At 53.4% G+C, this 57,671-nt stretch carries 52 protein-coding genes and 1 pseudogene (1 of these 53 running past the window's edge); 17 read left to right on the top strand and 36 right to left on the bottom strand.

All coding sequences use genetic code 11. The annotated features are described in order from the left end of the window. Nucleotides 1-271, bottom strand: partial view of a lipoprotein-releasing ABC transporter ATP-binding protein LolD gene (lolD, locus tag FDW98_RS16260; protein WP_096757412.1) — the 5' end (the start) only. It extends 431 nt beyond the left edge of the window; the window shows 271 of its 702 coding nt (coding positions 1-271); the start codon lies at nt 269-271; its stop codon lies beyond the left edge, outside the window. After that, nucleotides 264-1,463, bottom strand: a complete 1,200-nt coding sequence (gene lolC, locus FDW98_RS16255) for a lipoprotein-releasing ABC transporter permease subunit LolC (RefSeq protein ID WP_096759425.1) — start codon at nt 1,461-1,463, stop codon at nt 264-266. Before lolC ends, lolD begins: the two co-directional genes overlap by 8 nt. A 261-nt stretch (nt 1,464-1,724) precedes the next feature. On the opposite strand from lolC, the gene FDW98_RS16250 reads away from it, so the two are divergent. The 3 genes from FDW98_RS16250 to FDW98_RS16240 all read left to right on the top strand — a co-directional run bounded on the left by FDW98_RS16250 (nt 1,725) and on the right by FDW98_RS16240 (nt 7,471). Continuing rightward, complete coding sequence (locus FDW98_RS16250; RefSeq protein ID WP_096757413.1) at nt 1,725-2,789, top strand: acyltransferase family protein; 1,065 nt, start codon at nt 1,725-1,727, stop codon at nt 2,787-2,789. Between the two features lie 117 nt (nt 2,790-2,906). Beyond that, a complete protein-coding gene (mfd, locus tag FDW98_RS16245; RefSeq protein ID WP_137398883.1) occupies nt 2,907-6,353 on the top strand; it encodes a transcription-repair coupling factor in 3,447 nt (1,148 codons plus the stop codon). A gap of 152 nt (nt 6,354-6,505) precedes the next feature. Further along, nucleotides 6,506-7,471, top strand: coding sequence for a L,D-transpeptidase family protein (locus FDW98_RS16240; protein WP_096757415.1), 966 nt, complete (start codon nt 6,506-6,508; stop codon nt 7,469-7,471). Nucleotides 7,472-7,558: 87 nt separating this feature from the next. Here FDW98_RS16240 and bhsA read toward each other — a convergent pair whose 3' ends face one another. Beyond that, nucleotides 7,559-7,816, bottom strand: coding sequence for a multiple stress resistance protein BhsA (gene bhsA, locus FDW98_RS16235; protein WP_096759426.1), 258 nt, complete (start codon nt 7,814-7,816; stop codon nt 7,559-7,561). Between the two features lie 241 nt (nt 7,817-8,057). Here bhsA and comR point away from each other — a divergent pair, with 241 nt between their 5' ends. Then, the gene (gene comR / locus FDW98_RS16230; RefSeq protein ID WP_096757416.1) at nt 8,058-8,711 is read left to right on the top strand and encodes a TetR family copper-responsive transcriptional repressor ComR; all 654 of its coding nucleotides are present in this window, start codon (nt 8,058-8,060) and stop codon (nt 8,709-8,711) included. An 81-nt stretch (nt 8,712-8,792) separates the two neighbouring features. On the opposite strand, the gene FDW98_RS16225 is transcribed toward comR, so the two are convergent. The 8 genes from FDW98_RS16225 to hinT form a co-directional block, all read right to left on the bottom strand. Next, nucleotides 8,793-9,332, bottom strand: a complete 540-nt coding sequence (locus tag FDW98_RS16225; protein WP_096757417.1) for a glycine zipper 2TM domain-containing protein — start codon at nt 9,330-9,332, stop codon at nt 8,793-8,795. A gap of 168 nt (nt 9,333-9,500) precedes the next feature. Continuing rightward, nucleotides 9,501-10,805, bottom strand: coding sequence for an NADH-quinone dehydrogenase (gene ndh / locus FDW98_RS16220; RefSeq protein ID WP_096757418.1), 1,305 nt, complete (start codon nt 10,803-10,805; stop codon nt 9,501-9,503). 238 nt (nt 10,806-11,043) lie between these two features. Further along, nucleotides 11,044-11,586, bottom strand: a complete 543-nt coding sequence (gene ycfP / locus FDW98_RS16215; RefSeq protein WP_096757419.1) for an alpha/beta hydrolase YcfP — start codon at nt 11,584-11,586, stop codon at nt 11,044-11,046. Between the two features lie 20 nt (nt 11,587-11,606). Further along, complete coding sequence (nagZ, locus tag FDW98_RS16210; RefSeq protein ID WP_096757420.1) at nt 11,607-12,632, bottom strand: beta-N-acetylhexosaminidase; 1,026 nt, start codon at nt 12,630-12,632, stop codon at nt 11,607-11,609. Between the two features lie 10 nt (nt 12,633-12,642). Next, the gene (gene thiK / locus FDW98_RS16205; RefSeq protein ID WP_096757421.1) at nt 12,643-13,467 is read right to left on the bottom strand and encodes a thiamine kinase; all 825 of its coding nucleotides are present in this window, start codon (nt 13,465-13,467) and stop codon (nt 12,643-12,645) included. Next, nucleotides 13,448-14,089 carry a penicillin-binding protein activator LpoB gene (gene lpoB, locus FDW98_RS16200; protein ID WP_096757422.1) on the bottom strand — a complete coding sequence of 214 codons (642 nt, stop codon included), beginning with the start codon at nt 14,087-14,089 and terminating at the stop codon, nt 13,448-13,450. Before lpoB ends, thiK begins: the two co-directional genes overlap by 20 nt. A 13-nt stretch (nt 14,090-14,102) precedes the next feature. Continuing rightward, nucleotides 14,103-14,477, bottom strand: coding sequence for a YcfL family protein (locus tag FDW98_RS16195; protein ID WP_096757423.1), 375 nt, complete (start codon nt 14,475-14,477; stop codon nt 14,103-14,105). A 2-nt stretch (nt 14,478-14,479) separates the two neighbouring features. After that, nucleotides 14,480-14,839, bottom strand: a complete 360-nt coding sequence (gene hinT, locus FDW98_RS16190) for a purine nucleoside phosphoramidase (RefSeq protein ID WP_096759427.1) — start codon at nt 14,837-14,839, stop codon at nt 14,480-14,482. A 350-nt stretch (nt 14,840-15,189) separates the two neighbouring features. Between hinT and fhuE the strand changes: the two genes are divergently transcribed. Continuing rightward, nucleotides 15,190-17,358: a ferric-rhodotorulic acid/ferric-coprogen receptor FhuE gene (gene fhuE / locus FDW98_RS16185; protein ID WP_096757424.1), complete on the top strand. Its 2,169-nt coding sequence runs from the start codon at nt 15,190-15,192 to the stop codon at nt 17,356-17,358. Between the two features lie 69 nt (nt 17,359-17,427). On the opposite strand, the pseudogene FDW98_RS16180 reads toward fhuE, so the two are convergent. The 4 genes and pseudogenes from FDW98_RS16180 to zwf all read right to left on the bottom strand — a co-directional run. Beyond that, nucleotides 17,428-17,556, bottom strand: a pseudogene (locus FDW98_RS16180) (phenylacetic acid degradation protein PaaY); the annotation flags it as partial. Between the two features lie 53 nt (nt 17,557-17,609). Further along, the gene (kdgA, locus tag FDW98_RS16175; RefSeq protein ID WP_003034901.1) at nt 17,610-18,251 is read right to left on the bottom strand and encodes a bifunctional 4-hydroxy-2-oxoglutarate aldolase/2-dehydro-3-deoxy-phosphogluconate aldolase; all 642 of its coding nucleotides are present in this window, start codon (nt 18,249-18,251) and stop codon (nt 17,610-17,612) included. Nucleotides 18,252-18,287: 36 nt separating this feature from the next. Further along, complete coding sequence (gene edd, locus FDW98_RS16170; protein ID WP_096757425.1) at nt 18,288-20,099, bottom strand: phosphogluconate dehydratase; 1,812 nt, start codon at nt 20,097-20,099, stop codon at nt 18,288-18,290. A gap of 234 nt (nt 20,100-20,333) precedes the next feature. Beyond that, nucleotides 20,334-21,809 (bottom strand): glucose-6-phosphate dehydrogenase, encoded by a 1,476-nt coding sequence (zwf, locus tag FDW98_RS16165; protein ID WP_096757426.1) that lies wholly within the window; start codon nt 21,807-21,809, stop codon nt 20,334-20,336. 365 nt (nt 21,810-22,174) lie between these two features. Here zwf and FDW98_RS16160 point away from each other — a divergent pair, with 365 nt between their 5' ends. Continuing rightward, nucleotides 22,175-23,044 carry a MurR/RpiR family transcriptional regulator gene (locus FDW98_RS16160; protein WP_096759428.1) on the top strand — a complete coding sequence of 290 codons (870 nt, stop codon included), beginning with the start codon at nt 22,175-22,177 and terminating at the stop codon, nt 23,042-23,044. Between the two features lie 121 nt (nt 23,045-23,165). Further along, on the top strand, nt 23,166-24,608 hold the full coding sequence (gene pyk / locus FDW98_RS16155; protein ID WP_096757427.1) for a pyruvate kinase: 1,443 nt from the start codon (nt 23,166-23,168) through the stop codon (nt 24,606-24,608). Nucleotides 24,609-24,709: 101 nt separating this feature from the next. Here pyk and lpxM read toward each other — a convergent pair whose 3' ends face one another. The 3 genes from lpxM to znuA all read right to left on the bottom strand — a co-directional run bounded on the left by lpxM (nt 24,710) and on the right by znuA (nt 28,080). Next, nucleotides 24,710-25,681 (bottom strand): lauroyl-Kdo(2)-lipid IV(A) myristoyltransferase, encoded by a 972-nt coding sequence (lpxM, locus tag FDW98_RS16150; protein WP_096757428.1) that lies wholly within the window; start codon nt 25,679-25,681, stop codon nt 24,710-24,712. Nucleotides 25,682-25,800: 119 nt separating this feature from the next. Then, on the bottom strand, nt 25,801-27,120 hold the full coding sequence (mepM, locus tag FDW98_RS16145) for a murein DD-endopeptidase MepM (protein ID WP_096757429.1): 1,320 nt from the start codon (nt 27,118-27,120) through the stop codon (nt 25,801-25,803). Nucleotides 27,121-27,135: 15 nt separating this feature from the next. Next, on the bottom strand, nt 27,136-28,080 hold the full coding sequence (gene znuA / locus FDW98_RS16140; protein WP_135912207.1) for a zinc ABC transporter substrate-binding protein ZnuA: 945 nt from the start codon (nt 28,078-28,080) through the stop codon (nt 27,136-27,138). A 78-nt stretch (nt 28,081-28,158) separates the two neighbouring features. Between znuA and znuC the strand changes: the two genes are divergently transcribed. Both znuC and znuB read left to right on the top strand, forming a co-directional pair. Continuing rightward, nucleotides 28,159-28,914, top strand: coding sequence for a zinc ABC transporter ATP-binding protein ZnuC (gene znuC, locus FDW98_RS16135; RefSeq protein ID WP_096757431.1), 756 nt, complete (start codon nt 28,159-28,161; stop codon nt 28,912-28,914). Further along, nucleotides 28,911-29,696, top strand: a complete 786-nt coding sequence (gene znuB / locus FDW98_RS16130) for a zinc ABC transporter permease subunit ZnuB (RefSeq protein WP_096757432.1) — start codon at nt 28,911-28,913, stop codon at nt 29,694-29,696. The genes znuC and znuB overlap by 4 nt, the downstream gene beginning before the upstream one ends. Nucleotides 29,697-29,783: 87 nt before the next feature. On the opposite strand, the gene ruvB is transcribed toward znuB, so the two are convergent. The 6 genes from ruvB to aspS all read right to left on the bottom strand — a co-directional run bounded on the left by ruvB (nt 29,784) and on the right by aspS (nt 35,041). Next, on the bottom strand, nt 29,784-30,794 hold the full coding sequence (gene ruvB, locus FDW98_RS16125) for a Holliday junction branch migration DNA helicase RuvB (RefSeq protein WP_096757433.1): 1,011 nt from the start codon (nt 30,792-30,794) through the stop codon (nt 29,784-29,786). Between the two features lie 8 nt (nt 30,795-30,802). Next, nucleotides 30,803-31,414 carry a Holliday junction branch migration protein RuvA gene (gene ruvA / locus FDW98_RS16120; protein WP_096757434.1) on the bottom strand — a complete coding sequence of 204 codons (612 nt, stop codon included), beginning with the start codon at nt 31,412-31,414 and terminating at the stop codon, nt 30,803-30,805. Nucleotides 31,415-31,495: 81 nt separating this feature from the next. Further along, on the bottom strand, nt 31,496-32,017 hold the full coding sequence (gene ruvC, locus FDW98_RS16115) for a crossover junction endodeoxyribonuclease RuvC (protein ID WP_045444124.1): 522 nt from the start codon (nt 32,015-32,017) through the stop codon (nt 31,496-31,498). Between the two features lie 34 nt (nt 32,018-32,051). Continuing rightward, nucleotides 32,052-32,795: a YebC/PmpR family DNA-binding transcriptional regulator gene (locus FDW98_RS16110; protein WP_096757435.1), complete on the bottom strand. Its 744-nt coding sequence runs from the start codon at nt 32,793-32,795 to the stop codon at nt 32,052-32,054. Nucleotides 32,796-32,823: 28 nt separating this feature from the next. After that, nucleotides 32,824-33,267 carry a dihydroneopterin triphosphate diphosphatase gene (gene nudB, locus FDW98_RS16105; RefSeq protein ID WP_096757436.1) on the bottom strand — a complete coding sequence of 148 codons (444 nt, stop codon included), beginning with the start codon at nt 33,265-33,267 and terminating at the stop codon, nt 32,824-32,826. A gap of 1 nt (nt 33,268) precedes the next feature. Further along, nucleotides 33,269-35,041, bottom strand: coding sequence for an aspartate--tRNA ligase (aspS, locus tag FDW98_RS16100; RefSeq protein WP_096757437.1), 1,773 nt, complete (start codon nt 35,039-35,041; stop codon nt 33,269-33,271). 264 nt (nt 35,042-35,305) lie between these two features. On the opposite strand from aspS, the gene FDW98_RS16090 reads away from it, so the two are divergent. The 5 genes from FDW98_RS16090 to cmoB are packed head-to-tail and all read left to right on the top strand — an operon-like array spanning nt 35,306 to nt 38,884. Beyond that, entirely contained in the window at nt 35,306-35,872 is a 567-nt protein-coding gene (locus FDW98_RS16090) for a hydrolase (protein ID WP_096757438.1), read from the top strand. Beyond that, on the top strand, nt 35,869-36,687 hold the full coding sequence (locus FDW98_RS16085) for a DUF72 domain-containing protein (RefSeq protein WP_096757439.1): 819 nt from the start codon (nt 35,869-35,871) through the stop codon (nt 36,685-36,687). The genes FDW98_RS16090 and FDW98_RS16085 overlap by 4 nt, the downstream gene beginning before the upstream one ends. A 52-nt stretch (nt 36,688-36,739) precedes the next feature. Continuing rightward, the gene (locus FDW98_RS16080; protein ID WP_096757440.1) at nt 36,740-37,135 is read left to right on the top strand and encodes an MAPEG family protein; all 396 of its coding nucleotides are present in this window, start codon (nt 36,740-36,742) and stop codon (nt 37,133-37,135) included. 40 nt (nt 37,136-37,175) lie between these two features. Continuing rightward, nucleotides 37,176-37,919 carry a carboxy-S-adenosyl-L-methionine synthase CmoA gene (cmoA, locus tag FDW98_RS16075; RefSeq protein ID WP_096757441.1) on the top strand — a complete coding sequence of 248 codons (744 nt, stop codon included), beginning with the start codon at nt 37,176-37,178 and terminating at the stop codon, nt 37,917-37,919. Continuing rightward, complete coding sequence (gene cmoB / locus FDW98_RS16070) at nt 37,916-38,884, top strand: tRNA 5-methoxyuridine(34)/uridine 5-oxyacetic acid(34) synthase CmoB (protein WP_096757442.1); 969 nt, start codon at nt 37,916-37,918, stop codon at nt 38,882-38,884. The genes cmoA and cmoB overlap by 4 nt, the downstream gene beginning before the upstream one ends. Before the next feature lie 161 nt (nt 38,885-39,045). On the opposite strand, the gene cutC is transcribed toward cmoB, so the two are convergent. Then, complete coding sequence (gene cutC, locus FDW98_RS16065; protein ID WP_096757444.1) at nt 39,046-39,792, bottom strand: copper homeostasis protein CutC; 747 nt, start codon at nt 39,790-39,792, stop codon at nt 39,046-39,048. A 2-nt stretch (nt 39,793-39,794) separates the two neighbouring features. Continuing rightward, on the bottom strand, nt 39,795-40,361 hold the full coding sequence (locus tag FDW98_RS16060; protein WP_096757445.1) for a VOC family protein: 567 nt from the start codon (nt 40,359-40,361) through the stop codon (nt 39,795-39,797). Nucleotides 40,362-40,599: 238 nt separating this feature from the next. Between FDW98_RS16060 and argS the strand changes: the two genes are divergently transcribed. Beyond that, nucleotides 40,600-42,333: an arginine--tRNA ligase gene (argS, locus tag FDW98_RS16055; RefSeq protein WP_096757446.1), complete on the top strand. Its 1,734-nt coding sequence runs from the start codon at nt 40,600-40,602 to the stop codon at nt 42,331-42,333. Nucleotides 42,334-42,574: 241 nt separating this feature from the next. Beyond that, nucleotides 42,575-44,497: a penicillin-binding protein 2 gene (mrdA, locus tag FDW98_RS16050; RefSeq protein WP_096757447.1), complete on the top strand. Its 1,923-nt coding sequence runs from the start codon at nt 42,575-42,577 to the stop codon at nt 44,495-44,497. Here mrdA and FDW98_RS16045 read toward each other — a convergent pair. The 10 genes from FDW98_RS16045 to tar all read right to left on the bottom strand — a co-directional run bounded on the left by FDW98_RS16045 (nt 44,469) and on the right by tar (nt 56,042). Then, a complete protein-coding gene (locus tag FDW98_RS16045; protein WP_096757448.1) occupies nt 44,469-45,608 on the bottom strand; it encodes a glycoside hydrolase family 105 protein in 1,140 nt (379 codons plus the stop codon). The two genes, mrdA and FDW98_RS16045, sit on opposite strands and share 29 nt — an antisense overlap. Nucleotides 45,609-45,612: 4 nt before the next feature. Beyond that, nucleotides 45,613-47,196, bottom strand: coding sequence for an MFS transporter (locus FDW98_RS16040; protein ID WP_096757449.1), 1,584 nt, complete (start codon nt 47,194-47,196; stop codon nt 45,613-45,615). A 265-nt stretch (nt 47,197-47,461) separates the two neighbouring features. After that, on the bottom strand, nt 47,462-47,854 hold the full coding sequence (flhe, locus tag FDW98_RS16035; RefSeq protein WP_096757450.1) for a flagellar protein FlhE: 393 nt from the start codon (nt 47,852-47,854) through the stop codon (nt 47,462-47,464). Then, nucleotides 47,854-49,932: a flagellar biosynthesis protein FlhA gene (gene flhA / locus FDW98_RS16030; protein ID WP_096757451.1), complete on the bottom strand. Its 2,079-nt coding sequence runs from the start codon at nt 49,930-49,932 to the stop codon at nt 47,854-47,856. The genes flhe and flhA overlap by 1 nt, the downstream gene beginning before the upstream one ends. After that, nucleotides 49,925-51,076 carry a flagellar biosynthesis protein FlhB gene (gene flhB, locus FDW98_RS16025; RefSeq protein ID WP_096757452.1) on the bottom strand — a complete coding sequence of 384 codons (1,152 nt, stop codon included), beginning with the start codon at nt 51,074-51,076 and terminating at the stop codon, nt 49,925-49,927. The genes flhA and flhB overlap by 8 nt, the downstream gene beginning before the upstream one ends. 170 nt (nt 51,077-51,246) lie before the next feature. Further along, the gene (cheZ, locus tag FDW98_RS16020; protein WP_096759429.1) at nt 51,247-51,891 is read right to left on the bottom strand and encodes a protein phosphatase CheZ; all 645 of its coding nucleotides are present in this window, start codon (nt 51,889-51,891) and stop codon (nt 51,247-51,249) included. 13 nt (nt 51,892-51,904) lie between these two features. After that, a complete protein-coding gene (gene cheY / locus FDW98_RS16015) occupies nt 51,905-52,294 on the bottom strand; it encodes a chemotaxis response regulator CheY (protein ID WP_045444172.1) in 390 nt (129 codons plus the stop codon). Nucleotides 52,295-52,310: 16 nt separating this feature from the next. Continuing rightward, nucleotides 52,311-53,360, bottom strand: coding sequence for a chemotaxis response regulator protein-glutamate methylesterase (locus FDW98_RS16010; RefSeq protein WP_096757453.1), 1,050 nt, complete (start codon nt 53,358-53,360; stop codon nt 52,311-52,313). After that, nucleotides 53,357-54,229: a protein-glutamate O-methyltransferase CheR gene (gene cheR / locus FDW98_RS16005; RefSeq protein WP_096757454.1), complete on the bottom strand. Its 873-nt coding sequence runs from the start codon at nt 54,227-54,229 to the stop codon at nt 53,357-53,359. Before cheR ends, FDW98_RS16010 begins: the two co-directional genes overlap by 4 nt. A gap of 151 nt (nt 54,230-54,380) precedes the next feature. Beyond that, nucleotides 54,381-56,042, bottom strand: a complete 1,662-nt coding sequence (tar, locus tag FDW98_RS16000; protein ID WP_096757455.1) for a methyl-accepting chemotaxis protein II — start codon at nt 56,040-56,042, stop codon at nt 54,381-54,383. 260 nt (nt 56,043-56,302) lie between these two features. Here tar and FDW98_RS15995 point away from each other — a divergent pair, with 260 nt between their 5' ends. Further along, entirely contained in the window at nt 56,303-57,574 is a 1,272-nt protein-coding gene (locus tag FDW98_RS15995; RefSeq protein WP_096757456.1) for a dicarboxylate/amino acid:cation symporter, read from the top strand. Nucleotides 57,575-57,671 lie beyond the last annotated feature (97 nt).

The following is a 57,671-nucleotide window of genomic DNA, read 5'->3' as shown; positions in this document are numbered from 1 at the left end:
AGCCGAGCTTTTGATTACGCAGTTCCGCTTTTGCCGTCGAAGAGAGTTTACTCATCGGCTGTCCGCTAAAAATAACGTCGCCCGACGTTGGCGTATCCAGTCCGCCCAGCAGATGCAGCAACGTACTCTTACCGGATCCAGAGCTGCCGACAATCGCCACCGTTTCACCCTCACCAACGCTAAAATTGACATCGTGCAGCACATCAGTTTGCACGGTGCCTTCCTGATAGCGTTTGCACAGGTTGTCGCATTGCAACAGGATCTTATTCATAACGTAAAGCCTCAGCGGGTTGAGTGGCGGCGGCGCGCCAGGAAGGATAAAGCGTAGACAGCAGCGCAATGGCCATGGCCACCAGCGCAATGACGACAACCTGTAACGGCTCAATGGCAACCGGCAGCGCAGCGCCATCCAGTAATGCCCCAATGATCGGCATCAGGTTGTTCAGTTGGCTGGCAAGTAATGCCCCCAACGCGGCACCCAGTAGCGCGCCAATAATCCCGGCGCTGGCCCCCTGCACCATAAACACCATCATGATTTGCCGCGGCGTAAGTCCCTGGGTTTGTAAAATCGCCACTTCGCCTTGCTTCTCCATGACCATCAGGCCCAACGAGGTAATAATGTTAAACGCCGCGACCGCCACGATCAGGCTCAACAGCAGCCCCATCATGTTTTTTTCCATCCGCACAGCCTGGAATAATTCCCCTTTGCGCTCACGCCAATCCTGCCATTTGGTGCCTTGCGGCAGCGTTTGCTGGCTCAACGTGTCGACCTTCAGCGGTTCATTCAGCCACAAACGCCAGCCGGTAATATTGCCCGCCGGGTAGCGCATCAGGCGTGACGCATCCTGAATATTGGTCAACATCTGATAGCCATCGACTTCACTGTTGGCGGCAAAGGTGCCAATTACCGTAAACAAACGCTGGCTTGGCAGACGTCCCATCGGCGTGAACTGGCTGGCTGACGGCACCATAACGCGGATTTGATCGCCACGATTCACGCCCAACTGACCGGCAAGCTGCTCGCCAAGGATGACATTATACTTACCCGGCTCGAGATCGGTTTGCTTCACATTGACCAAATACGGCGTAAGCGGATCTTTTTGCGTCGGGTCGATGCCCAGTATCACGCCAACCGCTACGCTGCGCGCGCTTTGCAGAACCACATCACCGGTTGTCAGCGGGGCAATACGATTGACACCGCTCAGCTTCACCGCGTTTTCCGGCAGCTGTTGCGGGTTCAGGGAACCCTGCTCTGACGAGAGAATGGCCTGAGGCATCAGGCCAAGAATATTATTTTGCAGCTCACGCTCGAAACCGTTCATCACCGACAATACCGTGACCAGCGCCATTACCCCAAGAGTAATGCCAATGGTGGAAAGCCAGGAAACAAAACGACCGAAGCGATCTGCTGCACGCCCACGCATATAACGCAGGCCGATGAATAGAGCGACAGGTTGATACATGAAATCCGTCTGGTTGCTGTTAGCAAAGTCACGAGTATATAAGCGAAAGCGGAATGGGTAAATGACTGAACCGTAAGTGTTCGTCAGCATTATTCTGAAAAGCATAAACAAATCAATTCGCTAAAGTGAACCACCTGCTCATCAAGCCTAATACCTGATCTTTATCTGAAAAAACAAAAATGCAGACGGTTACGCATTACAGCGACGCCTGCCATCCGCAGGATAGCAGGTTATGTTTAACACTACGGATACGTCGACGTAATGATAAAAAAAGAGCTATGGATTAACCAAATCAAAGGGTTATGTATTTGCCTGGTGGTCATTTACCATTCCGTGATTACCTTTTACCCCCATCTCACCAGTTTTCAGCATCCGCTGTCAGAACTGCTGACCAAGTGCTGGATTTACCTCAATCTTTACCTGGCTCCGTTTCGCATGCCGGTGTTTTTCTTTATTTCGGGATATCTGATCCGTCGATACATCGATGGCGTGGGCTGGACGACCTGCGTAGATAAACGGATCTGGAATATTGCCTGGGTACTGCTGCTGTGGGGAATGGTGCAATGGCTGGCACTCACCATGCTCAATCACTGGCTGGCACCAGAACGCGATCTGAGCCAGGCCGCCAACGCCGCGTATGCCGGTTCCGTCGGCGACTTTTCCTGGGGCATGCTGACCGCCAGCACCAGCTTATGGTATCTGTATGCGCTGATCGTCTACTTCATTCTGTGCAAACTTTTCAGCCGCTGGGCGCTGCCGCTGCTGGCTCTGTTCGTATTGCTCAGTGTGGCGGTCAGTTTTTTTCCGACGCCGTGGTGGGGAATGAATAGCGTGATACGTAATCTGGCGTATTACAGTCTCGGGGCATGGTTTGGCAGCACGCTGATGGCAGGGATTAAAGAGGTTCCGCTGCGCCGCCACCCGATCCTGTTCTCGTTGACGATGATTCTGGCGGTCATCGGATGGCTGGCCAACGTTTCGCTGCTGCTTTCATTGGTTTCCATTGTGTTGATCATGAAGCTGTTTTATCAGTTCGAGCAACGCTTAGGTATGCGTGCGGCTAGCCCATTAAGCGTGATCGGCTCTAACACAATCGCCATCTACACAACCCACCGAATTTTGGTCGAACTGTTCAGCTTAACGCTGATTCCCGTCATCAATCATGCTAAATGGTCTGCGCATGCAGAACTGGCCCTGCTGCTGATTTATCCGTTTGTCTGTTTGCTGCTGTGTACCTTGTTTGGCCTGCTGGTACGCAAAATTTCACAAAAAACCGTTGCCGACCTGCTGTTTTCCCCACCCTCTTTATCGGCCGCCTCGCGCTAACCTTAACGCGCTTTTTGCCCCCGTCAGGGGGCGAATCAATTTGCTTATGAGAAACGTTTGCGGATAATAAGAACATTGCTTATCAGACGTATATCTAAACGAGATCCTGACAACCGAATGCCTGAACAACATCGTTACACGCTCCCGGCAAAAGCCGGCGATCAGCGCCAGTTAGGTGAACTTACCGGTGCTGCCTGCGCCACGCTGGTGGCAGACATTGCCGAACACCACGCCGGCCCCGTGGTACTCATCGCACCGGATATGCAAAATGCCCTGCGCCTGCATGACGAAATTCGCCAGTTTACCGACCAGATGGTGATGAACCTCGCGGACTGGGAAACGCTCCCGTACGACAGTTTTTCTCCACATCAGGAAATCATCTCCTCGCGGCTCTCCACGCTATATCAACTGCCTTCTATGCAGCGCGGCGTGCTGATCGTGCCGGTCAACACGCTGATGCAACGTGTGTGCCCACACAGCTATCTGCACGGTCACGCGCTGGTGATGAAAAAAGGTCAGCGTTTATCGCGTGACGCCCTGCGTGAGCAACTGGAAAGTGCCGGTTATCGCCACGTTGATCAGGTCATGGAACACGGTGAATATGCCACACGCGGTGCGCTGCTGGACCTGTTCCCGATGGGCAGCGAACTGCCTTACCGTCTTGATTTCTTTGATGATGAAATTGACAGTTTGCGTCTGTTTGATACCGATACCCAACGCACTCTGGAAGAAGTCGACGCTATTAATCTGCTACCCGCACACGAATTCCCCACCGATAAAACGGCCATCGAACTGTTCCGCAGTCAGTGGCGCGACACCTTTGAGGTGAAACGCGACGCTGAACATATTTATCAGCAGGTCAGTAAAGGCACGCTGCCTGCCGGGATCGAATACTGGCAGTCGCTGTTTTTCAGCGAGCCGTTGCCGCCGCTATTCAGCTACTTCCCGGCCAATACACTGCTGGTGAATACCGGCGACCTGGAAACCAGCGCCGAGCGCTTTCAGGCCGACACGCTGTCGCGCTTTGAGAATCGGGGCGTTGACCCGATGCGTCCACTTCTGCCGCCGGAATCACTGTGGCTGCGGGTGGATGAGCTGTTCTCTGAACTTAAACGCTGGCCCCGCGTTCAGCTGAAAACCGAGAGCCTGCCGAAAAAAGCGGCGAATACCAACCTCGGGTTCCAGAAGCTGCCAGACCTGGCCATCCAGGCGCAGCAAAAAGCGCCGTTGGATGCATTACGTAAGTTCCTTGAAGCCTTTACCGGTCCGGTGATTTTCTCGGTAGAAAGTGAAGGCCGTCGTGAAGCTCTCGGTGAACTGCTCGCCCGTATCAAGATTGCGCCGAAGCGCATTTTGCGCCTCGATGAAGCGGTCGATGCCGGTCGTTATCTGATGATTGGCTCGGCGGAACACGGGTTTATTGATAGCAAACGAAATCTGGCGCTGATCTGCGAAAGCGATCTCCTCGGCGAGCGCGTGGCGCGCCGTCGTCAGGATTCGCGTCGCACCATCAACCCCGATACCTTAATCCGCAACCTGGCGGAGTTGCACCCCGGTCAGCCGGTGGTGCATCTGGAGCACGGCGTGGGGCGCTACGCCGGCATGACCACGCTGGAAGCAGGCGGTATCACCGCTGAATACCTGATGCTCACCTACGCCAACGACGCCAAACTGTATGTACCCGTGTCGTCATTACACTTAATCAGCCGTTACGCCGGTGGTGCAGAAGAAAATGCGCCGCTGCATAAACTCGGCGGTGACGCCTGGTCACGTGCGCGGCAGAAAGCCGCCGAGAAAGTGCGCGATGTGGCAGCAGAGCTGCTGGACATCTACGCCCAGCGTGCGGCGAAAGAAGGCTTTGCCTTTAAGCATGACCGCGAACAGTACCAGCTGTTTTGCGACAGCTTCCCGTTTGAAACCACGCCCGATCAGGCGCAGGCCATTAACGCGGTACTCAGCGATATGTGTCAGCCGCTGGCGATGGATCGACTAGTCTGCGGCGACGTTGGCTTCGGTAAAACCGAAGTAGCGATGCGCGCCGCCTTCCTCGCCGTCGAGAACCACAAACAGGTCGCCGTACTGGTACCGACCACCCTGCTTGCTCAACAGCACTTCGACAACTTCCGTGACCGCTTTGCCAACTGGCCGGTACGCATTGAGATGTTGTCGCGTTTTCGTAGCGCCAAAGAGCAAGCGCAGATCCTGGAGCAGGTCGCTGAAGGTAAAATCGATATTCTTATCGGTACTCACAAACTGCTACAAAGCGATGTGAAGCTAAAAGATTTAGGTCTGCTGATCGTCGATGAAGAGCACCGCTTCGGCGTGCGGCATAAAGAACGAATCAAAGCGATGCGCGCTGACGTGGATATTCTGACGCTAACCGCAACGCCGATCCCTCGCACGCTGAATATGGCGATGAGCGGTATGCGCGATCTGTCGATCATTGCCACGCCGCCCGCCCGCCGTCTGGCGGTCAAAACCTTTGTGCGCGAGTATGACAATCTGGTGGTACGCGAAGCCATTCTGCGTGAAGTGCTGCGTGGTGGTCAGGTCTATTATCTGTTCAACGACGTTGAGAACATCCAGAAAACTGCCGACAGGCTGGCAGAACTGGTGCCGGAAGCGCGTATTGCCATCGGGCATGGACAGATGCGCGAGCGCGAGCTGGAACGCGTGATGAACGATTTCCACCACCAGCGATTTAACGTGCTGGTGTGTACCACCATTATCGAAACCGGGATCGACATTCCGACTGCCAACACGATTATCATCGAACGTGCGGACCACTTCGGTCTGGCGCAGCTGCATCAGCTACGTGGTCGCGTGGGACGCTCGCATCACCAGGCCTACGCCTGGCTGCTGACACCGCACCCGAAAGCCATGACCACCGACGCACAAAAACGCCTCGAAGCCATTGCCTCACTGGAAGATTTGGGTGCAGGTTTTGCGCTGGCGACCCACGACCTCGAGATTCGCGGGGCAGGCGAACTGCTGGGTGAAGACCAGAGCGGCTCAATGGAAACCATCGGTTTCTCGCTGTATATGGAGCTGCTGGAGAACGCGGTGGATGCGCTCAAAGAAGGGCGTGAACCGTCGCTGGAAGATCTCACCAGTCAACAAACCGAAGTGGAACTGCGCATGCCGTCGCTGTTGCCGGATGATTTCATTCCCGATGTGAACACGCGACTGTCATTCTATAAACGCATTGCCAGTGCAAAGGGTGAAAATGAACTGGAAGAGATCAAGGTCGAGCTAATCGACCGCTTTGGCCTGCTGCCCGATCCTGCCCGCACGCTGCTGGATATTGCCCGTCTACGCCAGCAGGCGCAAAAGCTGGGTATCAGAAAGCTCGAGGGTAATGAAAAAGGCGGTACCATTGAATTTGCAGAGAAAAACCACGTCAACCCAGTGTGGCTGATCGGTTTGCTGCAAAAACAACCACAGCACTTCCGCCTGGACGGTCCCACGCGCCTGAAGTTTATTCAGGACCTTGCTGACCGTAAAACGCGTATGGAGTGGGTGCGTCAGTTTATGCGCCAACTGGAAGAAAACGCCGTAGCATAGCCATCAGGCCGGGTGCAGTTCACCGTGCTCACCCGGCCGGTTGAATTTACAAACTCTTTGCACTTCCCTGCACTTCCCGACACAGCAAACCGCCATAATTCCTGTTTACTTTTATATGATAAAAACCACGTAAAAACAATGGACTTATGGCAATGTTAAACAATAAGCAATTCTCTCGCTGGCTGACGTATTTTACGCTTGCCGCGTCTCTTGCGCTGGCGCTTCCGGCCCAGGCGAACACCTGGCCGCTGCCTCCGCCAGGAAGCAGACTGGTGGGTGAAAATACCGTACACGTTGTCGAAGATAACGGCGGTTCACTGGAAGCCATTGCGAAAAAGTACAATGTGGGTTTTTTAGCGCTGCTACAGGCTAACCCCGGCGTCGACCCTTTCGTGCCAAGAGCCGGTAGCGTATTAACCATTCCGCTGCAAACCCTGCTACCGGATGCCCCGCGCGAAGGGATTGTGATTAATCTTGCCGAGTTGCGTCTGTACTATTATCACCCAGGTAAAAATTCGGTGACCGTGTATCCGATTGGTATTGGTCAACTGGGCGGAGATACCCTGACCCCCACCATGGTAACCAGTATCTCTGATAAACGTGCCAACCCGACCTGGACCCCAACGGCCAATATCCGCGCCCGTTACAAAGCCAATGGTATCGACCTGCCTGCCGTCGTCCCTGCGGGTCCGGAAAACCCGATGGGCCATCATGCCATCCGCCTGGCGGCTTACGGTGGAGTCTATTTACTTCATGGTACCAACGCTGATTTTGGTATCGGTATGCGCGTCAGCTCTGGCTGTATTCGCCTGCGCGACGGTGATATTGAAACCTTATTCCGTCAGGTTACGCCAGGTACCAAGGTCAATATTATCAACACGCCGATCAAAGCCTCTGTTGAACCCAACGGCGTGCGCCTGGTAGAAGTGCATCAGCCGTTGTCGGAAAATATTGATGACGATCCGCAGGTGCTGCCGATCGTACTGAACGCGTCGATGAAGACGTTTAAGAATGCGGCACAAACGGATGCCTCCGTCATGGAACACGCTATGGAACTGCGTTCCGGGATGCCGGTAGACGTAACGCGTCATCACGACGTCAGTCAGCAGTCACTGTAAACAGTTGCCCATAAAAAACCCCCGCTGGATGTTATTCCGCGGGGGTTTTTTTAGTTAACTCGCAGTGGCATTGCGATGGGTTAAAACTTATTTGTAGATTACCGCTGTACCATGAAGAGTGTTAGGACCGGTCACAGAGGTAATACGGAACGATTTCGCCCCCATTTCATCTGCTTTCTGCGCCAGTTGATCTTCCAGAGAACCTAAGTTAGTCCCCGCATTCGCAGAGATAATCCCTACCTTCTGTTGGCCTTCAGGCGTGGCCTGAACTTCTACAGCGGCAAAGCTGGCAAATGAAAGTGAGCTCAGAACCGTAGCAAGTAGCAGCGTTTTTACGTTTTTCATAATAGTGACCTTATGCAGATGAATGTCTGTCGAAAAGATTAACTTAACGATCGATAGGGAAATCATAGATGTGATCCATGTCACACGTCAATGTTTTTTATAACGATCGTTATATAAAATGCAAAGGTCTTATTTTTCATATCAATAGGAACAAATTATTTTTATCGTGAATACACTGGAGAGTGTGGGAAAATATTTTTATAATGATTGTTCAATAAACACAACCAGGTACGACGGCACCATGACAACTGAAACGACAGGTTGTGCAAAAAAAAGCCGTGGCCGACCAAAAGTGTTCGACAGGGAAGCCGCGCTTGATAAGGCCATGACACTCTTCTGGCAGCACGGATATGAAGCGACCTCGCTCGCCGATCTCGTGGAAGCAACCGGTGCCAAAGCGCCCACGCTGTATGCGGAATTCACCAATAAGGAAGGGTTATTTCGTGCCGTGCTGGACCGCTACATCACCTGCTTCGCTGCAAAGCACGAAGCCCAACTCTTTTGCGAAGAAAAAAGCCTCACCTGTGCGCTGGAAGACTATTTCACGGCAATCGCCAGCTGCTTCACCAGCAAAGACACGCCAGCAGGATGTTTTATGATTAATACCTCCGCAACGCTTGCCGCCTCTTCCCGCGATATTGCGCACACGGTGAAATCCCGCCATGCCATGCAGGAGCAAACGCTGACCCAGTTTCTTCGCCAGCGCCAGCAACATGGCGAAATTCCGGCACACTGCGATCCGCAGAAACTGGCCGAATTTCTGAACTGTATTTTACAAGGCATGTCGATCAGCGCCCGCGAAGGGGCAACTTTTGAGAAATTGATGCAGATAACCCGGACCACGCTGCGTCTGTGGCCTGAACTGCTGAAAGAAGAAACCGCGCCTCTGGCCTGAACTCCGCATTAACCTTCTGATAAAAAAAGCCCCCCAGCCTGAGCGAATGGGGGGCTAATTAATGTACAGAGCAAGACTATTTTACGCGTTGTTATTCAGCACCAACTGGCCGTTGTTATCCAGTGGGATTTGCGAGCCAGGGTCTTTATCCATGCGGATTTTGCCCTGCTGATCGCCAATTTTGTAGGTCACGTCGTAACCCAGCATTTTTTCCGATTTGTCATACACTGTTTTACAGCGCTGCTGCGTACTGGTGTAAGTATCGTTTTCCTGCATCGAACCCTGGATCTGGTTACCGGCATAACCGCCACCTAATGCCCCTGCAACGGTGGCAATATCTTTACCGCGTCCGCCACCAAACTGATGACCGATAACCCCACCCGCAACAGCACCCAGAACTGAACCCGCAATACGATTTTCATCCTGCACCGGCTTACGGTGGGTAACCGTCACGTTACGGCATTCCTGACGCGGCGTTTTTACCGTTTCTTTAATCGGGGTCGCAGAGACAACATGTGCATATTGTGGGCCACGCTCAAACACGTTAAGACTGGCCACCGCTGCTACACCCAGCGCAGCAGCTACGCCAATCCCTATACCCGCCAACATTGATTTATTCACGGGACTTCCTCCTTTTTTGCTATTAGCAACAACTTTGCAACAGGAGATGAAAAATGCCAATCAGATTACGGATGAAAATAGCGGAACAAGGAAGCAAAGCAGCAGGATTCAGAGAACTCTTAAGGAAGGGGCCGGATGAACAGCGTCATCCGGCATCACACATCGATATTAGTGCAGTTTCAGGCGCGGGCGAATTACACGGTTGATGCTACCCACCAGCATCATCAGGCCGGTTTTGAAATAGCCGTGCAGCGCAATCTGGTGCATACGGTACAGCGAAATGTAGACAAAGCGCGCAATACGCCCTTCCACCATCATCGAACCGCGCGTCAGGTTGCCCATCAGGCTACCAACGGTAGAGAAGTTAGACAGTGAAACCAGCGAGCCGTGATCTTTATACTGATACGCCTTCAGCGGCTTGCCGTTCATCTGCGCCAGAATGTTGCTCATTGCGCACGATGCCATCTGGTGTGCAGCCTGGGCGCGCGGCGGGACAAAGCCCCCTTCCGGACGCGCGCAGGAGGCACAGTCACCAATCGCGTACACGTCAGGGTCGCGCGACGTCTGCAGAGTCGGTTCAACCACCAGCTGATTAATACGGTTCGTTTCCAGACCGCCAATATCCTTCATAAAGTCTGGCGCTTTGATACCTGCCGCCCAGACCATCAGATCGGCTTCAATATACTCGCCGTCTTTGGTGTGCAGACCGCCTTCATCAGCGCTGGTCACCATCGTCTGCGTCAGCACACGCACGCCCAGCTTGGTCAGCTCATTATGAGCCGCGCTGGAAATACGTGGCGGCAACGCAGGCAGAATACGCTCACCGGCTTCCACCAGCGTCACGTTCAGCGCTTCGTTGGTTAACCCTTTGTAGCCGTAGCTGTGCAGCTGTTTCACCGCATTATGCAGTTCAGCCGACAGCTCCACACCCGTCGCACCACCACCGACAATAGCGATATTCACTTTGCCGTTGGCGCCCAAATTCGCCGAATACTTCAGAAACAGGTTCAGCATTTCCTGATGGAAACGGCGAGCCTGATGCGGGTTATCAAGGAAGATGCAATGATCTTTGACGCCCGGCGTGTTGAAATCATTGGAGGTACTGCCCAACGCCATTACCAGCGTGTCATACGCCACTTTGCGCTCAGGAACCAGCAGTTCACCTTTCTCATCGCGCAGCTCAGCGATAGTAATAGTCTTCGCTTCGCGATCGATATCCATAACCGAACCCAGCTGGAATTCAAAGCCGTGGTTACGGGCATGCGCCAGATAGCTCAGTGCATCAACACCCTCATCCAGCGATCCGGTTGCCACTTCGTGCAGCAACGGTTTCCATAGATGGCTGTGATTTCTGTCTACCAGTGTGATTTTGGCCTTCTTCTTGCGCCCCAGCTTTTTACCGAGCTGCGTCGCCATTTCCAGTCCGCCAGCACCGCCGCCGACAATCACGATCCTTCTCAATGGTGTAGTCAACGTGACCCCCTTAAATTTTATTAACCAATTGTTAATTAAACGTTATAGGCATAGCCTTTAATTAACAACACGTTACGATAATGAAAATGCCCTTCGAGACTGAGAATAACACGAACGGTGCATTGGTCATACCAAATTTGATGTGCATCAAGTTTTGATGCTGAAAAGATAGACAACTGGAATTTTAAAGATAAAAAAACCAGCCCGCAGGCTGGCTTTGTTAAACGTGGGTGAGTGACTAACCTAACGTCTTAAAGGCTTTGATTCGCTGCAAATGTGGGGAGATATTTTTAAATTTATGGGTCTGATCTTCGTCCCATACAATTTCATAGTAGTGATGCAGTTCTTCGGAAGCACGCTGGCTGTTCAGCGCTTCATCATGCCGTGACAGAATGACCAGACACCGGTCGCGATTCTTCTCACGGAAATTGGTCACACATTTCGTGGCGATGTCAGCGTACTCTTCCGGCCTGTCGATTTTTCCTTCCATGTTCTCATTCGGGAACAAGTTAGGGTTAAACACCACCTGGCGAATATCACACAGAAAACCAATCCTTTCTGCCCAGTAGCCACCCAGACCCACACCGCAAATCAGCGGTCGGTCGTCGACATTAAGCTGCAACATTTTATCTACTTCTTTCAGCAGATGCTGCATATCATGTTTAGGATGCCGTGTACTGTAGCTAATCAGCCTGACATCCGGGTCAATAAACTGTAATTGCAACACTTTCTCGTGGTTGCCCGGACTGTTAGAGTCAAAACCGTGTAAATAGATAATCATCGCATCCTCGCAAACTTGCGTTAATGACCTGCTTTCTCTTCCTGCCAGCGTTCATGAAGCTGGTTGAGCTGGGCGCTGATTGTTTTCCAGCGATCCGAGTCCATCAGTTCCTGACGCGAAAATGAACCTTTATGATACAAACGTGTAACACGCTCTGCATTGATCGGCGACAGATTATCTAACACACTGACTGCCCCTTTACGATTATTGCAGACCAGGATCATATCGCAACCTGCATCCAGCGATGCCTGGCCTCGCTCTGCATAGCTCCCCATGATTGCCGCACCTTCCATCGACAGATCGTCAGAGAAAATCACACCGTCAAAACCAAGCTCCTGACGCAGGACCGTTTTTAGCCAGTGCGGTGAACCACTCGCCGGGCGGGAGTCTACTTCGCTATAAATAACGTGCGCAGGCATAATCGCGTCGAGTTTGTTTTCCGTAATAAGCGCCTGGAACACCGACATATCGTTAGCGCGAATTTCAGCTTCCGGTCGCGGATCGGTGGGCGTTTCTTTGTGCGAATCCGCCGTCACTGCCCCATGTCCAGGGAAATGTTTCCCGGTGGTTTTCATGCCTGCCGCGTGCATACCGTCGATAAAGCGCGTCGCCATCGCCAGCGCTTTTAGCGGATCGGCATGATACGAGCGCTCGCCAATCGCGGCACTGATATGGCCGACATCCAAAACGGGGGCAAAACTGATATCGATGTCCATCGCAATCATCTCGCTGGCCATCAACCATCCTGCGTTTTCAGCCAGCTTTCCACCCTCTTCCAGACCGTGCAGTGCGGCAAAGGATTGTGCCGCTGGCAGGCGGGTAAAACCTTCACGAAAACGCTGCACGCGCCCGCCTTCCTGATCCACCGCCACCACCAGATGATTACGTGACGCCGCGCGGATCTGACGCACTAATTCACGTAACTGTTCCGGGTCGTGGTAATTGCGGGTAAAGAGGATTAAACCACCCACCAACGGGTGCGCCAAAATCTCACGCTCTTCCGCGTCCAGCTCATACCCTTCAACATCCAACATTACTGGACCCACACTGCTCTCCTTATCCTTTCATGGTTAGCTGCCGCCAGGTGTCATCGGCCAGCCTGATAAATTGTCGATCGCCAGTCTGTTGCCAGCGATACTCAAACCACCCCGCCTTCAGCATCAGTATCCAGGGTTGCCACTGTCTGATCTGCCGCCACAGAACGTTTGGGTCAATATGCGCATGGCGGGCATAGGCGTTGACCAACTCGCGATGTTGCGACTCGTCAGCGACCCACACCGCCGCCAACTCGAGGGCGATATCACCGTCCCCGGCATACTCCCAGTCAATCAACCGCAGACCTGATGCCGTATGCACAATGTTGTCGCCGTGGACATCCATATGCAAGGGCCCCAAACGCAAGGGATGAGGTTCCCGTCGTTTTCTCAGACGCTTCAGCACACGTAACCAGCGCGATGTGCGACGCGTCGGATCACAACACTGCCAGTACTGTTCCAGCAACGGCAGCAGACGCACTCGCCAGCCAAAATGGGGTTGTTGGTGAAGATGATACAGTAAGCGCGCGAGTTCGTCGGCTTCCGGTAATCTGGAATCGACCTTACCGTGAAAATAGTCGATGGCCATCCACCCGCGCGTATAAAAACGAGGTTCAGGAGCCAGACTGTCCGGCAGGCGTTTTAGCGCATGATAGTGGCGTAAAAAATGCGACTCTGGCGCGTCAGGATCGTGATGACGGCGCAGTACGAGGCGATGGGAATGATGTTCAATGACGCAGCTCCCGCCGCTCAAGCCAAGCTTACCAGCTGCGACGGGACGATACTGCGGGAAATAGCGCGACAACACCTCATCGCGCGTCAATGGCTTATTGTTGCTGAACGGCACCTTTACCTGACCAGATTATCTCACCCGTTTGTACCAGCATTAATTGCATTTGCAGTGATGGCGTATTGACGTTACCGGATGCGCTGGAATACAGCACATACTGGGCACCGACGTTACGGGCAATGCCAATCGCTTTGCTGCGCGTGCCTAAGCTGTCGTGCGGTGATAAACCGAGTTGCTGCTTCGCTATCGCCAGTTGCTGCGCCGAAACCAGGGTAAATTTGCCGTTATTCGCCAGCGCATTGCGCAGCGTCTCGGTGGCTTCCCCTGCATTAAGTGAACCGTTAGTGCGGTTGTTCACGCTGTCCACCAGCAGAACGCCCCCAGCTTTTACGCCATCCGCCTGCAGCATTTTGCCCACCATCGGCTGCATCGCCCCGTTCCAGTCATAATGACGTACTCGCGGAGCGGGCTGCGCCGTTTGATCCTCATGTTCAATCGGACCCGGCTGCTGCGGAATGGTCGGCACTGTAGGTACAACCGGCACAGGCTGTTGCGGCTGCGCGGGCTGTTCCGGTACCGGTTTTACTTCATCTACCGGTGCAGGCTCACGTTGCGCCACACAACCAGAGAGAAATATCGCCAGCGCAGCAACCACGGCGTAGCGATTCAATTTGATCATCAAGATTCACCTCTTACAAATAAAGATAAAGTCTAACCTTGTGCGCCCCCAGAAAATTGGCGCTGCCATACAATGTCACCGACGAACGTGCCGGAATCGTAACGCTACGTGGCGCCTCCAGAGGGTGCATTTCCAGCCCTCTGGCGTCATACCAGTAAAACCGATAATGAACGGTGACGGGTTCTTGCCTTTCGTTATAGAGTCGTGAGGATGCCGAAGGCTGAATATCAGACGTGGTTAACGCAGGTTGTTCTGCTGTTATACCCGCGGCCAGTATTGTTGATTCCATCACCAGAGACTGTTCATCACTGACCGGAATTTCGGGGTGTGAACGACAGCCAGCCAGCAACAGTAAGCCCAGCGTCAGCGCGATGCATCCTCTGGTCATTATCATAGACCTTTATGTGCAAGCATTGGCCCCAACACACGGCCCCCAAGCAGATGCATGTGGATGTGATACACCTCTTGTCCACCGTGGCGATTGGTATTCATGATCAAACGGTAGCCATCTTCGGCAATACCTTCCTGCTCGGCGATTTTGGCCGCCACGGTGATCATTCGGCCCAGCGCCTGTTCATGTTCTGCCGTTACATCGTTAACGGTTGGGATCAGAACGTTGGGAATGATCAGGATATGCGTGGGTGCCTGAGGTGAAATATCACGAAACGCGGTTACCAGTTCGTCCTGATACACGATGTCTGAGGGAATTTCACGACGAATAATTTTGCTGAATATAGTTTCTTCTGCCACGACGTTTTCCTTTTTCATTAACAGCCCATGCGTTGTGCCATGCTACGCCGAGCGACTCTGCGAGTATAGAGTATGAGCGAGTTACTCACGCTCTTTCAACTTTAACCCCCGATTTTTTAAGCAAAAAGCGCCCTCTCCGCTGTTCTTATAACCATTTACCGCCGCTATTGCTCAGACATAGTACTGAAACAATATTTCATTTATCTCTGTAGCATCTGTTTACACGTTGAATATGAATGCGTATATTTCGCATTTGCATTTACATACAAATTTAATAGTTAACAACAAAAGGGTTCATCACCCGCAACGGTGATTAGAACTTAATATTAATAATTATCAAGGACTTATTGATGTCTTTCACAACATACAACCGGGACTCTCAGCGTCAACCCGCACTCGCCCCTTCCTTGCTTGCTGTCTGTATTGCCATGGCTTTTATTCCCGCTTCAGGCTTCGCCGCCAACGAAGATACAGTGATCGTTGATGGTTCAGCCACCGCAGACTCGGCATCCGGCGAAGAACAAGATTACAGCGTGAAGTCGACGACAGCGGGCACCAAAATGCAGATGACCCAGCGCGATATACCTCAGTCGGTCACTATCGTTAGCCAGCAGCGCATGGAAGATCAGCAGTTACAGACTCTCGGTGATGTGATGGACAATACGCTCGGTATCAGTAAAAGCCAGGCTGACTCCGATCGTAACAGCTATTTTTCCCGCGGTTTTGAGATTGATAACTATATGGTCGACGGGATCCCGACCTATTTTGAATCCCGCTGGAACCTCGGCGATGCACTTTCCGACACCGCCTTGTTTGAACGCGTAGAAGTGGTGCGCGGAGCGAACGGTTTGATGACCGGAACGGGCAATCCTTCAGCCTCCATTAACATGATTCGTAAACACGCCACCAGCCGCGAGTTCACCGGTAACGTGTCGGCAGAATACGGCAGCTGGAATAAACAGCGCTATGTCACTGATTTACAGAGTCCGTTAACCGAAGATGGCAATGTGCGCGCCCGCATCGTCGCCGGATATCAGAATAACGACTCCTGGCTTGACCGCTACAACAGCGAAAAAATGTTCTTCTCCGGTATTGTCGATGCGGATCTGGGTGACACCACCAGCCTGTCTGCCGGTTATGAATACCAGCGTATTGACGTTAACAGCCCAACCTGGGGTGGCCTGCCGCGCTGGAATACCGACGGCAGCAAAAACAGCTATGACCGTTCGCGCAGCACGGCTCCGGACTGGGCCTACAATGACAAAGACATCAACAAAGTCTTTGTCACGTTGAAACAGCGTTTTGCCGATACCTGGCAGACAACCCTGAACGCTACCCACTCTGAGGTTAAGTTCGACAGCAAAACAATGTACATCGATGCCTATGTCGACAAAAACACCGGTATGCTGGTCGGCCCCTATGCTAACGTCGGCGGTACGGGATGGAACAGCGGCAAGCGTAAGATCGATGCGGTTGATCTGTTCGCCGACGGTGGCTACGACCTGTTTGGTCGTCAACATAACCTGATGCTCGGCGGCAGCTACAGCAAACAGAACAACCGTTATGTCAATGCCTGGGATAACGTGTATCCGAACGAAGTGGGGAATTTCAATAACTTCGACGGTAATATCCCTGAGACTAACTGGCGTCCACAATCGCTGGCCCAGGACGATACCACCCACATGAAATCGCTCTACGCGGCGACGCGTGTTTCGCTGGCCGACCCGCTGCACTTGATCCTCGGCGCGCGTTATACCAACTGGCGTATCGACACCCTGACCTACAGCATGGAAAAAAATCACACCACACCGTATGCCGGTCTGGTGTATGACATTGATGATAACTGGTCAACCTACGCCAGCTATACCTCTATTTTCCAGCCACAGAACAAACGTGACAGCTCGGGTAAATACCTCTCTCCGATCACCGGTAACAACTATGAGATGGGGTTAAAGTCGGACTGGATGAACAGTCGCCTGACCACCACCCTTGCAATATTCCGTATCGAGCAGGATAACCTGGCACAGTCTACCGGTACGCCAATTGCCGGCAGCAATGGCGAAACAGCCTATAAGTCGAGCAATGGTACGGTCAGCAAAGGGGTTGAATTCGAAGTGAACGGTGCAATCACCGATAACTGGCAGATGACGTTTGGCGCAACGCGCTACGTTGCCGAAGATAACGAAGGCAAGGCGGTGAACCCAAACCTGCCACGTACTACGGTGAAACTGTTCACCCGTTATCGTCTGCCAGCGATACCGGAGCTGACCGTCGGCGGTGGTGTTAACTGGCAGAATCGCGTTTACAGCGATACCGTGACGCCGTACGGGACGTTCCGTGCCGAACAGGGTAGCTACGCATTGGTAGATTTATTCACCCGTTACCAGGTGACAAAAAACTTCTCCCTGCAGGGCAATTTGAACAACCTGTTCGATAAAACTTACGACACCAACATTGACGGCTCTATCGTCTATGGTGAACCGCGTAACGTCAGCGTCACCGCCAGCTATCAGTTCTGATAAGAACATTGTGCCCGGCGTTGTCTCCCCGATGACAACGCCGGTAACCCGACGCCCGCTTGCCCCGAGCTAACTCGCTGATTTCGGCTTCAGATCTTCATCAAACTCCAGCCGTTTTCTGTCGGGTTCCGCTTCGGTCAGCGGTTGCACTTCAGAAAGCGTGTGCTGACAGCGCTCTACCAGCAGGGGGATTTCCCGGCGTGAACAAACCCGATGGTGCGTTCCAGTCGCACCATCGGGCATTTTACGATTTACTGCTTCGCACCTTCTACCGCTTCGCGAGCCAGTTTGGTAATGCGATCGTAGTCACCCGCTTCCAGCGCATCCGCCGGAACCAGCCAGGAGCCGCCGATACACAGTACGCTTTTCAGCGCCAGATAGTCACGGTAGTTGGCCGGAGAAATACCGCCAGTCGGGCAGAAACGCACCTGGGAGAACGGACCCGCAATCGCCTGCAGCGCTTTTGTCCCGCCGTTCGCTTCAGCCGGGAAGAATTTGAATTCTTTCAAGCCGTAATCCATGCCCAACATCAGTTCAGAAACGGTGCTGATGCCTGGGATCAGAGGAATCGTCCCTTCGGTTGCCGCTTTCAGCAGAGGCTCGGTCAGTCCTGGGCTAATAGCAAACTGCGCACCAGCTTCCGTCACTTCCGCGAGCTGCTGCGGGTTCAGTACGGTACCTGCACCGACGATCGCATCCGGCACTTCTTTGGCGATAGCACGAATGGCATCCATCGCACATGCGGTACGTAAGGTCACTTCCAGAACACGAACCCCCCCTGCAACCAGCGCTTTTGCCATCGGCACCGCGTGTTCCAGTTTATTCACCACGATAACCGGTACAACCGGGCCAGTGGTCAGGATTGCTTCTGCACTTGTCTTCCAGTTTTTCATCAGAGTTTCTTCTCTCGCCTGATTACAAAATGAGTCTTAAAAATCGATACAGGTTGCGCCCTGCTCCGCACCGGACAGCTTTTCGCGCAACGCACTGAACATCTCACGCCCTGTTCCTACCCGCGATGCGCTGAGGTCAGGAATGTGGGGCTGACGAGAGGCAAGTTCCTCTTCATCGACCAGCAGCGTCAATTCACCTGCCTGTCCATTCACTCGAATGATGTCGCCATCGCGTACTTTTGCCAGTAGCCCGCCATCATAAGCTTCCGGTGTTACATGGATTGCTGAAGGCACTTTACCTGAAGCACCTGAAAGTCGTCCATCGGTAACTAACGCAATTTTGAAACAACGGTCCAATAATACACCAAGAGGCGGCATGAGTTTATGTAATTCTGGCATACCGTTCGCTTTTGGCCCCTGATGGCGAACGACCACCACGCAGTCACGGTCAAGCAGGCCCGCATCAAAGGCCGGTAACACATCATGCTGACTCTCAAAGACAATTGCCGGGGCTTCGATGATCTGGTTTTCAACCGGTACCGCGGAAGTTTTCATCACCGCGCGCCCCAGGTTGCCGCTCAGCACTTTGGTGCCACCATGATGCGAGAACGGCTGATCAAAGGTAGCAATCACGCTGCTATCCAGCGACTTCTCAGCCCCTTCACGCCAGTCCAGTTCGCCGTTGTTCAGCCACGGTTCCTGGGTATAACGCGACAAGCCGAAGCCCGCGACGGTGTTGACATCTTCATGCAGCAGACCCGCATTGAGCAACTCACGCATCAACACCGGTACACCGCCCGCGGCCTGGAAGTGGTTAATATCAGCCGGACCGTTAGGGTACAGACGCGCCATCAGCGGCACGATATCGGACAGATCGGAGAAGTCATCCCAGTTGATGAGAATGCCTGCCGCGCGCGCCATCGCCACCAGGTGCATCGTATGGTTGGTGGACCCCCCGGTCGCCAGCAGGGCCACAATACCGTTCACCACCACTTTTTCATCAATCATTTTACCGATAGGCATCCACTCGTTGCCGTTACCGGTCAGGCGTGTGACCTGACGCGCCGCCGCCGCGGTCAGCGCTTCACGCAGGGGGGCATCAGGATGCACGAAAGAGGAACCCGGCAACTGCATGCCCATAAACTCCACCACCATCTGGTTGGTGTTTGCGGTACCGTAGAAAGTACAGGTTCCCGGCGCGTGATAAGACGCGGCTTCGGATTCCAGTAGCGCCATACGGTCAACTTTGCCTTCGGCATAGAGCTGGCGGATACGGACTTTTTCTTTGTTCGCCAGACCACTCGCCATCGGGCCTGAAGGGATAAAGATGGACGGCAGATGACCAAACGACAGCGCCGCCATCACCAGTCCCGGGACAATTTTGTCACACACGCCGAGGAACAGCGCGCCATCGAACATGTTATGAGACAAGCCAATAGCCGCCGACATTGCAATCACTTCGCGGCTCAGCAGGGAAAGCTCCATCCCGTCCTGTCCCTGAGTGACGCCATCACACATCGCCGGCACGCCACCCGCAACCTGGCCTACCGCATTGGCTGCATGCAAGGCTTTGCGAATGATATCCGGATAATGCTCATACGGCTGATGCGCAGAAAGCATGTCGTTATAGGAGGTAATGATCGCGATATTGTTACGCAGCATGCTTTTCAGAGATGCTTTATCTTCTGGCTGACAGGCGGCAAAACCGTGGGCCAGATTCCCGCACGCCAGCTGCGAACGATGAACGGTGTTCGTCTTGGCCTGTTCGATACGGGCGAGGTAGTCAGAACGCGTCTTTTGAGAACGTTCAACGATGCGTTGTGTTACGCGTAACAAATTCGGATTCATAGAGGCTCCTAAAATTTATCTGTCAGAGCATTAGGATTAACAATGCGTTTCAGCAAGGTAACACCATGCTAAATAGCTTGCTGGCCGCAGCTCAGGGGCAAAATCGTTTCAGGCAGTGTAATAAAAAAAGCCCCGCGGGTGAATCCACGCGAGGCTTAAAAGTGCAAAAATTATTCTACAATCTGTGTTAGATCATGTTACCGGTAAAATAACACCTAATGGCTAGATGGAATTTTACTCGAATTCGTTCCAGGAACGACCGTCACGGGTGATCATGGCCACCGAGGCAACCGGTCCCCAGGTCCCTGCCTGATACGGCTTCGGTGCGTCGTTGTCCATCGCCCAGGCTTCGGTGATGGAGTCCACCCACTTCCATGCTTCTTCGACTTCATCACGGCGCACGAACAGCGCCTGAATACCGCGCATAGTTTCCAACAGCAAGCGCTCGTAGGCATCTGCCAGGTGCGTTTGATTGAAGGTTTCGGAATAGCTCAGATCCAGCTTGGTTATCTGCAGATTATGCTTGTGGTCCAGACCCGGCACTTTGTTAAGCACCTGGATATCGACACCTTCGTCCGGCTGCAAACGGATGGTCAGCTTGTTCTGCGGCAGATCCTGCCAGGATTCTTTAAACAGGTTAAGTTCAGGCGTTTTGAAGTACACCACCACTTCAGAGCATTTGGTCGGCAGACGCTTACCGGTACGCAGGTAAAACGGCACGCCCGCCCAGCGCCAGTTGTCAATATCCACACGGATAGCGACAAAGGTTTCGGTGTTGCTGCTCTTGTTCGCACCCTCTTCTTCCAGGTATCCCGGTACTTTTTTACCTTGCGCAAAACCGGTGGTGTACTGACCACGCACCGTTTTTTCACGCACGTTCGTACGATCGATACGGCGCAGTGATTTCAGGACCTTCACTTTCTCATCACGGATGCTGTCGGCGCTCAGATCAGACGGCGGCGACATGGCGATCATGCACAGAATCTGCAGCAGGTGGTTCTGGATCATGTCGCGCATCTGACCGGCCTGGTCAAAATAACCCCAACGGCCTTCGATACCCACCTCTTCCGCCACGGTAATTTCGACGTGATCGATGGTGCGGTTATCCCAGTTGTTCACAAACAGGGAGTTGGCAAAGCGCAGTGCCAGCAGGTTTAGTACCGTTTCTTTGCCCAGATAGTGGTCAATACGGTAAACCTGACATTCTTCAAAATATTGACCGACCTGGTCGTTAATTTCGCGGGAGGTTGCCAGCGACGTTCCCAGCGGCTTTTCCATCACCACGCGCGCCGGTTTAGCGTTCAATTTCGCTTCCCCTAAGCCTTTGCAGATCGCGCCAAACGTGCTTGGCGGCATGGCAAAGTAGTTAATCGTGGTGCGTGCTTTTTGATCCAGCATGTCACCCAGACGGCTAAAGGCAGCGGTATCATTGACGTCCAGGTTACAAAACTCCAGACGACCACTGAGGGTTTCCCACAAACTTTCATCGATTTTTTCTTTCATGAAAGTTTCGAGCGCTTCGCGTACAACCTTGGTATAGGCTGCTTTGTCCCAGTCAGCGCGACCAACGCCAATAATGCGGGTGTCCGGGTTAATCTGGCCGGCTTTTTCCAGCTGATACAGGGAAGGCAGCAATTTTCGACGTGCAAGGTCGCCCTTCGCGCCGAAAATGACCAGGTCACATGCCTGGGCTGTTTGCGTTACCGCCATGTCATTCTCCTCAGTTGAGTGTCGGGTATTCATGCCCGACACTGAATGTAATTTTATTACAGTGCACTGTACTGCTTTTACGTGATTCCGTGAACCGTAAACGCTTATCCAGCCGTGCTGTTACCGTGAACAGCGGCGTTATTGACGTTTACCGCCGCAAAATGGATAAAAAAGTCGCTTTTTTACGTGACCATGAAGGCGTAAGAAAACCCGACTCCGATCATGTATTGAAAAAAAACAACAACTTTTCTGTCCATTTTGCCCCGAATGTCGGTTCACAGAGGTAATATCTACCAGAGTTACCGCTCGATTTCCCCATATCGCTGAAATCGTTTTTGCCCATGGCCGATGAGTCTACTCACATCATGAATATGCTGGAAAAAATCCAGTTAAAACTGGAACATCTGAGCAAGTCAGAACGTAAGGTCGCCGATGTTATTCTGACCTCACCTGACCGGGCTATCCATTCAAGTATTGCCACGCTGGCTCTGGAAGCCAACGTCAGTGAGCCGACCGTGAATCGCTTCTGTCGCAGCATGGACACACGAGGCTTCCCTGATTTTAAACTGCATTTGGCACAAAGTCTGGCTAATGGTACCCCGTATGTTAATCGTAATGTCGATGAGGATGATAGCGTCGAGTCCTATACCGGGAAAATCTTCGAATCTGCCATGGCAAGCCTGGACCACGTCCGTCAGTCGCTGGATAACGCGGCGGTCAATCGGGCGGTAGATTTATTAACCCAGGCAAAGAAAATCGCCTTTTTCGGTCTGGGTTCGTCCGCAGCCGTGGCGCACGACGCCATGAATAAATTTTTCCGCTTTAACGTACCGGTTATCTATTCCGACGATATTGTACTGCAACGTATGAGCTGTATGAATTGTAGCGATGACGACGTCATTGTCCTTATTTCACATACCGGCAGAACAAAGAGTCTGGTTGAACTGGCGCAGCTGGCGCGGGAAAACGATGCCATGGTGATCGCCCTTACTTCCCCCGGAACGCCGCTGGCGCGTGAAGCCACGCTGGCAATTACCCTGGATGTACCGGAAGATACTGACATTTATATGCCTATGGTCTCTCGACTTGCTCAACTGACCGTGATAGATGTGCTGGCTACGGGATTTACTTTGCGCCGTGGGGCAAAATTTAGAGATAACTTGAAGCGTGTCAAGGAAGCGCTCAAGGAATCGCGTTTTGATAAAGAATTACTCATCAAGAGTGATGACCGCTAAAAGCAATAACGATGTTCTACCCTTTTATCATCCGGGTCGTTCATTTCTACCGTTATGTTTCAGAACGGCCGGATCAATGTTCACACGCAACACCTAGTTGTTTCAGTCAACGGAGTATTACATGTCCAGAAGGCTTCGCAGAACCAAAATCGTTACCACGTTAGGCCCAGCAACTGACCGCGATAACAACCTTGAAAAGATTATCGCCGCGGGCGCAAACGTTGTACGTATGAACTTTTCGCACGGCTCTCCAGAAGATCACAAACTGCGGGCGGATAAAGTCCGTGAAATTGCCGCCAAACTGGGACGTCATGTCGCTATTTTGGGTGACCTGCAGGGACCTAAAATACGCGTATCAACCTTCAAAGAAGGCAAAGTATTCCTCAATATTGGCGACAAGTTCCTGTTAGATGCCAACCTGGGTAAAGGCGAAGGCGATAAAGAAAAAGTCGGTATTGACTATAAAGGCCTACCTGCTGACGTAGTGCCGGGCGACATCCTGCTGCTGGATGACGGTCGCGTACAGCTCAAAGTACTGGAAGTTCAGGGCATGAAGGTCTTCACCGAAGTGACCGTCGGTGGCCCGCTTTCCAATAACAAAGGCATCAACAAACTGGGCGGCGGTCTCTCTGCAGAAGCACTGACCGAAAAAGACAAAGCTGACATCATCACCGCGGCGCAAATCAGCGTTGACTATCTGGCCGTCTCCTTCCCGCGCTGCGGCGAAGATCTGAACTATGCCCGCCGTCTGGCGCGCGATGCAGGCTGCGATGCGAAAATTGTTGCCAAGGTGGAGCGTGCAGAAGCCGTGTGCGACCAGAATGCGATGGATGACATCATCCTGGCATCTGACGTCGTGATGGTTGCTCGTGGCGACCTGGGCGTTGAAATTGGCGATCCGGAGCTGGTCGGTATTCAGAAAGCCCTGATCCGTCGTGCGCGTCAGCTGAACCGTGCGGTCATTACCGCCACGCAGATGATGGAGTCGATGATCACCAACCCGATGCCGACCCGTGCAGAAGTGATGGACGTGGCGAACGCCGTACTCGACGGCACCGACGCCGTTATGCTGTCGGCAGAAACCGCCGCAGGCCAGTATCCGGCTGAAACCGTTGCCGCCATGGCGCGTGTCTGCCTGGGCGCGGAAAAAATCCCGAGCATTAATGTCTCCAAACACCGCCTCGACGTGCAGTTTGATAACGTTGAAGAAGCGATTGCCATGTCCGCAATGTATGCAGCGAACCACCTGAAAGGGGTCACCGCCATCATCGCGATGACAGAATCCGGTCGTACCGCGCTGATGACGTCCCGTATCAGCTCCGGCCTGCCGATTTTCGCCATGTCGCGTCATGAGCGTACGCTGAACCTGACCTCCCTGTACCGCGGCGTTACTCCGGTTCACTTTGACAGCGAAACCGACGGTGTGGTTGCCGCCAGCGAAGCGGTGAACCTGCTGCGTGATAAAGGCTATCTGGTTTCTGGCGATCTGGTGATTGTCACCCAGGGCGACGTCATGAGCACCATTGGCTCCACCAACACCACGCGTATTCTGACCGTAGAATAATAGCGTCGCTCAATGCCTGATATTGCTTTGCTCATCAGGCCTACAGGTGGTACCTGATACAGAAAGCCTCTCAAGTGAGAGGCTTTTTTTATTTCTTCTTTTTATTTCTTCGGGTAGAGATCTTTACGTTTATACGGCTCAATCTCACCGGGTTTGCGGGTTTTCAGCAGTTTTAAAATCCAGGTGTACTGCTCGAGGTGCGGCGCGACAAAAATCTCCACCTCTTCATTCATGCGTCTGGCAATGGTGTGGTCATCTGCAGTCAGGATGTCATCCATCGGCGGGCGGACCTGAATCGTCAGGCGATGTGTTTTCCCGTCATACACCGGGAACAGCGGCACAACTCGCGCATGGCAAACCTTCATCAGGCGACCAATCGCCGGCAATGTTGCTTTGTAGGTGGCAAAAAAATCAACAAATTCGCTGTGCTCGGGACCATGATCCTGATCCGGCAAATAGTATCCCCAATAGCCCTGACGCACGGACTGAATAAAGGGTTTGATGCCATCATTACGCGCATGCAAACGACCACCAAAACGACGGCGTACCGTGTTCCAGACGTAATCAAAAACAGGATTACCCTGGTTATGGAACATCGCGGCCATTTTCTGGCCCTGCGAGGCCATCAGCATGGCTGGAATGTCTACACCCCAACCGTGCGGGACGAGAAAAATGACCTTTTCCTCGTTGCGGCGCATCTCTTCTATGATCTCCAGACCTTGCCAGTCAACCCGGTTTTGGATTTTCTCCGGGCCACGCAGGGCAAGCTCTGCCATCATCACCATCGCCTGCGGAGCCGTTGCAAACATCTCATCGACGATGGCTTCGCGCTCGGCTTCGCTGCGTTCTGGAAAACACAGGGATAAATTAATCAGCGCTCTGCGGCGCGAGCTTTTCCCCAACCTTCCGGCAAGACGTCCCAGCTTCGCCAGCACAGGATCGCGAAACGATGCGGGCGTTAACGCAATCCCTGCTATCGCCGCCACACCCAGCCAGGCACCCCAGTAGCGCGGATGACGGAATGATTTTTCAAATTCAGGGATATATTCAATATTCTTTTTTTTCGTTTCCATGCTCTTCCAGTGTCTGGTACCGCGAAAAATAAATCTGTTGATAGTGTAGCGGCGCGTCGTGCCACGTACAAAATAAAAAAGCCGGCACGCATCGCGTACCGGCTTTGTCAGTATGCTGATTAATCGAAGCGCAACTGAGGCAGAACCTCTTTCACCTGCGCCAGATACTCGGTACGATCCGAGCCGGTCAGCCCTTCTGTACGCGGCAGCTTCGCCGTTAACGGGTTCACGGCCTGCTGGTTAACCCAGACTTCGTAGTGCAAGTGTGGTCCGGTTGAACGTCCGGTGTTACCTGACAGCGCAATACGATCGCCGCGTTTTACTTTTTGTCCTGGTTTGACTAACAGTTTACGCAGGTGCATGTAGCGGGTGGTGTAGGTACGACCATGGCGCACCGCGACATAGTAGCCTGCAGCGCCGCTGCGCTTCGCAACAACGACTTCACCATCACCTACCGACAGTACCGGCGTACCCTGCGGCATCGCGAAGTCAACGCCTTTGTGCGGTGCCACGCGTCCGGTTACCGGATTCAGGCGACGCGGATTAAAGTTTGACGAGATGCGGAACTGTTTCGCGGTCGGGAAACGCATAAACCCTTTCGCCAGGCCGGTACCGTTACGGTCATAGAACTTACCGTCTTCGGCACGGATCGCGTAATAGTCTTTACCTTCAGAGCGCAAACGAACGCCCAGCAGTTGGCTTTGCTCACGCTTGCCGTCCAACATCTCGCGAGACATCAGCACCGAGAACTCATCGCCTTTTTTCAGTTTGCGGAAGTCCATCTGCCACTGCATAGCCTTAATCACCGCACTGATTTCAGAACTGGTCAGCCCGGCCTCTTTGGCGCTGGCGACGAAACTGCCGCCGACGGTGCCCTTGATACGGCTGTTAACCCAGTCGCCCTGCTGCATTTCACTGCTCATTTTGAAGCCCGTCGCAGTACGATCGTACGTGCGGGTTTCACGGCGAGAAACTTCCCAGGTCAGGCGCTGCAAATCACCGTCAGAGGTCAGCGTCCAGGAAAGCTGTTGGCCAATCTTCAGGTTACGCAACTCTTTGTCCGAGGCGGCAAGCTGGCTGATATCGCCCATATCGATACCATACTGATTCAGGATGCTGCTCAGCGTATCACCGGTCGAGACTACATATTCGTGAACGCCCACCTCACCGGAGGTTTTATCATCCAGTTCATCCTGAGGAATCGCTTCATCTTCCTGAGCAGCCTGATCGATGGGTTCACTGGCCTCAGGCAACAGCGAACGAATCTCGCTTTTTTCAAGTTCGATGGTTTTGACAATCGGTGCAGCATCGGGATGGTAAACGTAAGGCCGCCAAACGGCGACGGCCAATGTAAGAACGGTCAGCGACCCCAGCATAACGCGATGGGGTCGGGGCAGATTATTAAATGCCAGAGCGACAGAGCGGGCTATCTGTTGCACGTATTCACTTCCTCATTAATCTCCTTTCAGGCAGCTCGCATACTGGTTGGCTAATTGGTTCAGAAACGCAGAATAGCTTGTTTTACCCAGTTTGATGTTTGTTCCGAGGGGATCCAACGTTCCCATTCGAACGGATGTCCCTCTCGCAACGGCTTCAACGACCGCTGGCCTGAACTGTGGCTCAGCAAAAACGCAGGTTGCTTTTTGCTCAACCAACTGTGTTCTTATTTCATGTAAACGCTGCGCACCAGGTTGAATCTCAGGGTTCACGGTAAAGTGACCAAGCGGTGTTAGTCCGTAATGTTTTTCGTAGTAGCCGTAGGCGTCATGAAAAACGAAATACCCTTTCCCCTTGAGCGGTGCGAGCTCGTTACCTACCTGCTTATCGGTTGCGGCTAATTGTGCCTCAAAATCCTTCAGGTTGGCGTCAAGTTTGGCTCGACTTTGCGGCATAAGTTCCACTAATTTTTCATGGATTGCAACCGCTGAGGCCCGCGCTATCTCTGGGGAAAGCCAAAGATGCATGTTGTAGTCGCCATGATGGTGATGTTCGTCACTTTTTTCACCGTGGGCGTCATTGTGTCCATGATCGTCATCATCATCGTCGCCCCCTTTCATGAGCAACGGTTTCACGTCATTGAGTTGCGCAATCGTTACCTGTTTCGCGTTAGGAATATTCTTGACAGATTTTTCCATAAACGCTTCCATCTCGGGGCCAATCCAAACAACTAAGTCCGCGCCCTGTAAGCGTTTTACGTCTGACGGACGCAATGAGTAATCATGTTCGGATGCGCCATCAGGCAGGAGAACCTCGGTATCCGTAACCCCATCAGCAATCGCTGAAGCGATAAACCCTAACGGCTTAAGCGAGGCAACGACGGCGGCATTTGCTGCCTGTGTTGCACTCCCCCAAAGAGCAGCGGATAATGCTGCGAAAAGAAGCGTATTTTTATGTAACATAATGCGACCAATCATCGTAATGAATGTAAGAAATGTGATATTATAACATTCTATAACTTCTGCAAGACTAAAATTGATATGACGACTTTGGTTTCACTGGAAAATGTCTCGGTCTCTTATGGTCAACGCCGCGTCCTTTCTGACGTTTCGCTTGAACTACGGCCCGGCAAAATTTTAACGCTTCTTGGTCCGAACGGTGCCGGGAAGTCTACGCTGGTGCGCGTTGTCCTCGGGCTGGTAGCAGCAGATGCAGGCGTTATCAAGCGTAACGGACAGCTGCGGATAGGCTATGTCCCGCAAAAACTGTATCTCGATACCACGCTGCCCCTGACGGTCAGCCGCTTTTTGCGCTTACGTCCGGATACAAAGAAGGACGATATTCTCCCGGCGCTCAAGCGCGTTCAGGCCGGACATCTGATGGATGCGCCGATGCAAAAACTGTCCGGCGGGGAAACGCAGCGCGTCCTGCTGGCTCGCGCATTGCTGAATAAACCACAGCTGCTGGTGCTGGATGAACCCACTCAGGGTGTGGATGTCAATGGTCAGGTCGCATTGTATGACCTTATCGACCAGCTTCGCCGTGAACTCGATTGCGCCGTACTGATGGTCTCGCATGATTTGCATCTGGTGATGGCGAAGACCGACGAAGTGCTGTGCCTCAACCACCATATTTGCTGCTCCGGCACGCCGGAAGTGGTCTCTATGCACCCGGAATTTATCTCTATGTTCGGGCAACGCGGTGCCGAGCAACTCGGAATTTACCGTCACAATCATAATCATCGCCATGATTTACAGGGTCGTATCGTATTACGCCGGGGAAATGGTCACTCATGATTGAATTGTTATTACCCGGTTGGTTAGCCGGGATCATGCTGGCCTGCGCCGCTGGCCCGCTGGGATCGTTTGTGGTCTGGCGTCGGATGTCTTATTTTGGCGACACGCTGGCGCACGCGTCACTGCTGGGTGTGGCCTTTGGTCTGCTGTTAGATGTAAACCCGTTCTATGCGGTTATCGCAGTCACGCTGATGCTGGCAGCGGGTCTGGTGTGGCTGGAGAAGCGCCCTCACCTCGCCATAGACACCTTGCTCGGCATTATGGCGCACAGCGCTCTGTCACTGGGCCTGGTGGTCGTCAGCCTGATGTCGAATATCCGTGTGGATTTGATGGCCTATCTGTTCGGCGACCTGCTTGCCGTGACGCCGGAAGATCTGATCTCCATCGCCATTGGTGTTGTCATTGTGCTCGCCATTATCTTCTGGCAATGGCGCAACCTGCTGTCAATGACCATCAGCCCGGATCTCGCCTTTGTCGATGGCGTGAAGCTGCAACGCGTGAAGCTGCTGCTGATGCTGGTCACTGCGTTAACGATTGGTGTGGCGATGAAGTTTGTCGGCGCGCTCATTATTACGTCGCTGCTGATTATTCCTGCTGCCACCGCACGCCGTTTTGCGCGTACGCCTGAGCAGATGGCCGGTGTTGCCGTGGGCGTGGGGATGATAGCGGTGACGGGCGGCCTGACGTTCTCAGCGTTCTATGATACGCCAGCAGGGCCCTCCGTGGTGCTGTGTGCCGCGCTGATGTTTATTTTCAGCATGATGAAAAAGCAAGCGAGCTAAGAGTGTGTTGCCTGATGGCGCTTCGCGTATCAGGCCTACGTTCACAGGTAGGCCGGATTAGGCAAGCTGCCATCCGGCATAAAAAACTTAAGGCATTTGCGGCGGCGTAATACCAAAATGATTCCAGGCGCGCACCGTCGCCATACGTCCGCGCGGCGTACGCTGCAGGAAGCCCTGCTGGATCAAATATGGCTCCAGCACGTCCTCAATCGTTTCACGCTCTTCACCAATAGCGGCGGCCAGGTTATCCAGCCCTACCGGCCCACCGAAGAATTTATCGATCACCGCCAGCAGCAGCTTACGGTCCATGTAATCGAACCCTTCAGCGTCCACATTGAGCATATCCAGCGCCTGGGCGGCAATGTCTGCCGAGATGGTGCCATCATGCTTCACCTCGGCGAAGTCACGCACGCGACGCAGCAGACGGTTGGCAATACGCGGCGTTCCGCGCGCACGGCGAGCAACTTCCAGCGCGCCCTCCTCGCTCATCTCCAGCCCCATATAACGCGCACTGCGCCCTACAATATGCTGAAGATCGGCAACCTGATAAAACTCCAGTCGCTGCACGATACCAAAACGGTCACGCAGCGGAGAAGTTAACGACCCGGCACGGGTTGTCGCGCCAATCAGCGTAAACGGCGGCAGGTCAATCTTGATCGAACGTGCAGCAGGTCCTTCGCCGATCATGATATCCAGCTGATAGTCTTCCATCGCCGGATACAATATTTCTTCCACGACCGGCGATAAGCGATGGATCTCATCGATAAACAGCACGTCGTGCGGCTCGAGGTTCGTCAGCATTGCCGCCAAATCGCCCGCTTTTTCCAGCACCGGGCCGGAGGTGGTACGCAGGTTTACGCCCATTTCATTGGCGACAATATTGGCAAGCGTGGTTTTTCCAAGACCCGGAGGACCAAAGATCAGCAGGTGGTCGAGGGCATCACCGCGCAACTTCGCCGCCTGGATAAAAATTTCCATTTGCGAACGGACCTGAGGCTGACCGATATACTCATCGAGCAACTTGGGGCGGATCGCACGATCCACAATGTCTTCAGGTATCGCGCTGGCAGCTGAAATCAGGCGGTCTGCTTCAATCATCCTTTACCTCACAATGCAGCGCGGAGCGCTTCACGAATCAGGGTTTCACTGCTGGCATCAGGGCGGGCAATTTTACTCACCATGCGGCTGGCTTCCTGCGGTTTATAGCCCAGCGCCACCAGCGCAGCAACCGCTTCCTGCTCGGCGTCATCCGTTACCGGACCCGCAGGTGACGTCAGCACCAGATCGGCCGCCGGTGTGAACAGATCGCCATGCAGGCCTTTAAAGCGGTCTTTCATTTCAACAATCAGGCGCTCAGCGGTTTTCTTACCGATACCCGGCAGTTTCACCAGCGCCCCGAGTTCTTCGCGTTCAACCGCGTTAACGAACTGCTGCGCCGACATGCCGGAGAGGATCGCCAGCGCCAGCTTCGGTCCAACGCCATTGGTTTTAATCAGCTCTTTAAACAGCGTGCGTTCCTGCTTGTTGTTAAAACCGTACAGCAGCTGCGCATCTTCACGCACCACAAAATGGGTGAAAACAATCGCTTCCTGCCCGGCTTCCGGCAGCTCGTAAAAACAGGTCATCGGCATATGCACTTCATAGCCTACGCCACCCGTTTCCAGAAGAACCAACGGGGGTTGTTTTTCGAGAATGATGCCTCTGAGTCTGCCTATCACGTGACGCTCCTGCGTTAAGGGCTAAAAAGGTAATGCGCTATCATAAAAAAAGGCTGGATAGATATCCAGCCTCATTTGTCATTAACGTAGTCGACCACGCGCTAAATTCAGCCGGGTATCGCTCATTTGCATGGCGTTCTGGCTGACGTGGCAGTGGGTAATGGCGATGGCCAGCGCATCCGCGGCATCGGCCTGGGGATTTGCCGGGAGTTTTAGCAATGTGCGCACCATGTGCTGCACCTGACTTTTCTCCGCACTGCCTATCCCGACGACGGTTTGCTTCACCTGACGTGCCGCATATTCAAACACCGGAAGGTCCTGGTTTACGGCAGCAACAATCGCCACGCCGCGCGCCTGCCCCAGCTTAAGCGCCGAATCGGCGTTTTTTGCCATAAATACTTGCTCAATGGCAAAGTAGTCTGGCTGAAACTGGGTAATGATTTCCGACACCCCTGCATAAATCAGCTTCAGGCGTGACGGTAAATCATCCACTTTGGTACGAATACATCCACTGCCCAGATAGGTCAACTGTCGACCGACCTGGCGGATCACGCCATAGCCGGTGATGCGCGAGCCCGGGTCAATGCCGAGAATAATGGACATCACGCATCTCCTGTTATTTTACCGCTCAACCACGTCATTCTAACGTAGCAGCAACCTCATCGGAGATTTCGCCGTTGTGGTAAACTTCCTGCACGTCATCGCAGTCTTCCAGCATATCGATCAGACGCATCAGCTTCGGTGCTGTTTCTGCATCCATGTCCGCTTTGGTGGACGGGATCATCGTAACTTCAGCGCTGTCCGCTTTCAGACCAGCGGCTTCCAGTGCATCACGCACTTTGCCCATCTCTTCCCATGCGGTGTAGACATCAATCGCACCGTCATCATAGGTCACAACGTCTTCAGCACCAGCTTCCAGCGCGGCTTCCATGATGGTGTCTTCGTCGCCTTGCTCAAAGGAGATAACACCTTTTTTGCTAAACAGGTACGCAACAGAACCGTCGGTGCCCAGGTTACCACCAGTTTTGGTGAACGCATGGCGCACTTCCGCAACAGTACGGTTACGGTTGTCAGACAGGCATTCAATCATGACCGCTGTCCCGCCAGGACCGTAACCTTCATAAATGATGGTTTCCATGTTTGCGTCTTCGTCACCGCCCACACCGCGCGCGATGGCACGGTTCAGGGTGTCACGCGTCATGTTGTTGGACAGCGCTTTATCGACAGCCGCACGCAGGCGCGGGTTCGCGTCCGGATCGCCACCACCAAGCTTAGCGGCCGTAACCAGCTCGCGAATGATTTTGGTGAAGATCTTGCCGCGCTTGGAATCCTGCGCTGCTTTACGGTGTCTGGTGTTGGCCCATTTACTATGACCTGCCATAAATAATATCTCCAAAAAGCGCGCCTTCTCAGGCGACGTTAATTACAAATTCTTCAATCGCCTGCCGGTTACTCCACGATTTGGTTAGCTGCGCAGCTTCCGCCGCATCAACCCAACGATAGGTCAGATGTTCAGTGAACACGATCTCTCGTTCCGAGGGGAGTGCCAGGCAAAACCAGGATTCCGTATTCCGTTCGATTCCCGGTGCGTAGCGATGTCGTAAATGGCTAAAAATCTCGAACTCCACCGTGCGCTGACAGTCAATTAAGGTCAGTTGCTCGCGGGCAACGTCAATGGTGACCTCTTCCTTTACTTCGCGCATGGCGGCTTGCGACGCGGTTTCACCCTCTTCAAGGCTGCCGGTGACCGACTGCCAGAAATCAGGATCGTCGCGTCGCTGTAACATCAGCACTCTTCCGGTGTCCTTTGCATAAATCACGACTAACACCGAGACAGGCTGTTTGTATGTCATATCAGTTATTCTCGGCCTTCTTCACAACCTGAATGCTCAGTTCCGCCAGCGCAGCGTCGTTGGCAAAGCTTGGCGCTTCGGTCATCAGACACGCGGCAGCCGTGGTTTTCGGGAAGGCAATAACGTCACGAATGTTATCGGTACCGGTCAGCAGCATGGTCAGACGATCCAGACCAAACGCCAGGCCCGCGTGCGGCGGAGTACCGTATTTCAGCGCGTCCAGCAGGAAGCCGAACTTCTCACGCTGTTCTTGCTCGTTAATACCCAGAATACCAAACACGGTTTGCTGCATGTCGCCGTTATGGATACGCACGGAACCGCCGCCCACTTCGTAACCGTTGATGACCATATCGTACGCATTGGCAACGGCCTCTTCCGGCGCGGCTTTCAGCTCAGCGGCCGTCATGTCTTTCGGCGCGGTAAACGGATGGTGCATCGCGGTCAGGCCACCTTCACCGTCGTCTTCAAACATTGGGAAGTCGATAACCCACAGCGGCGCCCATTTGGTTTCGTCGGTCAGGCTCAGATCTTTACCCAGTTTCAGACGCAGTGCGCCCATTGAGTCAGCAACCACTTTCTTGTTGTCTGCGCCGAAGAAAATCATGTCGCCATCTTGTGCGCCGGTGCGCTCAAGAATCGCGTCAACGATATCGGCATTCAGGAACTTAGCAACCGGGCTGGTTACCCCTTCCAGACCTTTCGCACGTTCGGTGACCTTAATGTAAGCCAGGCCTTTCGCGCCGTAGATCTTGATGAAATTACCGTAATCGTCGATCTGCTTACGGCTTAAGCTGGCCCCACCCGGTACACGCAGCGCAGCCACGCGACCTTTGGCATCGTTAGCCGGGCCGGAGAAGACGGCGAAATCAACGGACTTCAGCAGGTCAGCAACGTCAACCAGCTCCATCGGGTTACGCAGATCCGGTTTATCAGAGCCGTAACGACGTTCGGCTTCCGCAAAGGTCATGATCGGGAAATCACCCAGATCCACACCTTTTACTTCCAGCCACAGATTACGCACTAACGCTTCCATCACTTCGCGCACCTGCGGTGCGGTCATGAAGGAAGTCTCAACATCGATCTGGGTAAATTCAGGTTGACGGTCAGCGCGTAAGTCTTCGTCACGGAAGCATTTTACGATCTGATAGTAACGATCAAAGCCAGACATCATCAGCAGCTGCTTGAACAGCTGTGGAGACTGCGGCAGGGCGTAGAATTTGCCTTTATGGACGCGGGAAGGCACCAGATAGTCACGTGCGCCTTCCGGGGTCGCTTTGGTCAGCATCGGCGTTTCGATGTCGAGGAAGCCGTGATCGTCCATAAAACGACGCACCAGGCTGGTGATTTTGGCACGGGTTTTCAGACGCTGCGCCATTTCCGGACGACGCAGATCCAGATAGCGATACTTCAGACGTGCTTCTTCGGTGTTAACGTGGTTAGAGTCCAGCGGCAGCGAGTCTGAACGGTTGATGATGGTCAGATCGGACGCCAGTACTTCAATTTCGCCGGTCGCCATATCGGCGTTGACGTTTTTCGCGTCACGCGCACGCACGGTGCCCGTAACCTGGATGCAGAACTCATTACGCAGTTCGGAGGCCAGCTTTAACGCGTCCGCACGGTCCGGATCGAAAAATACCTGCACGATACCTTCGCGGTCGCGCATATCGATGAAGATCAGGCTACCAAGATCACGACGACGGTTGACCCAACCACACAGAGTCACCTGCTGCCCCTCGTGGGACAGACGTAGCTGTCCGCAATATTCTGTACGCATGAGATATCCCTTAACTTTGCCGCAGGCGGATTGTCACCTGCCTTGCAGATGACGAAGTCGCAGCTTTAGCTGAATGTCACAACTGAATGAAAAAAGGCGGCTATTATACTGGAAATTCTGCCGCACGATAAGTCCGGTACTGACTGTACGCGTGTTTCCTACGCGGGTATTGCGTAATCTCACAAAAAATAACAAAAATTGTCGCCCCTTTCACACACAATCGCGATTAAGGTGTAACGGAATTCTTTTTTGACTGGAGCCACCATGCTGGAACTGAACGCTAAAACCACCGCCCTTGTCGTTATTGATCTACAGGAAGGGATCTTACCCTTCGCCGGCGGCCCCCATTCGGCAAGCGACGTGGTAACCCACGCCGCACGCCTTGCGGCACAATTCCGCGCTCACGGTTCACCGGTAGTGATGGTTCGCGTTGGCTGGTCTGACGACTACGCAGAAGCCCTGAAACAGCCGATAGATGCCCTGGCCCCCGCAAAAGCGCTCCCTGCAAACTGGTGGGACTATCCGACAGCGCTGGGCAAAAACGCCAGTGACATCGAAGTGATCAAACGCCAGTGGGGTGCCTTTTACGGCACCGACCTCGAACTCCAACTGCGCCGCCGGGGCGTTGACACTATCGTGTTATGCGGGATCTCCACCAACATCGGCGTTGAGTCAACGGCGCGTAACGCCTGGGAACTGGGTTTTAACCTGGTGATTGCCGAAGATGCCTGTAGCGCAGCCAGTGCCGATCAGCATCAGGGCAGCATGACGCATATCTTCCCGCGCATTGCACGCGTGCGCAGCGTGGACGAGATCCTGCAAGCGTTATGATCTATATCGGCCTGCCGCAGTGGTCGCATCCGAAGTGGGTGCGCCTGGGGATCACCAGCCTTGAAGAGTATGCCCGCCACTTTAACTGTGTTGAGGGCAATACCACACTCTACGCGCTGCCAAAAGCCGAGATTGTTACGCGCTGGCAGGCGCAAACTACCGATGACTTTCGCTTCTGCTTTAAGTTTCCGGCGACCATTTCGCATCAAGCTGGACTGCGAAACTGTGATGATTTGGTGCAAGAATTTTTCACCCGCATGTCGCCGCTGGAAGCGCGAATCGGGCAATATTGGTTGCAGTTACCCGCCACCTTTTCTCCTCGCGATCTCCCTGCTCTGTGGGCGTTTCTCGATGCGTTACCCGCATCGTTTACCTACGGGGTGGAAGTTCGCCATCCTGAATTTTTTACCAAAGGTGAAGACGAGAAACGGTTCAATCGCGGCTTACACGAGCGAGGGGTCAATCGGGTAATTTTAGATAGTCGGCCGGTACACGCCGCGGTTCCTCACAGTGAAGCGATTCGCGATGCGCAGCGCAAAAAACCGAAAGTTCCGGTCCATGCGGTGGTTACCGCGAGCAACCCAATGGTGCGCTTTATCGGCAGCGATAATATGGAACAAAACCGAACGTTATTTAACGTATGGCTGGCCAAACTGTCTCTCTGGAAGCAGACCACCACGCCGTATCTGTTTTTGCATACGCCGGACATCGCGCAGGCCCCGGAGCTTGTAGATACGCTATGGGCAGATTTACGCAGCGCTCTGCCAGAGATCGGATCAGCACCGTCGATTCCACAGCAATCTTCTCTTTTCTGAAAATGCCACCTATCATAGTCAATGCCAGCAGCCATTTTAAAAGGGAGTTTGTATGGTAAGCGCGCTATATGCCGTACTGGGTGCGTTATTGTTGATTAAGTTCTCCTTTGACGTTGTCCGCCTGCGTATGCAGTATCGTGTGGCTTATGGCGACGGCGGTTTTAGCGAACTACAAAGTGCGATTCGCATTCACGGTAATGCGGTGGAATATATCCCCGTCGCATTAGTGTTGCTGTTATTTATGGAAATGAACGGCGCGGAAACGTGGATGGTGCATATTTGCGGGCTGATGTTAATTGCCGGTCGGCTGATGCATTATTACGGATTCCACCACCGTCTGTTCCGCTGGCGTCGTTCCGGCATGAGCGCCACCTGGTGCTCGCTGGTGCTAATGGTGCTGGCGAATCTCTGGTATATGCCCTGGGAGTTGGTTTTCTCCCTGCATTAGCGCACAATACGCCACTTTATTTTTCCCGGATTTTTACGTTATGTCTCACCGCGACACGCTTTTTTCTGCGCCTATCGCCAGTCTGGGTGACTGGACCTTTGATGAACGGGTAGCTGAAGTCTTCCCGGATATGATCCAGCGTTCCGTTCCCGGCTACTCCAACATCATTTCGATGATTGGTATGCTGGCCGAACGTTTCGTGCAACCCAACACGCAGGTCTACGATCTGGGCTGTTCATTGGGCGCCGCGACGCTCTCGGTGCGTCGCAGTATTCAGCATGACAATTGTAAAATTATTGCCGTCGACAACTCCCCGGCCATGGTTGAACGCTGCCGCCGCCATATTGACGCCTATAAAGCCCCTATTCCGGTCGAGGTTGTCGAAGGGGATATTCGCAACATTACTATTGAAAACGCCTCAATGGTGGTGCTGAATTTTACCCTGCAATTCCTTGAGCCAGCGGAGCGCCAGGCATTGTTGGATAAGATTTATCAGGGGCTGAATCCTGGCGGCGCGCTGGTGCTGTCGGAGAAATTCAGTTTCGAGGATGCAAAAGTGGGTGAGCTGTTGTTCAACATGCACCACGATTTCAAGCGGGCAAATGGCTACAGCGAACTGGAAATCAGCCAAAAGCGCAGCATGCTGGAAAACGTCATGCTGACCGACTCGGTCGAAACCCATAAAGCGCGCCTGCATCAGGCTGGTTTTGAACACAGCGAACTGTGGTTCCAGTGCTTTAACTTTGGTTCTCTGGTGGCACTAAAAGCTGAGGTTGCGGCATGACAGACTTTGGTAACTTTTATCAGCTGATTGCCAAAAATCACCTTTCTCATTGGCTGGAAACGCTCCCGGCGCAAATTGCGAGCTGGCAGCGCGATCAGCACGGCCTGTTTAAGCAGTGGTCGAACGCGGTAGAGTTTTTGCCCGAACTGACACCACACCGTCTGGACTTGCTGCACAGTGTCACCGCTGAAAGCGAAGAGCCGCTCAGCGACGGTCAGCTTAAACGCATTGATACGTTGATGCGCAATTTGATGCCGTGGCGTAAAGGGCCATACTCACTGTATGGCGTCAATATCGACACCGAATGGCGTTCTGACTGGAAATGGGATCGCGTCCTGCCGCATTTATCCGACCTGACCGGACGGACGATCCTGGATGTCGGCTGCGGCAGCGGGTATCACATGTGGCGCATGATCGGTGCAGGCGCGCACCTGGCCGTTGGGATTGATCCGACCCAGTTATTCCTGTGTCAGTTCGAAGCGGTGCGAAAACTGCTGGGCAACGACCAGCGCGCGCATCTGCTGCCGCTGGGTATTGAACAGCTTCCGGCGTTGAACGCGTTTGATACCGTTTTCTCAATGGGCGTGCTCTATCACCGTCGTTCTCCGCTGGAACATCTCTGGCAGTTGAAAGATCAACTGGTACAAGACGGTGAACTGGTACTGGAAACGCTGGTGGTTGAAGGGGACGAAAATACCGTGCTGGTGCCGGGTGACCGCTACGCACAAATGCGCAACGTCTACTTTATTCCGTCTGCACTGGCGTTGAAAAACTGGCTGGAGAAGTGCGGTTTTGTCGATGTCCGCATTGCCGACGTGTGTGTGACCACCACCGAAGAACAGCGCCGCACCGAGTGGATGATTACCGAATCGCTGGCTGATTTCCTCGACCCGAACGACAGCAGTAAAACGGTAGAAGGGTACCCTGCCCCGCTGCGCGCGGTCTTGATTGCGCGTAAGCCGTGATGGATTGCCCGGTGGCGCTACGCTTACCGGGCCTACAACTCCCGTAGGCCTGATAAGCCATCGCCGCCATCAGGCATAAAAGGATAAAAAAAGGCCCCTGTAATTGCAGGGGCCTGGTACGAGCAAGCATCATATTGGGCGACATGATGCAACGGTAAAAATCAGCTGGCCCGATGGTGCGCAATAATCGCTTTCATTTCAGCAACCGCCGCCCCGTCTACCGCATAGCGGGAATATTCATCCGCTTGCGTATCCGAAGACATCGACAACCCCGCATTGCGATAACGCATGGGAGAAGCCAGCCATACTCCGGCAGAACTGTGGACTTCCTGCACCCCGGCGTCGAGGAATAGAGACAAATTCGCAGCGCGAACCCCCGCTCCGGCCATAATGATTGGAGCACCGGGCTGTGCAATAAGTTCCATTATTTTTGTTAAACCTTGCGCAGCATCTGATTTTTGCCCGGAAGTCAGCACTCTGGCGACACCCAAATCAGATAAATTTTTCAGCGCATTTAAGGGGTTGGCACACATATCAAAGGCCCGATGAAACGTGACATTTAGCGTACCGGCTGCCCGCACAATTTTTTCCATGCGCGACATATCGACGTTGCCATCAACATCTAATAACCCGGTTACCAGCCCGGAGAATCCGAGATCTCTGACCATGGCGATATCATCCAGCATGGCGGCGAATTCACCGTCGGTATAGCAAAAATCCCCGCCGCGCGGGCGGATAATCGGATTGACGGGAATATCAATTTGCTGACGAACGGTACGTAATACGCCCAGTGATGGGGTTAAGCCCCCTTCTTTGGGTGCCGAACACAGTTCAATACGATCCGCGCCATTTTTTTGTGCCGTCAGCGCACACTCCATGCTGTAACAGCAGATTTCCAGCAGTGCCATGGTTACTCCTGTTGCTCGCTTGCCACAATCGTTTCAATTGACCATGGATGAAACTTGATAGTCACGCTGCCGTCGCTGACCGCCAGCGTCGGGTTCGGTAACCGCTCACGCTCGCCTTGTGGTGAACTGGTTTTCACAAAGATACCCGGCTGACTCAATCCTTCATCAGAAAGCAACGCCAGCGCTCGCGCATTCAACGTTTCCGGCTCGCCCGGCAGAACAATCTCAATATGCTCCCAACCCTCATGTGGGTAGCGTTTTTCACCCGGCCACGGCAACTCCACAATAGAAAACTGCCAGTGCGCCACGCATACCGGCTCATCCAGTTTGAACAGGCAAATTAGTCTGCCATTGATGATATTTTCCGACAACAGCTGGCCACACTGTTCAAACCCGCGACGCCAGCGCTCTGCGGTGGTGTTTTGATGACAACGCAGAGAGATGTGATCGGCTTCAAGCGGAGCAATATTCAAACCCAGACGGGTGGAAAGTTCAGTTAACGCCTGAGTGAAATGCCCTAAATCTGCGGAAATATCATGCAGTTCTGCAACGGTTTGCCAGTTCGCCATATTGAAAGCTCATATCCATGTTCAAAGCCGCTAATTTACTCTGTTGCGTAGCACCATCCAACCGCTGTTTTTTTCACGGACAAAATGAATGATTATGCGTAATTGCATTGCATCTATTTTAGGCCGCGCGCGGCACGCGCAATGCTGACGGCAATGGGCATTTGCAGTATACTCCCGACCTAAATTCTTAAACTGGCGCGGTGAATTTTGATCCGCTTCATAAATGTAAGGTATTCCGGTGAATATTCAGGCTCTTCTCTCAGAAAAAGTCCGTCAGGCCATGATTGCTGCAGGTGCGCCTGCAGATTGCGAACCTCAGGTTCGTCAGTCAGCAAAAGTACAGTTCGGCGACTATCAGGCCAACGGCATGATGGCAGTCGCTAAAAAACTGGGTATGGCGCCGCGACAACTGGCAGAGCAGGTGCTGACTCATCTGGATCTCAACGGGATTGCCAGCAAGGTTGAAATTGCGGGCCCGGGCTTTATCAATATTTTCCTCGATCCCGCATTCCTGGCGCAGCACGTGCAGCAGGCGCTGGCCTCCGATCGTCTGGGCGTTGTACAGCCAGAAAAGCAAACCGTTGTTGTTGACTACTCTGCGCCAAACGTGGCGAAAGAGATGCACGTAGGCCACCTGCGTTCCACCATCATCGGTGATGCGGCTGTCCGTACGCTGGAGTTTCTCGGCCATAAAGTCATCCGTGCAAACCACGTTGGCGACTGGGGAACCCAGTTCGGTATGCTCATCGCGTGGCTGGAAAAGCAGCAGCAGGAAAACGCGGGTGAAATGGCGCTGGCTGACCTTGAAGGTTTCTATCGTGACGCGAAAAAACATTACGACGAAGATGAAGAATTCGCCGAGCGCGCACGTAGCTACGTGGTGAAGTTGCAGGGTGGTGATGCTTACTTCCGCGAAATGTGGCGTAAACTGGTCGACATTACCATGTCGCAGAACCAGTTAACCTACGATCGTCTGAACGTGACGCTGACCCGCGACGACGTGATGGGTGAAAGCCTGTACAACCCGATGCTGCCAGGCATTGTTGCGGATCTCAAAGCCAAAGGCCTGGCCGTTGAAAGCGAAGGCGCGACCGTCGTATTCCTTGATGAGTATAAAAACAAGGAAGGCGAACCGATGGGCGTTATCATTCAGAAGAAAGATGGCGGTTATCTGTACACCACCACTGACATCGCTTGCGCCAAGTATCGTTACGAAACGCTGCATGCCGATCGGGTGCTGTATTATATCGACTCCCGTCAGCATCAGCATTTAATGCAGGCATGGACCATCGTACGTAAAGCCGGTTACGTACCAGACTCCGTACCGCTGGAACACCATATGTTCGGCATGATGCTTGGCAAAGACGGTAAACCGTTCAAAACCCGCGCAGGTGGCACGGTCAAACTGGCCGATCTGCTGGATGAAGCGCTGGAGCGCGCACGTCGTCTGGTGGCAGAGAAGAACCCGGACATGCCTGCCGACGAGCTGGAAAAACTGGCGAATGCGGTCGGTATCGGCGCCGTGAAGTATGCGGATCTGTCGAAAAACCGTACCACTGATTACATCTTCGACTGGGACAACATGCTGGCCTTCGAAGGCAATACCGCACCGTACATGCAGTATGCCTACACCCGCGTACTGTCCGTATTCCGTAAGGCAGATATCGACGAAAGTGCGCTGGCCAGCGCGAAGGTCATCATCAGTGAAGATCGTGAAGCCCAACTGGCGGCGCGTCTGCTGCAGTTTGAAGAAACGCTGACCGTCGTTGCACGTGAAGGTACACCGCACGTGATGTGCGCCTATCTGTACGATCTTGCCGGTTTGTTCTCTGGTTTCTACGAACATTGCCCAATCCTCAGCGCCGAGAGCGAAGAGATTCGTAACAGCCGCCTGAAGCTGGCACAGTTGACGGCGAAAACGCTGAAGCTGGGTCTGGATACGCTGGGTATCGAAACCGTAGAACGTATGTAATCACCTCGAGTGATGTGAAAGCCCGCGCTATGTCGCGGGCTTTTTTATTTTCCCGAATGACCGCCCTCGTAGGCCTGATAAGCGAAGCGCCATCAGGCCTACGAGAAACGGCTACGTTCACTGTAATTTGTTACAACTCACAAGGAATGACACATTTCCGTAGAGGGATGGAACATCTTTTACCTGTTATCCCATTTACACCTCCGTATCATTAGGCGGCGAATTAATCAGGTGTGGGTCCATGACATTCAGAGATTTTGAGGCGGAAGAGAAACTCTTTCAGCGACGGGTAATAGTGGCCTTTGGCCTGGTGGTCATCTGTTTTGGCATCCTGATTTATAACCTCTACAACTTACAAATTCGCGAGCATCAGTATTACACCACCCGCTCGAATGCCAATGACATCAAAATGCTGCCGGTTGCCCCAATGCGCGGCATCATTTACGATCGCAACGGTATCCCGCTGGTGCGCAACGTCACCTGGTACGATATTTCTGTCACTCCTTATAAAATCAACGATATGGATGCCTTGCTAAAGCAGCTAACGCCTATTGTTGACCTGACCCCTGATGAGATTGACCAGTTTCGCCACGATCTGAAATCCAGTAGTCGCTATCGCCCGGTGGTGCTCAAAAATGCGCTGACCGACGTGGAGATCGCCCGTTTCTCGGTTAATCAGTTTCATTTCAGCGGCGTCACCATCAACAGCTATGAAGATCGCCAATATCCGTATGGCGCAGAGTTGGCGCATGTGCTCGGCTATGTCTCTAAAATCAATGATAGCGACCTGAAAGCGTTGGATAAAAAGGGGCTGGCAGAAAACTACGCCGCCGATCACAACATTGGCAAGCAGGGGATCGAACACTATTACGAAAACGATCTGCACGGCAAAGCGGGTTATCAAGAAGTCGAAGTCGATAACCACGAACGCATCGTACGCCTGATAAAAGATGTACCGCCTGTTGCCGGAAAGGACATCCACCTGACGCTGGATTTACACTTACAGGAATATATTGAGAGCCTGCTGGTCGGTCAGCGCGCCGCCGTGCTGGTTGAAGATCCGCACGATGGCTCGGTGCTGGCGATGGTCTCTAACCCCAGCTATGATCCGAATCCGTTCGTCAAAGGTATCAGCTACCAGGACTACAACACGCTGCTGCAGGATAAAGACCTGCCGTTGATTAACCGCGTCACGCAAGGTTTGTACCCTCCCGCCTCCACGGTCAAGCCGTACATGGCGATGTCAGCATTGCTCAATGGCGTTATCACCCCGCAGACCAGCTTCTTTGGCGCACCAACATGGACATTGCCCGGCACTGAGCGACATTATCGCGACTGGAAAAAAACCGGTCATGGCATGTTGGACGTGACCAAAGCAATTGAAGAGTCCGCTGATACGTTCTTCTATCAGGTGGCGTATATGATGGGCATTGACCGAATCAACAGCATGCTTAGCCAATTTGGTTACGGTAAACCCACCGGCATTGATCTTGATGAAGAGTACAACGGGCTGTTACCGAGCCGCGACTGGAAACAACGGGTGCATAAAAAAGCCTGGTATCAGGGAGACACCATTTCGGTTGGTATCGGTCAGGGATACTGGATTGCCACGCCAATCCAGATGGTGAAAGCAATGGTGGCACTGATTAACAACGGGAAAGTGATTGCCCCTCACCTGTTGCAGGCTGAAGAGAGTGGTAAATCTGTTACGCCTTATCATGCCGCCACGGTACCGTCACAGATTGCCTCTCCCTCCTCGCCCTATTGGGGACTGGTACGCGAGGCGATGTTTGGCATGGCCAATGCGCCGAACGGGACAGGTTATAAATTTTTCCATACTGCACCTTACGGAATTGCGGCAAAAAGCGGGACCTCACAGGTTTTCAGCCTGAAAGAAAACCAGACTTACAATGCGAAGATGATCCCCATCCGCCTGCGTGACCACGTGTTCTACACCGCATTTGCACCCAACAAAAACCCGAAAGTCGCCGTGGCGTTGATTCTGGAAAACGGCGGCAGCGACGGCATTACCGCCGCGCCGGTTATGCGACAGATTATGGATCATCTGTTTGTGCCGCAGGACAAAGCCGCACAAACAGAGGTAACTCAACAAACAGCGCCGTCGGACACCGATATTAAAAATACTTACGCAAGTATTCGGTGAGACACAGCATCGCCATCGCCTGGCCGTAAGGCATGGAGGTCAGCGGAATGTTGCGATAGAACTCGAGATTGTGCCCCATTCCGGTACCGAATGAGGTTTGCAGCAGCTCACCCTCCGGCGAGATATGCTGCACAATGCCTTTGATGGCGAGTTCTGCTACCGCCGCATATTCCTGCCCGACATAACGCTTACGCACCGCTTTCAAAATCCCATAAGCAAATCCGGCGGTGGCTGACGCTTCAAGGTAAGAATGCGGATCGTCCAGCAACGTGTGCCACAGACCACTCTCATCCTGACACGTCGCCAGGGCCGCAATTTGCGCATTCAGTACCTGTACCAGATAGCGACGAACGGCATTATTCTCCGGTAAATCGACCAGTTCGAGGAACTCCGGAATAACAATAGTTAGCCAGCTGTTACCGCGCGCCCAGCGGGCGTTGGCAAAGTTATGATTTCCCTCATAGCTCCAGCCGTGGAACCACAGACAGGTTTCTTTATCCATCAGGTTTTGCACATGTAACAGGAACTGATACGTCGCCTCTTCAACGTACTCGGGGCGGTTGAGCAGTTTGCCAATCTTCGCCAGCGGTAACACCGTCATCATCAACGTGTCGTCCCACATCTGCTGATGATTCTCTTCCGCCAGCGTGATGTGCTGCATACCACCAAAATCGGTACGTGGCATGTCGTGCATCGCCCACTCGGCCCAGGAATCAAGCCACGGCAGATACGCCGGATTGCGCGTTTCTTCATAGCGATACGCCAGCGTCAGAAACGGTGCCATGGTATTGACGTTTTTAGTCGTCGCGCCTTCTGCAAAGCGGTCGGCAAACCAGCCATCGATGATATCGCGCATCGTTTCATCACCGGTTTGCTGGTAATACTGGTACATCCCGTACAGGCCGACGCCGTGCGTCCACTCCCATCCAGCCCACCCTTTGGTGTCAATAACGCGTCCGTCGTCCAGTCGCAGCAAGAACTCACCGCTCTCATCATGAATATTGACCAGATTATGCGTCACCTTCTTGATGAGCGTTTTTAACTCATCTCTGGCAATAAAATGTTCAGGCTGACGTAACAACGGGCTGTGTTTAACCGGATAAACAATCATTTACTTAACCTCTGTGCAATGTCGAATTCAATGCTGAGCCATGTTGCAGTGATGGCGCAGCAGGTTTATTACGATTCAGGTAACCAATATTGTTGTTACCCCAAAGTGATTCATACGGCATGCCTGACAGCATCTCTACCGTTGCACGTCCTTCAGGGGTAAGCCCTTCTGGCATGGGGCGCCCGGACTCACGCATTTTTGCGGTCTCTTCACGCAAGGTGCTATGTGTTTGCAGATTCAGTTTGAAACGCAGGGACACCAGGAATCCCAGCGCCAGTACAATCAACGTACCGCAGCTCAGAATGAACAGAATGGTATGGCTGACCGCAGCAGGTTGTTCACTCTGCCCGGAGACAAAACCCGATAACTGCATAACAATGCCGACCAGCATGACGGCCCCCGCCTGCGAGGCTTTGCGCGTTAAAGTCATGATGCCGGCAAAGATCCCTTCCCGACGCTGACCGGTGATCACCTCGTCGACATCGGCGATATAGGTGTAGGTATTCCACGGAACATAATTGATGCCACCACGTCCCAGGCCCGCAACGGCGGAAACCAGCAGCAATAAGGCGTACACATCACTCAGCCCGGCGTAATACAACACCGCATAAGAGAGAGAACTCAGGCCAAACAGCACCACCACCATCCGGTAAGACGGGGCCGGTCCAAAGCGAATGCACAGCGGGATCATGGCGATAACCGCAATAAACTGGAAGATAGCCATGGTGCCCAGCAGGTTCGACGCCATAGAGGCTTCCTGCATCAACACAAACACCACATAGTAGGTAAAGACCGCGTTGAACACGTCCTGCGCGATATAACCACCAAGGTACATGCCCAAATGTTGACGGAAAATGCGGATGCGCAGCGTCGAACTTAGCTCAGTGAAAAGGCGACTCATGCTCTGACGAAAGGTCAGGCTTTTCTTTTCTTCTTCAGCGCGAAGTGCCGCTTCGGTCCATTCTTCACGCGGACGTTCCCAGGTAAAAAACCACACAAAGGTCAGCATCAGCGCACACAGCACCGAAAACACCAGGCTGGCATAGAAAAATGAAACAGGATTGTGTTTACCAAACAGCGTCAACAGTACGCCAGGTAAGAACGAGGCCAGTATGGCTGACATCTGGGCCATAGAAATACGCGCGCCAGAAAACTTGGTTTTCTGTTTAAAATCATCGGTCATTTCCGGTACCAGCGTTTCATAGGGCACCAGAATCATGGTGTAAACCACATCAAACACCAGGTAGGTCAGCAGGTAGTACCAGAATCCCATGTCGCCGACCCACATCAGGGAGTAGCTAAAGACACAGGGGATCCCCAGCAGAATAAAAAACTTACGTCGGCCAAAGCGTTTACCAAGCCAGGTCGAGCCAAAATTATCCGTTAAAAAGCCCATTAATGGGCTAACCACCGCATCCAGCACCCTGGCCGTCGCAAAAATAAACGTCGCCTCAATAGGCGTCAGGCCACAAAAAGTGGTGTAGAAATAGAGCAACCATGCGGCGGTCAGCGCCGTGGTCCCTGCGCCTAAAAAGTCACCTGCCCCATAGGCAAAATAATTTACCAACCCAATTTTACGTGTTCTCATTGCCGTTACCCCTGCACATTATTGGGAGGCCCCGCAATCCTCACTTCGACGCAGGACGTCCTTACACGGTCACAGTAAAAGTTAACCGCAAGGGAAACCTTTTTATTTCTGCCAGGGATAATCGCGAAATGGCAACAGCACAAAGAGTCCGGCAACGTAAGTCACCTATTTTATAAAACAGCGTTTCTTTTAAATCAAAGTGGCGGGTCAAAAAGTGCGAGACAGCCAGCAGTTTCATCTGCCAGCTGCGATGAAGAAGAGATAATTAACGGTAGTTGACGATGACCTGATTACTTTGCACCTGTAGGGCCGGGATCAGGCGACCGCCGCCGGGCACCTCCCAGACAAAATGCATCGGCTCCACGGCAGGTACGTTATTAAATCCGTGAGTGGTGCCGCTTTGCCCGTCCAGCTCAACGCAGCGCGACTGCGAACATAAACGTACCCGCAGCCCCGCAGGCGTAGGGCCATTCAGCTCATAGCGCCAGGCAACCAGCGTCATCAATCCCGAGACCGGTTGACCAGAAACCAACGGTGCAGATGAAGCCGACTGTCCGCGATAATTTAACGTAATGCCCATGCCGCTAGCCTGCCAGGCCCCTTCTCCGGCGGCCTGCACCGCCAGAGGAAACAATAACAACCACAAAAACTTATGCATTATTTACCTCCAATGGTCGCGGTCATGCGGATATGGCGGTTATCGGAAAGCTCCAGGTTCGACAACACCACCAGCTGCGGTATGCTGCGGCGTAAAAAACGTGCCAGCAGCGGCCTTAGTGCATGGTTAACCAACAGCACTGGCGGCGCGCCCAACATTTCCTGGCGCGATAACGCTTCCTGAGTTTGCGCCAACAGTCGGTCTGCCAGCCCCGGTTCCAGGCCGCCGCCCCCTTGTAAGGCCTGCAGCAGCAAGCGCTCAAGCGGCGTATCCAGACCAATAACCTGAACTTCGTCGTTCCCCGGGAACCATTGCTGGGTAATCGCCCTTCCCAACGCCACGCGGACCACGGCAGTGAGTTCATGCGGATCGTTTTGCAGCGGCGCATGTTCAGCCAGCGTTTCGAGGATGGTGCGCATATCGCGAATCGGCACTTTTTCATCCAATAAATTCTGCAACACTTTATGTAGCGTGGTCAGCGTCACCACGCCAGGCACCAGATCCTCAGTCAGTTTCGGCATTTCCTGCGACACGCGGTCCAGCAATTGTTGCGCCTCCTGACGTCCAAACAGTTCGGCGGCAAACTGGCCAATCAGGTGATTCAGATGCGTGGCGACGACGGTACTGGCTTCCACCACCGTGAAGCCCTGGATTTGCGCCTGTTCTTTTAGCGCACTTTCAATCCAGATAGCGTCCAGGCCAAAGGCCGGATCAACCGTTTTCTCACCCGGCAGCGATCCCGCTGCCGTACCAGGGTTGATGGCCAGCCAGCGTCCCGGATAGGCATCCCCGCTGCCAATTTCTACCCCTTTCATCAGGATGCGATAGCGCGCAGGCTGCAGATCCATATTGTCGCGGATGTGCACCACCGGCGGCAGGAAGCCCATATCCTGGGCAAATTTCTTACGAATACTGCGAATTCGTCCCAGCAACTCGCCATCTTGCTGAAAATCCACCATCGGGATCAGGCGATACCCCACTTCCATCCCCAGCGAGTCTTCCAGTTGGACATCGTTCCAGGTCGCTTCCACCACCGCATTATTTTCCGGCATTTTGATCGACTGAGGTTCCGCAGGGGCTTTTGTCTCGCGACCGCGCAGCCACCAGGCCAAACCCAATAGCGCTGCGGTAAACATCAGAAATACCAGGTTTGGCATGCCTGGTACCAGGCCCAGTAAACCGAGCACCGCCGCACTGAGCACCATCACGCTGGGGTTACTGAACAGCTGGGTGACCATCTGTTCGCCGACATCCTGATCGGTACTGACGCGCGTCACGATAACGCCCGCCGCGGTAGAGATAACCAGCGCCGGGATTTGGGCGACCAGACCGTCACCGATGGTCAGCAAGGTGTAGCTTTCAGCCGCACTGCCCATACTCATACCGTGTTGTAATACGCCGACCAGCAGGCCGCCGACCACGTTAATTACCATGATCAGAATACCGGCAACGGCGTCCCCGCGAACGAATTTACTCGCACCGTCCATAGAGCCGTAAAAATCAGCTTCCTGGGTCACTTCTGAACGACGTTTTTTGGCTTCATCTTCCCCAATCAGTCCGGCATTGAGATCGGCGTCAATCGCCATCTGTTTACCGGGCATACCGTCCAGCACAAAGCGTGCGCCAACTTCGGCAATACGACCGGCACCTTTGGTGATAACCATAAAGTTGATGATGACAAGAATGACGAAGACCACGATACCGATGGCAAAGTTACCGCCCACCAGGAAGTGACCGAACGCTTCAACCACCTTCCCCGCCGCCGCCGAACCGGTATGCCCTTCCATCAAAATAATACGCGTCGAGGCAACGTTCAGCGCCAGGCGTAATAATGTGGTGAACAGCAAAATGGTCGGGAAGGCAGCGAATTCGAGCGTGCGCTGGGTAAACATCGCCACCAGCAACACCATGATCGACAACGCAATGTTAAAGGTAAACAGTAAATCAAGGATGAACGCTGGCAGCGGCAGCACCATCATCGACAAGATAAGCAGGATGAGGATCGGCCCGGCAAGAATCTGCCATTGTGTGGATTTCAGGTTGCCGGGCAGGCGCAGCATCGCGACCAGATTAGCCATCAGTATTCTTCTCGTTCATAAAATCCAGTGCTTCAGGCACCGGAAGGTTTCCAGGTTGCGGTGGCGGCTTGCCGCCCGCCAGACGCCAGCGTTTTAATTGCCATACCCACGCCAGCACTTCTGCGACGGCAGCATACAGCTGGCCGGGTATTTGCTGACCAATCTCAGCATGGCGATATAACGCACGGGCCAGCGGTGGTGCTTCTAAGGTTGGGACTCGATGTTCCGCGCCAATTTCGCGAATACGCAACGCGACCAGCCCCGCCCCTTTGGCGACGACGCGTGGCGCACTCATTTTGTTTTCGTCATATTGCAAGGCGACCGAATAGTGTGTGGGGTTAGTCACAATGACGTCGGCTTTCGGCACATCCGCCATCATGCGTCGCTGCGCTGCCGCACGCTGCATCTGACGAATTTTGCCCTTAACGTGCGGGTCACCTTCGCTTTGTTTATATTCATCGCGAATATCCTGGCGTGACATGCGCAGCTTTTTCACATGGCTGTAAATCTGGAAAAAAACGTCAAACCCCACCATCGGGATCACCCCGAGCACCACCAGCAGCGCACACATGCCAACTAAATCAAGGGCATTGCCCATTGCGGTAATCGGCGATTCGGCCATCAACCGCATCATCTCCGGCCACTTATGCCAGAGATAGAATCCAGCCACGCTGCCAACCAGCGTAGATTTCAGGATGGCTTTCAGCAGTTCCGCACCGGTTTGCGCAGAAAACATGCGCTTGATACCCGGCAGCGGATTCAGCTTCGAAAATTTGGGTTGCAGCGATTTACCGCTGAAGATCAAACCGCCCAACATCACCGGCGAGATCAATGCCACCAGCACCACGCCAGTAATCAGCGGTAACAGCGCAATCATGGCGTCTTTAATCAGCAGAATGATTTGGCTGAGGATCAGATTAGGGTCATTGACCATACTGTGGTCAAAACGCAGCCCGGCCGACAGCATACCCGCCAATCTGCGGGCCAGCGACTCCCCGCCGATCCAGATAATGCACACGCCCACCAGCAAAATAAGCAGTGAGGTCAGCTCTTTGGAACGGGGGATCTGCCCTTCTTCCCGCGCTTTTTCAAGTCGGTGGGGTGTGGGGGCTTCTGTTTTGTCGTCGTCGCTTTCTTCTGCCACGCATCAGACCCTGGATAGAGACACAGGCGAGAATGATGCCAGAACCGCGACACAGCAATGGCGAGAGTAAGCGGTAAAAAAGACAGGGTTTATGACGTTAACCCCTACAGACGGTAGAGAGTATGCAGACCGGAAGAGAAGCGATTGCCCCTACATCCGGCCTGCACGAATCAGAACCCGAGACTGTCCAGCAGGTCGTCAACCTGATCCTGACTTGCCACAACGCCGGCTTTCGAGGTGTCAACCTGCGGGCCGTTCAGCAAACTTTCGTTTTCACGTTTTGGACGGGCGCCCTGCTCAGGGATGTTCTCCAGCAGCACCATTAACAGCTGGCGCTCAATCTCCTGAATAACGTCCATCATGCGCTTGATAACCTGGCCGGTAAGATCCTGGAAATCCTGCGCCATCATAATGTCGAGCAGCTGAGCGTTGGTAAAACTGGTGTGTCCCGGGACATCACCGAGGAATTGACGCGTGTCGGTCACCAGTTCACGGGCATCAGACAGTTCAATCGGATTCTCGAACCATTCGTCCCAACGCTTGCTCAGGGTTTTGGCCCCTTTTTCCATTGCGTCCTGATGTGGCTGCGAGGCTTCTACGCTGTTCAGCGCACGCTCTGCCGCCTGTGCGGTCATTTGCACAACGTAATCCAGACGATCGCGCGCATCCGGGATCGCTTCCGCCGCTTCAGCAATGGCCTGATCCAGCCCCAGTTCACGCAGGCTGTCGCGCAGCATTCGGGTCAGACTACCGATGCGCGCGATGATATCCCCTGCTGAATGCTCATCAACAGGTTTAATTTGTGGTTGCATCATCATCATCACACCCTCACATGCCCAGTTTCTCAAAGATTTTATTGAGTTTCTCTTCCAGCGTCGCCGCCGTGAAAGGCTTCACCACGTAACCACTGGCACCGGCTTGCGCGGCGGCAATAATGTTCTCTTTCTTCGCCTCCGCGGTCACCATCAGCACCGGCAGAGAGGACATACCGCCGTCGGCACGAATAGTTTTCAGCAATTCCAGCCCGTCCATGTTCGGCATGTTCCAGTCAGAAATGACAAAGCCAAATCCCCCTGCCTGCAGCTTATTCAGGGCATCCACACCGTCTTCGGCTTCTTCAACATTGTTGAATCCCAGCTCCTTTAACAGGTTGCGCACGATGCGACGCATGGTGGAAAAGTCATCCACAACCAGAAATCTCAGCTCTTTATCCGCCATAAAATACTGCTCCTCATTAAATACGTATTGCCTGTCCGGCACTGATTTTCGCCAGCATCTGCTGGCTTACCTGGCTAAGATCGACCACTTCGCTCACGCCACCCATATTGATGGCCTCGCGCGGCATGCCGAACACCACACAACTTGCTTCGTTTTGCGCAATGGTCCAGGCGCCTGCCTGGTGCATCGCTAACATTCCGGCGGCACCATCGTTGCCCATGCCCGTGAGGATCACGCCCACGGCGTTGCGCCCCGCCTGTTTTGCCACCGAATGAAACAGCACATCCACAGAAGGCCGATGCCGGTTAACCGGCGGCCCATCATGAATTTTGATCACATAGTTCGCCCCGCTGCGGGCCAGCTCCATGTGTTTGTCACCTGGCGCGATATACGCATGCCCCGGCAACACACGTTCGCCGTCTTCCGCCTCTTTCACGCTGATCTGACACAGCTTGTTCAGGCGTTCGGCAAATGAGCGAGTAAATCCTGGCGGCATATGCTGGGTGATAATGACCGCCGGACTGGAAAGCGGTAGCGGCTGTAGCACATGGCGTATCGCCTCCGTTCCCCCGGTCGACGCACCAATGGCGATCAGTTTTTCAGAACTTAGCAACGGCACCGCTTTCAGCGTCTTCGGCGCGGCAATCGGTTTATGCGCCGTCAGACGCGCACGGGATGCCGTACGCACTTTCTCGGCAATCATCTCGCTGTAGGCCAGCATCCCTTCGCGGATCCCCAGTTGCGGTTTGGTGACGAAGTCGATCGCCCCCAACTCCAGCGCCCGCAGCGTGACTTCAGAGCCTTTTCCGGTCAGAGACGAAACCATCACCACCGGCATCGGACGTAAACGCATCAGCTTCTCAAGAAAATCGAGGCCGTCCATGCGCGGCATTTCCACATCCAGCGTCAGGACGTCGGGATTAAATTGTTTGATCAAATCCCGGGCAACCAGTGGATCTGGCGCCGTCGCGACCATCTCCATATCGCTGTGGCTGTTAATAATCTCCGTCATGATTTGACGCATCAATGCGGAATCATCGACCGACAATACCCTGATTTTACTCATGATTTATCCTTACCCGGCGCATGCGCATACACCGTTTGTCCGCGCAGGCTAAACTCGCGCACGAGGTTGCTAAAGTTTTCTGAGTGACCGGCAAACAGCAGCCCATCAGGCTTAAGGAGTGGAACAAAACGGTGTAAAATGTCTTGCTGTGTCGTTTTATCAAAATAGATCATAACGTTACGACAAAATATGGCGTCGAACGGACCCGGCACGTTGTATTTTTTATCCAGTAAATTCACGCTGGAAAATTCAACATGGCTCGCCAGTTCCTGACGCACGCGCACCAGTCCTTCATGCGGCCCGGTACCACGCATGAAATAACGCTGTAACTGTTGTGGCGACAGCGTTTTCAGTTCATCGAGGCGGTAAATGCCGTTTCTGGCTTTTTCCAGCACTTCGGTATCAATATCGCTGGCAAAAACGCGCCAGCGTCCAGGTGCCATACCCAACGTATCTGCCAGCGTGATCGCGATACTGTAGGGTTCTTCACCGGTAGAGGCCGCCGCGCTCCAGACTCGGTATTCGCCGCTGCATCGACGCGCATGGTCGGTCAGCACCGGAAAATGATGTCCTTCGCGGAAAAAGGCGGTCAGGTTAGTGGTCAGGGAGTTAATAAACGCCTGCCATTCAGCGCTGTTCTGGTTGGCTTCCAGTATGCTGAGGTAGCGACCAAAGTCGTCCAACTCCAGGGTACGCAAGCGGCGCACCAGACGGTTATACACCATGTCCCGCTTATGGTCGGCCAGCACGATACCCGCGCGCTGGTAGATTAATTGACATATCCGACGAAAATGCGCGTCAGACAGCGCGAGGCGCTGTGTCATCTGTAACAGTAATGACGTTTGCCCGGAGGGCAGAGATGATGTCATAGCGCCTTCTCAATCACATTCAGGATACAACGGGCACAGCCTGCGCTGCGCCAATTCGTGTTGTGTTACGGTTTGCTCTTCATGCTTAAAACACGATGCAGGCAGAAAGAGACTCTGCCTGCTCGACTGACTCTCCGGTGTTAGCTCCCGGTTAAAATGTTTCCCAATTGCTATCGGGCTCAGTGTTTTGTTGGCGCGGGTATGACGCAGGGGCCGCTGTTGAAGTTGACCGTGCATCGCGAGATTTAGCCGACAGTGGACGTGCAGCCAGGCGGAAAGCCGATACCGACTGGGTCAGACGGCTGGCCTGTTCTTCAAGTGCGGCAGCAGCTGCTGCTGACTCCTGCACCAGCGAGGCGTTCTGTTGCGTCACGCGGTCCATCTCGGACACGGCGAGCGCAACCTGGTCGATACCACGACTTTGTTCATCAGACGCTGAGGCGATTTCGCCCATAATGTCGGTGACACGGGTTACCGCATTGACGATGTCATTCATGGTTTCCCCGGCGCTCTCTACCAGTACCGAGCCGGTATCGACCCGAGAAACGGAGTCTTCGATCAGGGCTTTAATCTCTTTCGCCGCCTGCGCGCTGCGGCTCGCCAGATTACGCACTTCTCCCGCCACCACCGCGAAACCACGGCCCTGTTCACCGGCGCGAGCGGCCTCAACCGCCGCGTTCAGCGCAAGAATATTGGTCTGGAAGGCGATGCCGTCGATCACGCTGATGATGTCAGCAATTTTCTTCGAGCTGTCAGCAATTTCGTGCATGGTGTTCACCACACCATCGACCACCTTGCCGCCGTGCTGTGCGGTATCGGAAGCGCTTTTCGCCAGTTGCGAAGCCTGACGTGCGTTGTCCGCATTTTGCTTCACCGTTGCCGTTAGCTGTTCCATGCTGGCTGCCGTCTCTTCCAGCGCGGAAGCCTGCTGCTCGGTGCGCGACGAAAGGTCGGTGTTACCGCTGGCTATTTCGCTGGTGCCGGAATAAATCGCATCGGAACCTTCCCGCACCAGGGTCACCGTTTCAATAAGCGATCGCTGCATATGATCAACCGTGCTGGCCAGTTCACCAATTTCATTGCGCCCGCTAACGGTTAATGAGGTGGTTAAGTTGCCGCTGGCTATTTCGCGGATATGGGCAATCACGCGGGCCAGAGGGTTAAGCAAGGTATGACGGATACCGTACCACACCACTATCAGGATCAGCACCACCACCACGGCCAGAACGCCGAGCTGCCATTGGGCAAACTGGTAATCCCGCGCACTTTCATCAAACGCTTGCAGGTAGAGTTTTTCACTGACGCCGGCATATTTCACGAGCGCCTCACCCAGTGCGTTTTGCATACCCTGGGTCGGCTGAGCAAAAAAACCATCCATGTTGCCGTTTTCCAGAAACTGCACCAGTTCGGTTAAGGCCGCATGGTACTGCTTATACTTGTCATCAATATTGCCGCTGGCTTCTGCCATCTCAGGCAACGGCGTGATGCTTTTGAATTTTGCGTAATGCGCTTCTGCCTGCGCCAGCGTACCTTTCGCATTCTTCAGCAGATCGTTCTTCGCGCTGCTCTGTTGGTTAGATGCATCCATCATCATGCGCGCAGAGGATCGGCTCAGGTTAATGCGCGTTTGCAGCATTAAATCCCATGTTGAGGTGAGTTCACTTTGCTGCTGACGTAAATCGTTAGAAATAACAAAACTTTGCTGATTCTGCTGCAAGGAGGAAAACAACAGACCACCGGAAACAAGCTGTAGCAGTGCGAAAACCCCCAGCACCATCATCAGCATTGTGACAACGCGGATACGGTTAAACATAAGGCACCTTCCTGAAAACGAGTTATCAACATTATCGGCACCCGCTGGGATAACTTTACGTTCGCGAAAAGGAAATCCTGCAGAAAAGAGACGTGTGAAAACACGGATGTACCGGCACCCCAACAAAATGGATAAAAAATTAAAAAAAGTTGAACCCTTTCCGACTTTAATTTATATGATGAATGCTTTGCTACCACTTAATAAGTACAAGAAATGTGTAGCGGGGGAATAACTATTACATCATCACAGAGGGATTTTTAGTGGCAAATGCAAACAAACTCACGTTGTTCATCGTGGTCTTTATGCTGGCGGGGATCCTGTCAGGCGCGGTGATCCACTCCTGGGCCTCACCGGGCGTAGTAACCGCCTGGGCTGATAATATTACGCTGCTCACCGACATTTTCTTGCGGCTGATTAAAATGGTCATTGCGCCGTTAGTCTTCAGTACGTTGACCGTCGGCATTATGCGCCTGGGAGAGACATCCACCATTGGTCGCGTCGGGGGCAAAGCCATGCTCTGGTTTATCAGTTCCTCCGTGCTGTCTATTTTGGTGGGCCTTTTTGTCGTCTCTCTTGAACAACCGGGGAGCGGGCTGAACCTGGCCATTCCACTGGAAGCCACCGATACAGGCCTCGCCGTCAGCGGCATGAGCCTGAAAGGTTTTCTCACTCACACGATCCCGACCAGCATTGCCGAAGCCATGGCCAATAATGAGATCCTGCAAATCGTGGTGTTCTCGATGTTCTTCGGTATTGGCGGGGCCTCACTCGGTGAGAAATTTAACGCGCCGCTGGTTGCCGCACTGGATGTGGTTTCCCACATTATGTTGAAGGTAACCGGGTATGTAATGTACGTGGCTCCGCTGGCAATTTTTGCCGCCATCTCTTCCGTCATCGCCACCCAGGGTCTGGGAATTCTGCTCAACTATGCCTCGTTCATCGGCGGCTATTACCTGGCGATTGTGCTGACCTGCCTGGTGCTACTCGCGGTCGGCTACGTGGTGTTGAAAAAAGAGGTATTTCGTCTGGTCAGCATGCTGAAAGATCCGGTGCTGGTGGCCTTCACCACCAGCAGCTCTGAAGCCGCGTATCCCAAAACGCTCGAGCAACTGACGAAATTTGGCTGCTCCCGCAACATCGTGTCATTCGTGCTGCCGATCGGCTACTCGTTTAACCTGGTCGGCTCAATGGTGTACTGCTCCTTTGCATCAATGTTCATTGCGCAGGCCTATAATATTCACCTTTCTTTCGCCGAAATCACCGTGCTGATGCTAACGCTGATGTTAGCCTCAAAAGGGATTGCCGGCGTGCCGCGTTCGGCGCTGGTGGTACTGGCGGCAACAATTCCCAGCTTTAATATTCCGGTTGCAGGCATTCTGTTACTGATGGGTATCGACCACTTCCTCGATATGGGACGCTCAGCGATTAACGTGTTAGGCAACGGGATTGCCACCGCAATGCTTGCGCGGAATGAAGGGTTACTGGAAGAAAGCGAGCCATCAGAAAACATCACAGAGCAAATTAATGCTTAACTTTCTGTGACAGGAGAAAAAATTCCGTAAACGAAAGCAGCAAATCAACAAAGATAACCCCAGCCACAGGCTGTAATGCCAGTCAGTTAAGCAACTG

This window comes from Citrobacter sp. wls711 (genome assembly GCF_005281055.1).
Taxonomy (GTDB): domain Bacteria; phylum Pseudomonadota; class Gammaproteobacteria; order Enterobacterales; family Enterobacteriaceae; genus Citrobacter; species Citrobacter gillenii.
The sequence above is the reverse complement of the archived record's forward strand: the minus strand, read 5'-3'. Positions and strand labels throughout refer to the sequence as shown.

What these genes read in the sequence shown, in the direction of transcription:
- lolC (WP_096759425.1), bottom strand. Translation starts at nt 1,463, where the DNA reads ATGTATCAACCTGTCGCTCTATTCATCGGCCTGCGTTATATGCGTGGG.
- FDW98_RS16250 (WP_096757413.1), top strand. Translation starts at nt 1,725, where the DNA reads ATGATAAAAAAAGAGCTATGGATTAACCAAATCAAAGGGTTATGTATT.
- mfd (WP_137398883.1), top strand. Translation starts at nt 2,907, where the DNA reads ATGCCTGAACAACATCGTTACACGCTCCCGGCAAAAGCCGGCGATCAG.
- FDW98_RS16240 (WP_096757415.1), top strand. Translation starts at nt 6,506, where the DNA reads ATGTTAAACAATAAGCAATTCTCTCGCTGGCTGACGTATTTTACGCTT.
- bhsA (WP_096759426.1), bottom strand. Translation starts at nt 7,816, where the DNA reads ATGAAAAACGTAAAAACGCTGCTACTTGCTACGGTTCTGAGCTCACTT.
- comR (WP_096757416.1), top strand. Translation starts at nt 8,058, where the DNA reads ATGACAACTGAAACGACAGGTTGTGCAAAAAAAAGCCGTGGCCGACCA.
- ycfP (WP_096757419.1), bottom strand. Translation starts at nt 11,586, where the DNA reads ATGATTATCTATTTACACGGTTTTGACTCTAACAGTCCGGGCAACCAC.
- lpoB (WP_096757422.1), bottom strand. Translation starts at nt 14,089, where the DNA reads ATGATCAAATTGAATCGCTACGCCGTGGTTGCTGCGCTGGCGATATTT.
- FDW98_RS16195 (WP_096757423.1), bottom strand. Translation starts at nt 14,477, where the DNA reads ATGACCAGAGGATGCATCGCGCTGACGCTGGGCTTACTGTTGCTGGCT.
- fhuE (WP_096757424.1), top strand. Translation starts at nt 15,190, where the DNA reads ATGTCTTTCACAACATACAACCGGGACTCTCAGCGTCAACCCGCACTC.
- kdgA (WP_003034901.1), bottom strand. Translation starts at nt 18,251, where the DNA reads ATGAAAAACTGGAAGACAAGTGCAGAAGCAATCCTGACCACTGGCCCG.
- edd (WP_096757425.1), bottom strand. Translation starts at nt 20,099, where the DNA reads ATGAATCCGAATTTGTTACGCGTAACACAACGCATCGTTGAACGTTCT.
- zwf (WP_096757426.1), bottom strand. Translation starts at nt 21,809, where the DNA reads ATGGCGGTAACGCAAACAGCCCAGGCATGTGACCTGGTCATTTTCGGC.
- FDW98_RS16160 (WP_096759428.1), top strand. Translation starts at nt 22,175, where the DNA reads ATGAATATGCTGGAAAAAATCCAGTTAAAACTGGAACATCTGAGCAAG.
- pyk (WP_096757427.1), top strand. Translation starts at nt 23,166, where the DNA reads ATGTCCAGAAGGCTTCGCAGAACCAAAATCGTTACCACGTTAGGCCCA.
- lpxM (WP_096757428.1), bottom strand. Translation starts at nt 25,681, where the DNA reads ATGGAAACGAAAAAAAAGAATATTGAATATATCCCTGAATTTGAAAAA.
- znuA (WP_135912207.1), bottom strand. Translation starts at nt 28,080, where the DNA reads ATGTTACATAAAAATACGCTTCTTTTCGCAGCATTATCCGCTGCTCTT.
- znuC (WP_096757431.1), top strand. Translation starts at nt 28,159, where the DNA reads ATGACGACTTTGGTTTCACTGGAAAATGTCTCGGTCTCTTATGGTCAA.
- znuB (WP_096757432.1), top strand. Translation starts at nt 28,911, where the DNA reads ATGATTGAATTGTTATTACCCGGTTGGTTAGCCGGGATCATGCTGGCC.
- ruvB (WP_096757433.1), bottom strand. Translation starts at nt 30,794, where the DNA reads ATGATTGAAGCAGACCGCCTGATTTCAGCTGCCAGCGCGATACCTGAA.
- ruvC (WP_045444124.1), bottom strand. Translation starts at nt 32,017, where the DNA reads ATGTCCATTATTCTCGGCATTGACCCGGGCTCGCGCATCACCGGCTAT.
- FDW98_RS16110 (WP_096757435.1), bottom strand. Translation starts at nt 32,795, where the DNA reads ATGGCAGGTCATAGTAAATGGGCCAACACCAGACACCGTAAAGCAGCG.
- nudB (WP_096757436.1), bottom strand. Translation starts at nt 33,267, where the DNA reads ATGACATACAAACAGCCTGTCTCGGTGTTAGTCGTGATTTATGCAAAG.
- aspS (WP_096757437.1), bottom strand. Translation starts at nt 35,041, where the DNA reads ATGCGTACAGAATATTGCGGACAGCTACGTCTGTCCCACGAGGGGCAG.
- FDW98_RS16090 (WP_096757438.1), top strand. Translation starts at nt 35,306, where the DNA reads ATGCTGGAACTGAACGCTAAAACCACCGCCCTTGTCGTTATTGATCTA.
- FDW98_RS16085 (WP_096757439.1), top strand. Translation starts at nt 35,869, where the DNA reads ATGATCTATATCGGCCTGCCGCAGTGGTCGCATCCGAAGTGGGTGCGC.
- FDW98_RS16080 (WP_096757440.1), top strand. Translation starts at nt 36,740, where the DNA reads ATGGTAAGCGCGCTATATGCCGTACTGGGTGCGTTATTGTTGATTAAG.
- cmoA (WP_096757441.1), top strand. Translation starts at nt 37,176, where the DNA reads ATGTCTCACCGCGACACGCTTTTTTCTGCGCCTATCGCCAGTCTGGGT.
- cmoB (WP_096757442.1), top strand. Translation starts at nt 37,916, where the DNA reads ATGACAGACTTTGGTAACTTTTATCAGCTGATTGCCAAAAATCACCTT.
- cutC (WP_096757444.1), bottom strand. Translation starts at nt 39,792, where the DNA reads ATGGCACTGCTGGAAATCTGCTGTTACAGCATGGAGTGTGCGCTGACG.
- FDW98_RS16060 (WP_096757445.1), bottom strand. Translation starts at nt 40,361, where the DNA reads ATGGCGAACTGGCAAACCGTTGCAGAACTGCATGATATTTCCGCAGAT.
- mrdA (WP_096757447.1), top strand. Translation starts at nt 42,575, where the DNA reads ATGACATTCAGAGATTTTGAGGCGGAAGAGAAACTCTTTCAGCGACGG.
- FDW98_RS16045 (WP_096757448.1), bottom strand. Translation starts at nt 45,608, where the DNA reads ATGATTGTTTATCCGGTTAAACACAGCCCGTTGTTACGTCAGCCTGAA.
- FDW98_RS16040 (WP_096757449.1), bottom strand. Translation starts at nt 47,196, where the DNA reads ATGAGAACACGTAAAATTGGGTTGGTAAATTATTTTGCCTATGGGGCA.
- flhe (WP_096757450.1), bottom strand. Translation starts at nt 47,854, where the DNA reads ATGCATAAGTTTTTGTGGTTGTTATTGTTTCCTCTGGCGGTGCAGGCC.
- flhA (WP_096757451.1), bottom strand. Translation starts at nt 49,932, where the DNA reads ATGGCTAATCTGGTCGCGATGCTGCGCCTGCCCGGCAACCTGAAATCC.
- cheZ (WP_096759429.1), bottom strand. Translation starts at nt 51,891, where the DNA reads ATGATGCAACCACAAATTAAACCTGTTGATGAGCATTCAGCAGGGGAT.
- cheY (WP_045444172.1), bottom strand. Translation starts at nt 52,294, where the DNA reads ATGGCGGATAAAGAGCTGAGATTTCTGGTTGTGGATGACTTTTCCACC.
- FDW98_RS16010 (WP_096757453.1), bottom strand. Translation starts at nt 53,360, where the DNA reads ATGAGTAAAATCAGGGTATTGTCGGTCGATGATTCCGCATTGATGCGT.
- cheR (WP_096757454.1), bottom strand. Translation starts at nt 54,229, where the DNA reads ATGACATCATCTCTGCCCTCCGGGCAAACGTCATTACTGTTACAGATG.
- tar (WP_096757455.1), bottom strand. Translation starts at nt 56,042, where the DNA reads ATGTTTAACCGTATCCGCGTTGTCACAATGCTGATGATGGTGCTGGGG.